The sequence below is a fragment of the Mesorhizobium sp. LNHC229A00 genome (genome assembly GCF_000502415.1).
GTDB lineage: Bacteria > Pseudomonadota > Alphaproteobacteria > Rhizobiales > Rhizobiaceae > Mesorhizobium.
The window spans coordinates 113,192-168,759 of the sequence record NZ_AYWQ01000012.1 but is presented as its reverse complement, the minus strand read 5'-3'; the positions used below and the strand labels follow the sequence as shown (position 1 = coordinate 168,759).

The following is a 55,568-nucleotide window of genomic DNA, read 5'->3' as shown; positions in this document are numbered from 1 at the left end:
CCATTGGCATGACAGCCCGAACAGTTGAACCAGCTGAACAGGCGCTTGCCCTCGCTGAGGTGGAAGGCATTGGCCTCGAAGCTGGCTGCCTTGTTGTCGCTGGCGGAGGGCCGCTGTCCACCGGGTTCCAATGTCGTCACGGGCGTCGGCTGCTCGCCCGATCCGAGCGAGGATTGCGGGCGCGTGTCCCGCTCCTCGCGCTGGCATGCCGTAAGCGCTAGAACCGTAAACAAGAGCATGGCGGCACCATGCTTCATCGCACTGGGCCCCCCGGGCCATCGAGGCGCGGCACGCCGTATTCCGACAGCAATGCGTCGATCTCGGCCTTGTGCCTGGCCAGCGCGCTGTTCACATCGCCACGCAGCGCATCGTCCTCGCGCCGAACGCCCATCGAGATGTCGTAGATCATTGGCAATTGCGGTCCGTCGATGCGAGGCGTGACGGGCGTGACGCGGAGGGGCACTTTCTGCTTGGCCGCGAAGTAGCCGGCGAGCGGGCCCCAGACGACGGCAAGATCGATGTCGCCGGTCGCCACCGCTTCGACGATGCGCGCCGGAGGGTTGGGTGCGGAGTAGTCGCCATAGACGGGATAGCCGACGAGATGCCCGACGATGCCGCGGCGGCCGAGCGCCTGGACAGGAGGCGAATTGACACCGTCGTCGCCGATTAGTTGCACGCCGATCCGCATGCCGCGTAGCCGCGGATCGTTGAAGGACGCCACATCCGGACTGTCCTGGCGGGTGACAAAAACATAGGACGACCGATAGTAGGGTGTGGTGGTACGCAGCATTTCGAGATTGGCCGGCGTGCCGGGCACGAGATCGCAAAGGCCGGCCTTCAACGTGTTGCGCACGAAGCCCCGGCGCTGTGCCCACCACGTATAGGTCAGCTTGGCGCCGAGATCGGCTGCCACGATCTCAGCGATCCTGTTCTCGAAGCCCTGACCGGCGGCGTTGGAGAAGGGCATGTTGTTCGGGTCGGCGCAGACCCTCAATTCCCGGGCATTGGCTGCCGCCGGCAAGAGCAGCAAGGCAAGGGCGGCCATGGCGGTTGCCATTCGCTGGAGCGCCTTTCGCGCCTGGCGCGAGGCCCGCTTGAGTGGCTCAGGGCAGCCGGAACACATAGAGCGTGCCTCCCGCCGTTGTCGCGTCCTTGAGATCCTTCATCGCGTTGACGAAACCGAGGGCGGCGGTGGCGTCGCGCGGATCGAGATCGCCGGACACGATGGCGCCGGCCCAGCCGCCTACACCCGACAGGATCGCCACATATTGGTGTCCGTCGGGACCGCGATATGTGATGGGCTGGCCGATGATGCCGGACGACGTCTTGAACTGCCAAAGCAGCTCGCCGGTCTTGGCGCTGACCGCCTTGAACCAACCCTCCATGGTTCCGTAGAAGACGACATCGCCGGCGGTCACGACCGCGCCGCTCCACACCGGGAAGTTCTCCTTGAGGGTCCAGGCGGGCTTCTCCGCGGCGATGTCCCAGGCGGTGAAGGCGCCCCGGTTCCCACCAGGCCCGGGGATCATGCGCACGTTCATGCCGACATAGGGCGTGCCGGCGATGTAGTTCACCTCGACGCCTTCTTCGTCCATGCACAGATTGTTATGCGGTATGTAGAGCAGCCCTGTCTTCGGCGAGAAGGCGGAAGGCTGCCAGTCCTTGAGCCCCGACGCGGTCGGGCAGATGTCGCGGACGACCTTGCCGGTACCGGTCTTCTTGTCCGGGTTTTCGATCAGACGGCCGCTGTTGAGGTCGACACCCTTGCTGGAATTGACGGGACCGTAGGGCTTCGCGGACAGCACTTCGCCGGTGGTCCGGTCGAGAATGTAGAGATAGCCGTTGCGCTCGGGCCGGATCAGCACCTTGCGCGGCTTGCCCTGCCAGTTCATGTCGAGCAGGACCTGCTCGTTGATCCCGTCATAGTCATGAAGGTCATGCGGGCTCCACTGGTAGAACCATTTCGCCGCTCCGGAATCGGGGTCGCGGGCGAAAATCCCTGACGTCCATTTGTTGTCGCCGGGCCGCAGATCCGGGTTCCACGGTCCAGGGTTGCCGGTGCCGTGGAAGATCAGGTTGAGATCCGGGTCGTAGGAAATCCAGCCCCACATGTTGCCGCCGCCGATTTTCCAGGCTTCCGGCGGCCATGTCGTGACGCCAAGGTCCTTGCCCTTGTCCATGTCGTAATGCGGCTTGAAATCCGGGCCGATCAGCACGTCCTTGTCCGGTCCGGTGCCGTAGGCCGTCCAGACGACATGACCGTCGCCGGCGTCGAGCGCCTTGACCCAGCCGCGGACGCCCATCTCGCCGCCTGAATTGCCGACCAGCACTTTGCCTTTCACCACCAACGGCGCCATGGTGATGGTCTCGCCGATGTTGATGTTGCCTATATGGGAGTTCCAGATCGGCTGACCGGTGTTCGCATCGAGCGCGATGGTGTGACCGTCCAGTGTGTTGAAGAAGATGCGCCCGTCCGCGAAAGTCGCGCCGCGATTCACGACGTCGCAACAGGCAACCCCTTGCGCCGCGGGTTCGGGATTGGGTTCGAACTTCCATTTCATCGGCGCGCCCGGCTTGGTGAGGTCGAGCGCGTAGACGACGTTGGGGAAGGGGGCCACGATGTACATTGTGCCGCCGACGACCAGCGGCGCCGCTTCCTGGCCTTTGTTGACGCCGGTGGAGAAGGTGAAGGCCACCTGCAGGTTCTTGACGTTGCCTTCGTTGATTTCGGTGAGCTCGCTGTAGCGGGTCGACGCGTAGTTCTTGGCCGGCATCGTCCATTGCCCATCGTCGCGCGGCGCGGCGGAAGCAGGCGGCGAGATCGCCGACAGTGGCGGAGCTTCGGAAGCGCCCGTCAGCAGGGGAGTGCAAGCCAGCAGCAGCACCGCAAGGAAGCTCTGGAGACGTTTTCCCGCTGCCGCCGGGCGGTTCGTGCGTACCGCGTCAACGCAGGGTGTTGCACGCCGCGCTGCTTGCTTCATTTCGGTGTCGCGCCTCCGACGCCTGAACCGAGTTCCGCCGCGATGTCGGCCTCGGTGCCCGAGCACAGCGGGTGACCCCAGCCGGAGGCGCTTTTTCCGCCGGGATCGAGATCATAGATGATGGCATCCTTACGGTTGGGATTGACGCCTGCCGGGACCTTGTCGAGGTCGAGAGCCGCGCGAACGCGCCAGGCGACATTGTGGTCGGCGCAAGAGGAATCGCCACTGACGCCAAGCGCGCCGACGATCGTTTTGCCGTCGTAAAGGGCCAGGCCCCCGCCAAACACGACGACGCCGCCGATAGGCTTGCCGACCAACGGATCGTTGGCGCTGCCGAAGGTTTTGGGATCGCCCGCATATGCCGCGGCTTGGTTGACGGGGTTGGTCGCCTGTAGTCCGAACAGCGGCCCACCCGGTTGCACGCCGGCGTAGAGATTGGCCGTCGACAGGGCCATTTGAGCCAGGCTGAGACCGTTGGCGGTGTTGGCTTTCTCCGCTGCGATGAGCCGACTCCCCGGCCATTGCGAATCGACCGCGGGGCCGCTGAACGCAATCGCGCAGACAGTGCCGTCGCGGGCAACGATCGCGCCCCATTCGTTGGTTTCAAAGCCGCCATTGGCTGGTCCGCCGCTTGCCTTCACGTTGGCTTTGAGGACTGTAAGCAGCCTATCGTGATCGGCTGGACAAGGCTGCTGAGCCATGGCCTTGTCATCGTGGAGCAGGTCACCCATCAGCAGCAGCAGACCAAAGACAGATAAGAAAAGCTGACAGCGATACATTGTCTTGGGCATTCGGTCGAACATCAAGNACTGTAAGCAGCCTATCGTGATCGGCTGGACAAGGCTGCTGAGCCATGGCCTTGTCATCGTGGAGCAGGTCGCCCATCAGCAACAGCAGACCAAAGACAGATAAGAAAAGCTGACAGCGATACATTGTCTTGGGCATTCGGTCGAACATCAAGAGAACCCTGGCAGATCGTGGAACGCGAGCAGGCGTCCGCGCCTAACTCGCATAATGCTTCTATGTTCCTGCTTCGGAAAAATTCGTGCCGTTGGATTTGAAGGCTGGTGCCCAGCCCAGACTGTCCGTGTCGTCCCCAGCCCCCTTTGGCTGGCGATAAAACCGGACAACTCATGTGCTTACGTCGGTGCCTGGACCGAGCCCACGACGATTTAGGGGGTCGGCCTTTGGGATGCCAGAACCATCTGAGGTGGCTGAACCGACTGAGACAGACATGGACGACGGGTGGGTGCAGGGCGTCAGCAGTTAGGCCAGCAGCAAGCCGCCGACGATGGCGATACCGAGTGGCCGGCGAAGCCCGGAACCCGCGCCGCTGCCGAGCGCCAGCGGCAAGGCGCCGAGCAGGGCCGCCATCGTAGTCATCATGATCCCCTGAACCGCAGGATGCAGGCGGTAGGTGGCATCTTCCGCTTACGGATTGCGCGTTCGCGGCCATCGAGCGCGAAGTCGATCATCAATCGCGTTCTTCCTGACGATGCCGACGAGCAGGATCACGCCGATGAGCGCGATCACTTAAAACAGCTTCACTAAGGCCAAGAAGGCGGCGACGCCTGCCGATGGCAGCGTCGACAGGATCCTGACGCTGATCGCAAACCGTGGTCCATCGAGAACAATGTCTTGCCCGTAACGTAAATTGAAAGCGGGCCGGTGGCCTATGGCCCTGCGTCAGGTTATTTATTAGTCCTGTCTAAGATTAAGCCGGAGGCCCTGAAAATGCAGCAGGCAAAGCAAATCTTGGTGACCGGCGGCGCAGGTTTCCTGGGATCATTTTTATGCGAGCGGCTCCTTGCTGAGGGCCATCAGGTAATTTGTGCAGACAACTTCTTCACAGGAAGCCGCAGAAACGTCTCTCATCTCCTCGATGACCGATCGTTCGAGATTATTCGTCATGACGTGACATTTCCACTCTACGTAGAGGTGGACGAAATATACAATCTCGCCTGTCCGGCGAGCCCCGTCCACTATCAGTCCGACCCCGTCCAGACGACCAAGACCAGCGTCCATGGCGCGATCAATATGCTCGGACTGGCCAAGCGGGTTCGCGCACAGATTCTGCAGGCGTCCACCTCCGAAGTCTATGGCGACCCCGAAGTTCATCCGCAGTTGGAAGACTATTGGGGCAGAGTGAACCCGATTGGCCCTCGTTCCTGCTATGACGAAGGCAAGCGATGTGCCGAGACCCTGTTTTTCGACTATTGGCGACAGCACAAGCTGAGGATCAAGGTAGCCCGTATTTTCAATACCTACGGTCCTAGGATGCGTCCCGACGACGGTCGTGTCGTTTCCAATTTCATCGTGCAGGCGCTGCAAAACAAACCGATAACGGTCTACGGCACTGGCCAGCAGACGCGTTCATTCTGCTACGTCGAGGACCTCATCGACGGTCTGGTACGTCTTATGCAGACGTCCGACGATATCACCGGTCCTGTCAATCTCGGCAACCCGGCGGAATTCACGATGCTCGAGCTCGCGAATCTGGTGATCGAACTTACCGGAAGCGGATCGAAGATCAGGTTCTCGCCTCTACCCGTGGACGACCCAAAGCAGCGGCAGCCCGATATCCGATATGCTTCCCGCGAACTCAAATGGAAGCCAAAAATTGCATTGCGTGCTGGCCTTGCCAAGACCATTTCGTATTTCGAGGACGTGCTTTCATCTGGGCACATTCGGCCCGCCGCAGCCGAATGAAGACGGTCCTGGTAACTGGCGGGGCCGGCTATATCGGGTCGCACTGCTGCAAAGCATTCGCCGAATCCGGATGGTCGGTTGTTGCCTTTGACAACCTTTCGCGCGGCTGGCGCGACGCGGTGAAATGGGGACCGTTGATCGAAGCCGATATTTCCGACGCCGCCGCTGTGGCGGCCGCCCTGGACCAGTATCGGCCGGACGCCGTGGCGCATTTCGCTGCCTACGCTTACGTTGGCGAGTCAGTCGAGCGGCCGGAACTTTACTACCGAAACAATAGTTTCGGCACCCTGGTCCTGCTCGAGGAAATGCTGAAGGCCGGCCTGGACAAGCTGATTTTTTCGAGCACCTGCGCAACTTACGGGATTCCGACGCGGTCTCCGATAGACGAAACGCATCGACAGTCGCCCATCAATCCCTATGGCTGGTCCAAATTCATCATAGAAAGGATGGTCGAGGATATCTCGCTTGCTCGCGGCCTCAACGCGGTCGTACTTCGGTATTTCAATGCGGCCGGATGTGACCCCGACGGCGAAATCGGCGAAAGGCATGAACCGGAAACACATGTCATCCCGCTTGCCATAGCGGCGGCAGTGAAGCCAGGCCGCACCTTCGTCATCAACGGGGCCGATTTCGATACCCGCGACGGAACCGCCATGCGGGACTACGTCCACGTTGTCGATCTCGCGCGCGCCCACGTCCTGGCAGGGGAGAAGCTTCTCCGGGACAAGGGCGTCCACGTCTACAACCTCGGAACCGGAGCCGGCACAACGGTGGCAGAACTGGTCGACGCCGTCAGCCGGACTTCGGGAATACGGCTTCCGGTGGCTTACGGGCCGCGCAGGCCAGGCGACCCGCCAGCGCTTGTTGCCGAGGCCGGCAAGGCCGAGCGGGAACTCGGTTGGGTGCCCGAACAATCGGGCATCGACAGGATCGTCGAGACAGCACTGGCTTGGCATCGCAGCCGATTGGAAGAAATATAGCGCAGGTGGGCTACCGCGCGGTCAGCAAGCGATCAAGAGCGCCAGCAACCGCGCCGAGCGAAAAATTTTCCTCTATCCGCTTTCGCGCCGCCTGTCCGAGGCGCTCTCGCATGACCGGATCGTCCTTAAGTTTCTTCAGCGCCCGTGCAATGGCCGCCGGCTCGTCCCTTGGAACAATGAGGCCGCCGGATGCCTCGCCATTCGCCAAGATGTCGGGTAGGCCCTGTGCGTCGGTGGCAACGATCGGAAGGCCGCAGGCCATCGCCTCCAACGGTGCGACGGGCATACCTTCGGTGCGGGACGCTGTGACATAGGCATCCGCCGCCGAAAGCCAACGCCGTATCAAAGCCCGGTCCGTGGTATAGTCGCAAAGCCATCTCGCATTCGGTAGAGCGGCCTCGCTCAACAGCCTGGCAAAAATGTCTCGGTCCTGCCCCGAGCCGATGATAACCAGTTCGGACGAAGCATCGCGCGAAAAAAGGGACCATGCGTTCAGGAGCACATCCAGCCCCTTCCGGCGAACGTCGATGCGTCCGTGGTTGACGACGACGAAGTTCCCGCTCGCTAAACCGAGATCTTGCCGCGCCTGCCGACGCTCGATCGCTATCCACTCTCCGCAATCGATGGGGTTGGGGATATTGGCGATGTTGAGCGCCATGTGCGGGTAAGCTTTGGCGAGGCGTTCACGCTCCGCTGCCGATGCGACGATCAGGCCGCTGCAGGCACGGAGAGAAGCCTGCCTGGCGATCGCCTCTATCCAGGAGAGCGTCCGGTCGCCGCCCTGGAACGTTGCATAGAGCGGAATCCGCATACGGACTGCCAGCCAGGCAAGCGCATCAAACCGCGTGTATTCGTATTCCTGAACGAGAATTGCATCACATTGGGATCGGGCGAGCACCTTCCGGAATGCCGGGAGCGGCGTCGCGGACCAGCGCCGCAGACTGTGAGCCGCTGCGGAGTGACCTTGACGCGCGCGCGCGCCGGGAACAATCCAGATCGGCGCGCCCGTGCCGGCATGGTAGTGGCATTCTATCCGCGAAGCATTTTCGGAAGCGCACACGATGACCGGCCTATGCCCGGCCAGTTGCAGAGCGGAGGCGTAACCGAACAGCCAGCCGCCGGTCATCTGTTCGACGAAATCCTTAAGCCGCAATCCTATCGGATCGAGGAATTCCTCCACGACGTCGCCCCATGGAAAGAGGGCGATGACGAGGGAAGAGCGGCGGCCCATCAAGTGCCTCAAAAATTCATTTGCGCCAGGAAAAAGCCGTCTCCGTGCCGCGTGTCGAGCGTTGGTGCAGCACGTATCCGACAGCCGTTATCGGCGCCGCTAGAGCGTAAAGTATCTTGCGGCGACGACGTCCGAAACGAGAAAATGCGATGTCGTGAAACAGTGCCGTCACCGGGTTGATAAATGTGGCGCGGCGTTCCGGAACACGGTCGAAGAGCGCTGCGAGTTCGGGATCCCAGTAGCCGCGACGAACGTGACCCCATTCCTGCATCAGTTCGCTTTCATGCGGGCAATAGGGCTTCATGATGCGGAAATACGGGTAATGCCACTCCGCATGTGGCGTCGAGACAAGAACATACCCGCCTGGGCGCACGACCCTCAAGGCCTCTTGTGCGGCACTACGGTCATCCTCGATGTGTTCAAGCACGTCGAAGAGCGTCGCCACGTCGAAACTGTCATTCGCGAAGGGGAGGTCACAGGCATCGCCGCAGACGAAGGTCGACCTCGCCCAATCTGGCTGGTGGTTGCCCAACTCGGGATCGAGATCGAGGTTAACGACTTCAGCGTTCGGATAGAGGATACTTGCCATCCCGCTGCGCCCGCCTCCAATTTCGAGTATCCGGCCGGGCCCGTCGATCGCCGCGGGCGCGACGCGATGAATTGCGCGCATCTTCTCACGGTAGAAAAGGCCGTCGGTCAGAGCGTTTGGAAAGGGATTTCGAGACAGGAATTGTCCGAGCGGCGCCTTGCGGATCATCGATTTTCTTCCTCAACCAATTTGATGTTCGCCGTTTTCGCCAGCCGAAACGGACGAGGAATTGAAGACCAGCCAGCCAGCCTTCGACCTCTGCCGCGAGGATCCTGGTCCTGCCGGGGGGGCCTTCGAAAAGCGCCTTGACGAATGTTCTCAAAAAATATGCGGGCAGTTGCTTCCAGATGCGATCGATGTTTCCGCGATCGCCAAAATTGTCATATTGCGTGACAAGAGCTGCGACGTGGCCCTTCATGTAGGCTCTTATTTGCTGTCTGAAGCCCGGCCAGTCGCGGCGATGATGATGGAAGACAACGGCGCGAGGTTCATACAGGCAAGTCCCTCCTGTGGCTAGCAGCCGGTACCATAGCTCCGAATCTTCGGAACATCCGGCAGCACCGGCGCCGAGGCGCTCGTCGAACGAGCCTACCCGATCGAAGGCTGATCGCCGGAAGGCCATGTTGGCTCCGGCTCCGATTTTCCAGACATGCGCTCCGCTTGGCCGAGTCTCGTCGAAAAAGCGGCGGTCGAAGAGAAGCGGCACGAAGGTGGTCCCAAAACCGCCCATGTCGAACTGGAAGCGGCGTTGGGCGATCGTATCGAGCCGGGCTGGCAGCACCAGGCCGGTCAGGGCCTCGACGTCCCTTTCTTCAAAGGCGCGTGCGATTTCGGCAGTCCAGCCAGGATGAACCTCGACGTCGTCATCCGTGAACGCGATGATGTCTTGATGGCTTTCCCGAATGCCGGCGGATCGGGCAACACTCAATCCAGGCCGCGGCTCATGAACGTAACGGACCTCAGGAAAGCCGATACATACCGGCCGAGCGCTGCCGTCGCGGGAGTTATCAACGACGATGACTTCGCCCGGGGCGCTGCGTTGCCTTGCAACGCTTTGAAGGCACTCCGCCAGGGCGGGGCCGCGGTCACGCGTGCAAATTACGACTGAGATGTGCTGGGCCGACGCTGACGACGCAGTTGCAAGTTCATCAAGGCGGCCGACAAGGTCCTCGGCCGCGAGCGCCCCCGTCAAACAGAGCGCGGACTTTGGCGATCCTTCATAGGTCGCCCGCAAGGGGGCGCCCAGCGGGGTGCTGCGGGCGGCCAATTGTGCTGCCGAAAATTCCGCCGCGAACTGCCGCAGACGTGCCTCGCTGTAGGGCAATTCGTCAGGCAAGGACGCTCGCATTCCCAGCGGCAAGTCCTTCCACCAGAAGATCGATAGGGAAGGGGTATCTCCCGCATCGGCGTCCGCACAGACGGAGCCGAGATCGATTTGCCTGACACGGAAGGCGTCGCCATTCACCGGTTCTGCTCCCGGATTCTCTGGACGCGGATACGTGAGCGATCATATTCGCCTGCCAGGCCGTAGATTCCACCCCACAACTCTGCAATGCCGAAACGCAAATCACGACCTTGAAGCTTGCGCGCGGCCCGTGCCAGCGCTTTCAGCCGATCGAAAAACCACCAGCAAACCATGCCACGGTGCCGTGCCTTGAGCTCTCCGTCGGTCCGACGGCTTTTGACAAGAAAGGCCATCATACCAAGTCCCCATGTCCAATATTGCCGTCTCAATTGCTCGATAGTCTCGCGATGCTCGTGGTAAACGGCATACTCCGGTTCATAGATCATGGGCCGGCCTGATCGCAGGACACGATAGAAAATGTCGAGATCGCCACCGCCAGGCAGCGGTGCTCCGGTATCGAGCGCTTCGTCGAAACCGCCCAGCGATACGAGTAGCGTGCGGTCGAAAGCCATGTTGCAGCCGGCGCCGAGAATACCAGACCCTACCGGGTGCAGCGCATTGTCGAATCGGGTGTTGTGGAATTCATTACGCCTGAAGCCGCGGCCAAATCCGCCCCTTCGTTCGAAAAAGATCTGCGCCTCGGTGTCCAGGCGAAGCGGCAGCACCAAACCCGTAAAGCCGCCGGCACCGGGATTGTCCCGGCAGGCTTTGGCAAGCCCGTCAAGCCAGTTGCGGTCGACGACCACGTCATCGTCAAGATAGGCAATCAGGCCACCGCTGGCCGAATGAAGAGCGGCGTTTCGTGCAAAATCTAGCCCGGGCCTCGGTTCGAATACATAGAGAACGTCCTTGAAGCGCCCGACTGCTTCGCGCGTGGACGAATCCACAGACGCATTGTCCACCACGACGACTTCGACGCTCGGAAAAGCGGTTCCAAGTCGGATGCTGTCGAGCGAACCCAGCAACCTCGAAAGACGTTCGGCGCGGTCTTTCGTACAAATCGCGATGGAGAGGCTCGGCAGGGGCAATTGCCCAACCGGTCTTCGCCGCAGCAATTCCTTATCCATCTTCGCAACCAAGATCCGATCGGCGAAACGTTCATCGGCAATGGATTTCAGTTGCTCCGCCGACAGGATCGCGGCGGAGGCGAGCGCGATCATCTCAAAGCCGACAAGCCGGCCCTGCCAGCGGGCAATGAGACCAACGCCGTCGTGCTCTGGCGCAAGCTCAACCGGGGCCAGCGGAATTGACAGTTCGATGTCGACAATCTTGTAGCCCATCGCCTTAATTCGCACCCATGGCAACACGACCGTTTTGAAACTCGTGAAGTTTTGAAAAATGGCCCGCTCGCTTCAGGAGTTGATCCGGCGGACCAATCTCGATCACGCGTCCTTTCGACATCACGATGATCTGGTCAGCGGCCTGGACGGTGGACAGGCGATGCGCAATGACAACCACGGTGCGATTGTGCGAATATTGCTCGAGGGCGATCTGGAACGCCTGTTCCGTCCCGCCGTCGAGCGCATTCGTGGCTTCGTCCAAAAGGAGAATGTCAGGATTGCGAAGTATGGTCCGGGCCAGGGCGATCCGCTGCCTCTGGCCCCCCGACACGCGCATTCCCTGGTCGCCGATCTGCGTCTCGTAGCCCTCCGGAAGCGAGCGGATGAAATCGTCCGCCTTCGCAATGCGGGCCGCTTGGCTCAGTTCATTCTGACCAGCATCGAAATCGCCGTAAGCGATGTTGGCAGCGATGGTATCGTTGAAGAGGTACACCTCCTGGGACATCAGCGACAGCCGCTTGCGCCAACTGCGCAACTCGAAACATGGAAGCGGCATACCGTCGGCAAGGACTTCCCCCGACGTCGGATCCATGAAGCGAAAGAGCAGGGCCATGACGGTTGACTTGCCGGCACCCGACTCGCCAACGATTGCCGTAGTCTTGCCGGCGGGGATACTGAAAGAGACATCCTGTAGCGCCAAAGGCTGATCGGGCGCATACCGAAAGCAGACATCGCGAAATTCGACGGCGGTCTTGAGCGCGGGCGCCGGCAGATAGCCTTGGCTGAGAAACGGCGTTTGCGTTGTGCGCAGGTACTCGTCCACATCGTCAATCGCGCCCGCAAGCCCGTCCAGCGCAATCTTCGACTGCAGCAATTCCCGTGTGGGACCTTGGAGACGATAAAGCAGCGACAGGAAAGCGGCGAGAGCCGCGATTCCTATGCTTGCGGATTCGGCAATGAGAACCAGTGCACCGATCAGGATCGTGATCGAGATCTCCGAGACAGGCCCGGGGGTCGCCCAAAGCATGTCGAGCCTCAACAGACGACGCCTTACCCTGTCCGATGTCTGAACGAACCGGTCATGCTCGTAGGATTCCTGTGCGAAGGCACGNAACAGACGACGCCTTACCCTGTCCGATGTCTGAACGAACCGGTCATGCTCGTAGGATTCCTGTGCGAAGGCACGCATCAATTGCAATGAATTGATACTTTCCCACATCCTGAGGCCGAACTGCTTGTTTTCCTCGACGACGGCCTTGCCGGTCTCGTCAGCGCGTCGCGTGGCCAGACGAATGGCCATTGCTGCGAAAAGCAGGAAAATCATCGAAAAAAAGGTCAATCGGACCGAGATCAATAGCATCAAGAGAACGAAGACGCCGAAGGTACAAAGGCAGACCATCAATCGGTAGGCCAGGCTCAGGCCTTGGCTGACCTTCCAGGTATTGTTGGCAATCGTCGTGATGATGTCCGTTCGTCTGTTCTCGACACGGTAGTCGATGCACGAACTTATCGTCTGATCGAAAACCCTGGATCGCAACCGGTGCGCGACGAGGCCGTCGATGTATCTGGTTACCCAGGTGTTGGCGAGATGGACTGCATTCTTGAGGACGATGCTGACGCAAAGCGCTCCGACCAGGAAGGCGGTTAGGTAATGATGCGGAATGGGCGACAGGATTCTATCAAACATCGGTTGCCATCTACCGGGCTGAGGCGGCGAGGCTCCGAGGCTCTGCAGCAGGGGAATGAACAGAACGAGACCCGTACCTTCCAGAACCGCTGCGAGCAGTCCAAGCCCCACCACGGTCGGCCCAGCCCAGGCTGGCGCCGCCGCCAGGCGAAAGAGCCGCCGCAATCGCACGACCAGTCTCACCAGATGCTCTCTGCGTAGTGGGGTTGGAACTCGGCGTTCTTGTTTCGCATCCTTTTCATCCGGATTTTGACCCACCGAGGGACCAGCCGGGCTCGGCAATAAATGTCCATCATTCTTGGCAGGCGAGAAATCGCCGTCCCTGGCTCCATAAGGAAGAGTTTCTTCATCAGGCCATACGCTGCCGAAAGCCGCCCACAGATCAAGGCTCTTACGGCGAGCCAATGCAGCATGTCGATCAGATGATCGTCGAGATCGTCCCCGAACTGCGGGTACTTCTGGCGAAACTCGGCAAGGACAATTTCACAAGAACGAAGCATCTGCATGACATCGCTCGACATGTTGGCGTTCGTCATCCGGTAACCCACGAGGTACTGAGGAACGACGCGAAACTCGTAACTTTCGGCTATTCTGAGGCACATCAGCAGGTCCTCGCAGCCTTGTGCGTTCCTAGCTCTCAAGGAAGGGTCGAAGCCTCCCGCTCGCTCGAACGCGGCGCGACGGACCAGCATTGAACTTCCGTTGCCAACAAAATTCGTCCTGCACATGCGTTGGAGCACGCGACCCTCGGCATCGGGCCGGTTATGCAATGAGAATACCCGGCCGTCGCCGTCTATATCGGCGAACCAGCAATATGCCAGGCCTGCCGAAGAGCCGCCTTGCTGTAAGGTGCACATCTGAAGCGCGATTTTGGAGGGGGCCCAAAGATCGTCGGCGTCGACAAAAGCCAGGAACTCCGCATCGGTAGAAGCAACTCCACGATTGCGCGCTTTCGCAACGCCGCCGTTCGACTGCCTTATCAAGCGGATACGGCGATCCTGTTCAGTGTAGGAGGCCACAATCGAAGCAGAAAGGTCTGTCGAGCCGTCGTCGACGACGACAATGTCCAGCGCCTGGTGGTGTTGCCCGCAGATGCTGTTCAGGGTCGCGCGAATCGTTCAGCATTGAACATCGGCACCACGACGCCCACCGTGGTATTGTCTTGGATCATGGGCCTCTGTTGTCTCCGCGAACAGTTGGCTATGCAGGCACTGTAACCGGGCGCCCGGCGAGCTTCTCAGCGACGCGCACCCCTGACTTCGATGGCTCTGCCGACTGCGCGTGGTGCAGGAACCTGGACGGTGTGAGTTATGGCGACATGCTGCACTGCAACACAAAATTACACCGCAATGCGCAATATTGCTAATTTAATTATCTCTGATTGCGCTTTGCACGATCAGTTTTTCTTACGGCTCGAAACAGCGCTTGAACCGCAAGACAGCGTCTTGGCGCGCTGATCACCCCGGCCCAAGCCAGACAGCACGGCGACCAAACCCGCCAGCTACGCCACGCGGGATACGATCCCGCGGCCTTGGAGCAGGGGACTTGCCTACATCGCACATGTCGTCGATATGAAGGTCGATGAGTTCGCCGAAGGTTTTCAGGCGCGCTATTCGGGACTTTGTCGGCGTCTCACCGCGATCCGCTTGGCGTCGGTTGCCCAACGCCGTGCGTCGTCTCGGCGCAGGAAGGTCTCGCTGACGTAGCCACCTTTGCGACGGACTTGGACACGCCAGGAACCGGACGAGAGTTTTGTGTAGGTGGCCATATTTTCGTGCGCTCCGTGTGCACTGAGAGACGAAACGTGGCGAAAAGGGTCGTATTCTGGCGTAAATTCGTGTGCACTCGGCAGGTCTAACGATTTGATGTTAAAGAAAAAATGCTGAAAAATCAAGGTCATAGACTGGCTATTGCACCCATGATGGACTGGACGGACCGGCATTGCCGGTTCTTTCATCGCCAGCTGACGACACATGCACTGCTTTGTACCGAAATGGTTGTGGCCGACGCGGTCATCCACGGCGCGCGAGAGCGGCTGCTTGGCTTCGATGAGGTGGAACATCCCGTCGCCCTGCAACTTGGCGGCTCCGATGCGGCAAAACTTGCCGAAGCGGCGCGCGTTGGCGAAGCCTTCGGTTATGACGAAATCAATCTCAATGTCGGCTGCCCGTCCGACCGCGTCCAGTCGGGCACGTTCGGCGCCTGCTTGATGAAAGTACCCGACCTCGTCGCAACCTGCGTCGCGGCGATGAAGGCGGCGGTGACGGTGCCAGTCACGGTCAAGTGCCGCATCGGCGTAGACGAACAGGATCCGGAGCCGGCGCTCGATGCACTGGCGAATGGGGTTTTCGATGCCGGCGCCGATGCTTTGTGGGTGCACGCACGCAAGGCGTGGCTGGAAGGGCTGAGCCCCAAGGAAAATCGCGACATCCCGCCGCTCGACTATAACAGGGTCTACCGGCTGAAGGCTGGTAAACAAAACAAATTCATTGGCATCAATGGCGGTATTCAATCTCTTGACGAGGCGCGGCTGCATCTCGACCATGCCGACGGAGCCATGCTCGGCCGCGCCGCGTACCACACACCAGGCATTCTGGCCGGCGTTGACGCCGCCTTCTACGGTGCGCGGTCGGAAGCGTTCGATTTCGCGGCACTGATCGATGCGATGGCGGATTATGCGGCGCGCCATATCGAACGGGGCGGCCGGCTCGGCCATGTTACCCGCCATATGGTCGGCCTGTTTCACGGGCTGCCCGGCGCGCGCCGCTACCGTCAGATCCTGTCCACCGACGCAACTCGACCCGGGGCCGGGGCGGATATGCTGAAGATGGCTTTCGCCGCTGTCGAACTCGGTGGAGCGGCCGCCGAAGCGGCCTGAGCTCAGTCCCTGAGAATCATTCGGTCGCCGCGCACGTCGAAACCCGACAGCGAACCGATGAAATTCATGCCGAGCAGGCTTTGGCTCAGCATGCCGGGGGCGGCGATCATCACCGGCATATGCTTGCGCACGATGCCGCCGATCGCCAGTTCGTCGGTTTTGACCGCCGCGGCGCGCGCCATGCCATTGGCGGTCGAAACCGGTATCGTGTAGTTGAGCGCCGCGGGATTGAAGCCTGAGGCCTGGGCGTCCTCCGAACTCAGCACCGTGCTGGTGGCGCCGGTGTCTACAACGGCGCGAACCGGGTTGCCGTTGACCAGGATGCGCGCTTCGAAATGACCATTGTCGGCCTTGTCCAAGGTCACGGTGGCGTGGCCGTCTTCGACACCGAGCGCCAGCGGGCTGCCGGGAACGAGACCGGCGGTCACCCGGCTGGCGACGTCCTGCAACTCGTAGCGATATTGATAGCCGGCGATCAGCGCGAGCACGATAGCCGCCCAGGCGCCGAGGTTGCGGGCCATTGCTCCCAGCGGAGCCGACCGCAGCAAGCCGGCGCCGATAAGGGCGCCGAAAGCCCCAAGCCAGATCAGCCGGCCAAAATCGTGGTTCTCGACGCCGAACGTGCTGCCGGCGGAATCGTTGAGCATGAGCAGGGCTGCCCCGACACCGATCACCGCCATCACAATCCAGAACAGCCGGCTGCTCACTCGTCCCTCGCTAGAGTGCGTCGCGTTCGCGTGCCATGCGGGTGCGGCGCGTTTCCCGGCGCGGCCGGCGCTCGACGGTTTCAAGCCGGGCCGGCAGTTCGGCCATCACGCTCCGGCGCGTCTCGGGCGTCATCCCTATCCAGGCGCCGATCTCCTCGCGCGTGCGGCCGCAACCGAAGCAGAAGCCGGTTTGCATATCGATCGAACAGACCAGGATGCAGGGAGATTCGATGGCCGTCATGACTTTCTCTCGAGAGACCCGGTCCGGAATCCGCTCTTCCATCTCCACATGGTGCAACGGCGCAGCCAATGCAAGCCCTCCCGATTGCGCCTTCCGTGGCCGCCTTTGCGGCAAACCAGGAAGGACGATCGAGGAGGTTGTGCCGAGCACGCAAGGCAGCTATTCCGCTCCTCTGCTCCAGGAACCATTGTTCGCGACATGACCAGTGCACTGCCTTTCGACGATTTCCGCGACCTGCTCGGCAATCTGCCATTAGCCGACCTCAAAGCTGAAGCGCGCGTGCGCGCACTGTTTGCCAAGGCCGGCAAGCCTGAAAATTCGCTTGGCCGCGTCGAGGACATCGCCGCATGGCTCGCGGCCTGGAGCGGTCGCGCTCCGCCTGCCGCGACTAGGCCCCTGATGGCTGTCTTTGCCGGCAACCATGGCGTTGCCAGGCATGGCATTTCGCCGAGGCCCGTGGCGGCGACCGCCAACGCGGTCGAGCTTTGCGCGGCCGGCGGTGCGGCGATCAACCAGATCTGCATTGCCAACGACCTCGGTCTGAAGGTGTTCGATCTTGCCCTGCACATCCCGACCGGCGACATCACCGAGGACGCAGCGCTCGATGAGCGCGGTTGCGCCGCCACCATGGCCTTCGGCATGGAGGCGATTGCCGGCGGCACCGATCTGCTTTGTCTCGGCGATCTCGGCGTCGGCAACTCCACCGTCGCCGCCGCCCTGCTCGCCGCGGTTTTTGGGGGCAGGGGTGTCGACTGGGTTGGCCCGGGATCCGGCGCCGATGCGGCGATGCGGGCTCGCAAGGCAGAGGTGGTCGATGCGGCGCTGGCCTTTCACGGCCGCGATCTCGAAGACCCGCTTGAAGCGCTGCGCCGGGTCGGCGGCCGCGAGTTCGCCGCGATAGCCGGCGCAATCCTTGCCGCGCGAATGCAGCGGATACCGGTACTGCTCGATGGCTTCGCGGCAACGGCAGCCGCGGCGGTGCTGCATGCAGCGAACCCCGCAGCGCTTGATCACTGTCTTCTCGCCAGCCTGTCGCCGGAGCCCGCGCATGCAAGGGCCGCCGAGCGCCTTGGGCTGCGTCCGCTGCTCGATCTGGGGATCGGCCACGGCGAAGGGGCAGGAGCCGCTCTGGCGGCTGGGCTGGTCAAGGCGGCGGCACTGACCAGTTCGGGCATGGCGGCGGCTGTGCGGGGCTAGAATGTTGCAGCCGTTGGCCTGTTAACGCCTGGGATTCGGGATACGATAAACGACCGAGGTATATTTCGAATGGGAGCGAGTCCCGACTATCGAGCCGCCAAGGCCTTCGGCAATCCTTTTGCTCGCCACGTTCCCTTCCGCGACAGGATACTCGAAGCAATCGGGATTGAGCTCGTCGGATGCCCATGCCGCCAGAGCGGAAACGGCCTCCCGGCCGATGCCGTTTCCGTGTACGTCCTCCCTGATCCAAATTCCGATCTCGGGACAGGCAGTGGTGGCCGCATGAAGGCCGACAAGCCCCAGACAGCGACCGTCCGCCAACGACCGCACGACGAAATGCAGATCCGATCCGTCAAGCATCGGCGCCAACCAGGGTCGCCATACCTCGGCAAAAGCCGTTGGCGATCGAGGTGGTTCCCACTGCATGAAACGGGTGATCGCAGGGGTGATCGCGGCAAAGATCTCTTCAGCATCGTCGGCGGTAAACAGCCTCAGCCAAAGCCGTTCCGATTTGATTTCGACGCCGCTGGCATCCCAATCTGCCGTCATCGTGCTCTGCGTACCTTCTTCCAGTCGTCGACGCGGATCCGCAGCGTGCTACCGCCGTCGCGCGGCCACCGCCGCGGTCGGCAGCGCCGGCAGTTCTTCCATCACCCGGCTCAGCGGGAAGATGGCGATCGCCTCGGTGCCTTCGCGCAGCTTGGAATGAAGCTCGAACTCGCCGCCATGCATGGCGAGCAGCCCTTGCACGATCGGCAGGCCAAGCCCGGTGCCTTGCTCGGCGCTCTTGATGGCGATCGAACCCTGGCCGAAGGCTGAAAGCACGACCGGGATCTCGTCCTCGGGAATGCCCGGACCGTTGTCCTTGATCGAAATGTATTGTCCGCCGCCCGCCGTCCAGCCGACCCGGACGCGGATTTCGCCGCCGGTGGCGGTGAACTTGATGGCATTGGACAGAAGGTTGAGCGTGATCTGGCGCACGGCGCGCTCGTCGGCGAACAGGCGCGGCAATGTCTGTTCGAAATCCTGGAGGACGCGGATGTCCTTGTTGCGCGCCTTCAACTCCATCATGTGGCAGCAATCCTCGACAATGTTGAGCAACATGACAGGCTCCTCGTTGAGCTGATATCGGCCGGCCTCGATGCGCGATAGGTCGAGGATCTCGTTGATAAGATCGAGCAGATGCTGGCCTGAGTCATGCACGTCGTGGGCGTAGTCACGATAGGTGGGATTGCTCATCGGCCCGAGGACCTCGTTCGCCATCACCTCGGAAAAGCCGAGAATGGCGTTGAGCGGCGTGCGCAATTCATGGCTCATCGAAGCGAGGAAACGCGATTTTGCCAGGTTGGCGTCCTCGGCCCGCCGCCGCGCCTCGTCCGACATCGACTTCGCCGTCTCCACTTCGGCGATCAGCGCGTCCTTTTCGGAGCGGAACGACAACAGCAGCAGAGAGAAGCGATTGAGGTGACTGGCAATATAGGCGAAGAAAGGCAGCGACAGGACAAGCAACGCGGCCATGATGGTCCCGACCGGCATCCACGACTTGGTCGCGGCATAGGCGTAGAGCGCCACGGGAACCGCGAAGGTCGCCAGCAGTGCTCCGCTCAGGGAGGAGGCCATGAGGGCGGTCCCTGCCATGGCAAACAGCAGCACCACCGCCTGGACCGCCTGGAACTGGTCGACCTCGCAGGCCCCGCAGCCCAGCCAGACGAACCAGGCCCAGCCCAGACCACAAAGGAAGTGGCCGACCAGGAATTCCCTTCGCGTTTGCAAGGCGTTAAGTTCGGAAGCTTCCGTGCGCTCGATGCGCCGCGCCATGAAAACGACGATCGTATAAGAGATCAGTGTAAACAACGCCCAGAGCCCGATCTCATTGCCCACACCGGCCAGACGGCCGGCCGCGGCGATCGCCAGGACGAGCATCGGGATGACGACGGCACCGCTGGTCATCGCCTGGGCATGGAGCTTCAGCAGCTCGCGGTCGAAATCGAGATTGCCGGCCTGCTGCGAAAGACGGTCGCGCGTCTTGCGAACCGCGCGCGCGACATCGCTGTTGCGATGCCGTTTCCTGCGGTCCACAATGAACTTGTCCGCTGTGTTCGAGCGTTGCAAGGGCATCAAAAGCTTCAATTTATGCGCGCAGCGATTTCAAGGTGTTAAGCTACGTTCGAATGATTAACCAACCGTTTGCCATATGAGCCGTTCCTGGTCGCCAAGGTCGCGCCCGAGGTACGCGGCAGCGCACCCGAGAAGCCCGTGGCGCAAGCTGCTGGACTACGGGCTGACCGTCATCATTCTGGGGCTGCTGATCCTGCTTGCGGCGCGTCTCGATCGAGTGGAGACACGCAAGACTCAAGGTATAGCCATCATCAATGACGGCGATTCGATCATGCTTGGCGCCGAGCGCATCCGCATGCGTGGCATCGATGCCCCGGAATACACCCAGACTTGTCGCAATAACGGGGCCGATTATGCCTGTGGCACGCTGGCGCGCCAGTCACTGGTGCGGTTGATTGCCGGCAGGCCGGTCACCTGCAGCGGCTGGCAGCGCGACCGCTATGGCCGGTTGCTCGGCGACTGCAAGGCCGGCGGCACCGACCTAAACCGGGCCCAGGTCGAGGCCGGCTGGGCCGTTGCATATGGCGCTTTCGAAGGCGAGGAAGCGACGGCCCGCGCGGCCAGGGTTGGCATCTGGGCGGGCACGTTCGACCAGCCGCAGGACTGGCGCGACAGTCACCACGGCGGGGCCGTCGAGCGAAAACATGGCACACTGGCGTCCATGGGCGACGCGGCGCGCGAGATTTTTCGCTTCTGGTGAAGCGTGTCTGGCAGAAGGAAAAGGAGGATCGAAATGAAGCTGTTCGACGGCGGCCGGGCACCCAACCCTCGGCGGGTTCGGGTTTTTCTCGCCGAGAAGGGGATCGCGGTTCCGTTGGTGCCCGTCGACATGGGCGCGCTGGAGCACAAGCAGCCGCCGGTAAGCTCGCGCAACCCGCTGCGGCGCCTGCCGGTGCTGGAACTCGATGACGGCACCATCCTCACCGAATCCGTCGCGATCTGCCGCTATTTCGAGGAACTCCATCCCAAGCCGGCATTGTTCGGGAACGGCGCGCTTGGCAAGGCGCAGGTCGAGATGTGGCAGAGGCGGATGGAGTTCAACCTGCTCGCCAGCGTCACGCAGTCTTTCCGCCATATCCATCCCGCCATGAAGGAATGGGAAATCCCGCAGATCCCCGAATGGGGCGAGGCCAACAAGCCGAAAGCCGTGGAGTTTCTCACGTTGCTGGATGCTGAACTCGGTAGCCGTGAATTCGTCGCCGGCGACAGCTATTCCATTGCCGACATCACAGGTTTGATCGCGATNGACTTCATGAAGCCGGCACGCATCAAGGTGCCGGAGGAATGCACCAATGTGTCGCGGTGGCATCAGGCGATCTCCAGCCGGCCGAGTGCCGCCGCTTGAGCGTGGAACTGGACAGCTTCGCCACGACGGTCCGCGCTTGCCGCATCTGCGCGGACAACCCCATCGGCAAGCCGCTGCCGCATGAGCCGCGTCCGGTGCTGCGACCCTCTTCCAGCGCCCGCATCCTGATCGCCAGCCAAGCACCGGGAACCAAGGTGCATCTGTCGGGCATGCCCTTCACCGATGCTTCGGGCGACCGTTTGCGGACTTGGCTTGATGTGACCAGCGACGAATTCTACGACATCGAGAAATTCGCCATCGTGCCGATGGGCTTCTGCTTTCCCGGACAGGACGCCAAGGGCGGCGACCTGCCGCCGAGGCGCGAATGCGCCCCGGCCTGGCGCGCGCCCTTGATGGCGCTGATGCCGAGGATCGACCTGGTGCTGACGATCGGGATCTACGCGCAGTCCTGGCATATGGGCGCGGCGCGGCGCGCCTCGCTGACGGAAACGGTGATGGACTGGCGCGCCATCTGGGAGAATTCCGTCGGCCCCAAAGTGCTGCCGCTGCCACATCCATCCTGGCGCAACACGGGCTGGTTGAAACAGAATCCGTGGTTTGAAATGGAATTGCTGCCTTTCCTGCGCCCGGAAATTCGCTATCGCCTGGGTTAGGCATTGAGCAAGAAATCACTCGCTTTCAACGCCGAGGACAGAATTTCTTTCTTGTGAACGGCCCAAATAAAAGGGAATATAGCGAAATTGTTCCACCAGGAGCCTCCGATGGATCGCCTCGACCGAAAAATTCTCCGCCTGCTGCAGGAGGACGCGACGCTCGCGGTCGCCGACGTCGCCAAGAAAGTTGGCCTGTCGACCACGCCGTGCTGGCGGCGCATCCAGAAGCTGGAGGAGGAGGGCGTCATCAAGCGGCGCGTCGCCATTCTCGACCACGAGAAGGTCAATGTGCGGGTCACCGTCTTCGTGTCGATCCGCACCAATTCGCACAGCCATGAATGGCTGCGCCGGTTTTCCGAGGTCATCCAGGAATTTCCCGAGGTGGTCGAATTTTACCGCATGAGTGGCGACGTCGATTACCTCTTGCGCGTCGTGGTGCCCGACATCGCCGCCTATGACGCCTTTTACAAACGGCTGATCGCGAAGATCGAGATCCGGGACGTGTCGTCGTCCTTCGCCATGGAGCAGATCAAGTACACGACCGAAATCCCGCTCGACTATATGGTGCTGGACAAGGAGTCGGGCGCGAACGCGGCCTGAGCCCGCCGTTCAATTCTTCTTCTTGTTGAGGAAGCGCCAGGGCGAGTTCACCGGCAACACAACGGAGTCCGGAACCGTGTCGACGCCCACGATATCTGCCTTGCGCACGGTGTAGCCGGACTGGATGAGGCTGACGCCGTCGAGAATGAACAGTTGGCTCTTCTCCATGTCCGGCTTCAGGGCGCCGGTGACGGCAACCGACTGGTAGGCCCCGGACATCTTGTAGGGATGGGCTGGTGTGACCAGCACGATCTGGTTGGGCGGAGGCGTCGGCATGTGGCTGCACGCACCCGTCCATGGCACCAGCAGGAACTGATAGACGAGATCTCCGTCGCGATCGACCGGCAATGCATAGCCGGCCAACTGTATGATCTTGTCGTACAGGGCGACTGAGAGTGTCTCGCCATGATCCGGCAGTTTCGCCGCGATCATCGGCAAGCCGGCGTCTTCGGCGATGGCCTGCGTCGCCGGGCGCAGATCCTTCCAGAAGATGTGCGTGGTCTCGGCCGAAGCGCCCGCGGTGGAGAGCGCGAGCGCGGCCGCAAGCGCCAGGATCGCTTTAAAATGGTTCATGGTCGCATCCTTTGCGGGCGAGTAAAGACGCCGCTGTCGGTGGCGTCAATGCTCGAGCCGCATCACCTGTCAGCGAGAACCGGCCGCGGCAATCCTCGCCCTGTCAGGTCTTTCTGGCGGCGAGGCGTTCGTGGGTTTTGGCATGCGAAAGTTCTTTTACCGCATCCTTGCCGATCCAGCGCGCCGTCCTGTTCGCGGAGTTGGCAAGTTCCTGCGCCAGGGCAAGGGCAGGGCCATGCAAACCCACCGACCGTTTGCCGATTTGCCGCAACGCCCAGTTGACCGCTTTCCTGACGAAATTGCGCTCGTCGCGGGAATGAGCCTCGACTAGCGGCAGGTAGGACAGAAACGTCGCGTCCGGTTCCTTTTTCAAATGCACTGACGCCCATGCCAGCATGGCGAAGGCCGTGCGGCGAACGAATTCGCGCTCCTCGGCGGCAAACTCCTCGACCAGCTGGCGCCAGAACAGCGTATCCACGAACAGATCCGAGACGGTGTCGACGATCTCCCAGGAATCGAAATCGCCGGCCCAGCGGCGGCACTCTTCAATGGTGATCTTTTTCGGCTCGCCGGTGAAGGCCGCCATCAGCCGTGCTTCGCGAACGCCGCTGTCCCACAGCGCCAGGGATCGCTCGTGGTTGCGTTTCAGCTTGCGCGCCAAAGGCCGCAAATCCGCATTGGCGACACCGAGCGCGGTCGCGGTGTTGATACCGAACCGCCCCATGCCGGCGCGGATTTCCTCGGTTCCGATCGAGTGCAGATGGGCGACGATGTCCTGCGCGGTCCAGCCTGGAACGGGCGCGGACACTGCGCCTACCTCTCCAGCCGCGCCAGCAGCGAAGACGTGTCCCAGCGCTTGCCGCCCATCGCCTGTACGTCCTTGTAGAACTGGTCGACCAGCGCGGTCACCGGCAGCCTGGCCCCGTTGCGATCGGCCTCTTCAAGGCAGATGCCGAGATCCTTGCGCATCCAGTCGACGGCGAAACCGAAGTCATATTTGCCGGCGTTCATGGTCTTGTGCCGGTTTTCCATCTGCCAGGAACCGGCCGCGCCCTTGGAAATCACCTCGATGACCTTCTCAATGTCGAGACCTGCCTTCTTGCCGAAATGGATGCCTTCCGAAAGCCCCTGCACCAGCCCGGCGATACAGATCTGGTTGATCATCTTGGTGAGCTGCCCGGCGCCCGCCGATCCCATCAGTCCAACCATGCGAGCAAAAGCGTCGATAACTGGCCTGGCCCTGTCGAAGGCGGCCTCATCGCCGCCGACCATGACGGTCAGCACACCGTTCTCGGCGCCGGCCTGGCCACCGGAGACGGGCGCGTCGAGAAATGAGAAGCCGCCCGATTGCGCGGCTTCGGCCAGTTCGCGCGCGACTTCAGCCGAAGCCGTGGTGTTATCGATGAAGACCGAACCTTTCTTCATCGACTTGAAGGCTCCCGCGGGGCCTGTGGTCACGGAACGCAGGTCGTCATCGTTGCCGACACAGGAAAAAACGAAATCCTTGCCCTCGGCGACCTGGGCCGGCGTCGCGGCAAAGCCGCCGCCATGTTGGGCGACCCACTGCTCAGCTTTGGCCTGGGTGCGGTTGTAGACGGTCACTTCGTGGCCACCCTTGTTCTTCAGGTGTCCGGCCATGGGATAGCCCATGACGCCAAGACCGAGAAATGCCACCGATGCCATGCCTTGTCCTTCCGACGGAAAAGAGATTTCAGCTGCGGAAGCTCTAGGCCATGCGACGAATTCGTCAAGGCGCGCGCTGCGGCATCGACTGGCACAGGCCGATCGGGAACGGCTCAGCGATTGAGGTGGATCGTAATCCTGCGCTCGATCCATTCGACGCCATGGCGCAGGATTTCGACCATCACCAGATAGACGATGGCGACCCAGACATAGGCCTGGAAATCGAAGGATTTGGCGTAGGCAAGCTTCGCATTGCCCATCAGGTCATAGACCGTGATGATGGCGACGATGGCCGAGGCCTTGATCATCAGAACCAGTTCATTGCCGTAGGGCCGCAAGCCCACGATGAACGCCTGCGGCAGGATGACCTTGCGCAGCGTCTGCAGCTTGTGCAGACCGAGCGAGGCAGCACCTTCCCATTGGCCCCTGGGAACACTCTCGATGGCGCCGCGGAGGATTTCGGCCTGGTAGGCCGCGGTGTTGAGCGCAAAGGCAAACACGCCGCAGTTAAAGGCCTCGCGGAAGAACCACCACAGCCCGATGGACTCGAGTTGCAGCCGGAAAGAGCCCAAGCCATAGTAAACGAGGTAGACTTGGACGAGCAGCGGTGTGCCGCGGAAGAAATAGACATAGCAATAGGCAAGGCCGGACAAGAACCGGTTCTTCGACATGCGGCCATAGGTGACGGGCAGCGAAAAGATCGCGCCGGCCACCATCGAGATCGCGACGAGCGACAGCGTGGTCCACAGTCCCTGCAGATAGGCGGGTGCATATCTGGCAAAGAACTCGCCATTCCAGGCGTAGACGAGATAGGCGAGGATACCGAGGCCGAAGAGGATCCAGAGGCCGACGAGTGCGTAACCGACGATGCGGGTGCGCGGCCAGCCGCGTGCCCGCGGCGGCGGGCGGTCGACCGAGATCGCTTCCGTGACGCTCATCGTGCCTCCCTCCGCCCTAGCGAGCGCAAGATGAACCCGGTCGCGATGGAGGACAGGATCGCCAGGACGAGGAAAACCAGTGCGGCGACGCTGTAAAACAGGAAGGAATGCTTGGTGACACGTGCCGCCACGCCGGCATTGCGCAGGAGATCGGAAGAGCGTCGNGAGGACAGGATCGCCAGGACGAGGAAAACCAGTGCGGCGACGCTGTAAAACAGGAAGGAATGCTTGGTGACACGTGCCGCCACGCCGGCATTGCGCAGGGTTTCAGCGAGGTTGACGACCGAGACGAGGGCGGTGTCCTTGAGCAGGCTCAGCCAGCAATTCTCAAGGCCGGGAAAGGCGATGCGCAGCAGCTGCGGCAGGATCACCTTGCGCATGGTAAGCCATTTCGACAGGCCGATTGCGTAGCCGCCTTCATACTGGCCCTTCGGAATGGCGCGAAAGGCGGAGAGGAATACCTCGCTGGCGTAGGAAGAAAAGATCAGCGACAGCACGATCATGCCTGCGATGAAGCTGTCGACATCGATCGTTGCCTCCGGTTTGAAGAGGCGGATGACGTATTGCAGCAGGATGGGCATGCCGAAGAAAAACAGGAACAGCGTCACCAATTCCGGCAGGCCGCGAAACATGGTGGTGTAGATGTTGGCGGCCAGCCGCAGCGACGGTTCTTCGGACTGCTTGGCCCAGGCCACGAAAAAGCCGATCGTCAGGCCGATCGGCAGCGTTGCAAGCGCGAGCGCGATGGTGACCAACGCACCATAGGCAATATCGTCACTCCAGCCCTCCGGTCCCCAACTGAGCAGCGTCCATATGCTTTGGACTGGCATTGACTGGCCTTACCCCACGGCGCTCCCGAGATGAACAAGGCGGCAGGGAAACCCCGCCGCCTTGGCAATGATGATCAGGACTCGGCGCCGTAGACGTCGAACTTAAAGTACTTGTCGTTGATTTCCTTATATTTTCCGTTTGCGCGGATGGCGTCGATGGCGGAATTCAACTTGTTGACCAGGTCGGTATCGCCCTTTCGAACGGCGATGCCGGCGCCAGGTCCGAAAATTTCGACAGGTTGCGGCGAGGGCTGGCCGAGAATCTTGCAGCAGGCGCCTTCAGGCGAATCCAGAAACTGCTGCAGCACTACGATATCGTCCTCGATGGCGTCGAGACGGCCATTGGCGAGGTCAGCCTGTTCCTCGGGGCTGCTCGGATAGCCCTTGATGGTGCTGTCCGTGTAGGTCTTCGAGGCATAGTTGAAATGGGTTGTCGTGGTGGCGACGCCGATATTCTTTCCGGCGAGGTCTTCCTTGGTCACGCCCTTGAGCGGCGAATCCTTCGGCACGGCGATTGCCGACGGGGTGTTGTAGTATTTGTGCGAGAAGTCGACCTTCTCCTGCCTCTCCGGCGTGATCGACATCGAGGCGACGATGGCGTCGAACTTGCCGGCCTGAAGTGCGGGAATGATGCCGTCCCAATCCTGGGCGACGAAGGTGCACTTGACCTTCATCTCATCGCAAAGCGCCTTGGCGATGTCGATGTCGAAGCCGACAAGCTGGCCGTCCGCGGTGAGGTTGTTGAAGGGGGGGTAGGCGCCTTCGGTGCCAATCCGCAGGGTCTTCTCCTGGGCCTGGGCTACGCCGAGCGTCAGCAGCGCAGCCGATGCGGCGAGCGCGATACGCAGTGCAATACGCATGATAGTCCTCTCTTTATGGTCCCGGCCGTCGTTCCGAAACGGCTCTGTGGGGCTGTGCTTTTTGACCGCCCGCTGAGCCGATACTCCCACTCTTTCCAAGAAAAAAGCAACCGCAAAACCGCCGAAACCGGTAATGGGCTTCTACCGTTACGTTACTTCTCAAGCAACGAGGCCGGTCGTGCGCTCGATGAAGTCGGCTATGGATTTTGCGTCGTCGAGGTCGAACACCGGCAGGCTCTGGTCGGTGATAGCGAAATCCGCGGCGACGGCGACAATATTGGGATCACCCACCGCAAGCGGCGTACGGTCCTTCGCTTCCAGCCGCCTCGTTTCGATCTTGCGGTGGGATTCGCGCTTGTAGCCTTCGACCAGCACGATGTCGCAGGGGGCGAGCCGCGACAGGATGGCGTCCAGCGGCGGCTCTCGCTCGCCACGCAATTCGTGCATCAGCGCCCAGCGATTGCCCGATACTATCGCAACCTCGGTAGCACCCGCCTGCCGGTGGCGGAAGCTGTCCGCGCCGGGCTTGTCGATGTCGAAATGATGATGAGCATGTTTGACCGTCGAGACCTTCCAGCCGCGCCGCACAAGCTCCGCGACCAGCCTTTCCGTCAGTGTGGTCTTGCCGGAGTTTTTCCAGCCGGTGATGCCGAAGATGCGTCTGTTCATGGCGACATGCTCTGCAACAGCTGTTCGGCCTGGGCAAGATCGTCCGGGACATTGATGTTGAAGAAAGGATCGATTCCGACGGATTGCCGGACAGGGAATTCCACGTCGACATGGCCGTGTTGTTCGATAAAGGCCGACACGCGCCTGTTGTCCTGATCGACCAGGAAATGCCGCAAGGCATCGCGGCATCCGGTTGGCCACAGCGCGAAGGTCGGATGCCGCCGGCCCGCCGAAGAGGCGACGGCGATAGAACCGGGATGTTCATCCGCTGCCGCCGCCAGACGGTCGACGAGATCCAGCGGCAGGAAAGGCGTGTCGCCGGCCGCGGTGACGATCGGCTTGCAAGGCAGTGCGGCGGCGGCCCATTCCAGGCCGGTCAGGATTCCGGCAAGCGGCCCGGCAAAGCCTTCGATGGCATCGGCAAGCACCGGCAGCCCGAACCGGGCGAACCGCGCCGGATCGCCATTGGCGCTGAGCGCCAGGATCTCGAGCTGCGGGCCAAATCGCGACAGCACCTTGTCGAGCACGCAGCCGCCGCCCAGCGGCAACAACGCCTTGTCGCCACCGCCCATCCGCCTCGACTGGCCACCTGCCAGGATGATCCCAGCGATATCCCGCTTCATGCCATCCAGCCTGTACGCCAGCCGGGGGAAATCGCAAGCGGCTTCAAGGGGTGCTAGAGTCCTTCCGGCGCCATGGCCGGGCCGGTGCTTTCGGCGACGATCTTCCGCCGGCCGACCATCCGCTCGCGATAAAGCGTATAGAGCCCCGAGCCAACAACTATTGCCGCGCCGGCAATCATCGGCACGTCCGGTATGTCACCGAAAATAGTCAAGCCAAGCAGTATCGACCAGAGGAGCGCCGTGTAGCGGAACGGAGCGATGAAGGAGATCTCACCCGATCGCATCGCCATGATGATGAATTGGTAGCCGATGAGCACCAGCACCGCGGCCAGCGCCAGCAGCACCGTGCTTTTGCCGGTCATCGGTGTCCAGCCACCCATCGGCGTCAACAGAAACGCACCGACGACGGTCATGGCCAGCGCGGTGGCGGTCGAGACCAGCATCGTCGGGATGGCCTGGGGGATGCGCTTGGTGGCAAGGTCCCGCACCGTGCAGCAGGCGACGGATGCCAGCGCCACCAGCGAGTAAATGCTGAAGCCCTCGAAACCCGGCCGCACGATGATGATGACCCCGGCAAACCCGATAGCGATCGCCAGCCAGCGCCGCCAGCCGACCGCTTCACCGAAAAACAGCGCCGCGCCCATCGTCACCGCCAGCGGCAGCGCTTGGAGAACGGCTGAAACGCTGCCGATCGGCAAATGGGCGAGCGCGACCAGGAAGGACACGGTAGCGCCCGCTTCGCCCAGGACACGGACCGCCACCAGCGGCTGCAGCATCAGGCGCGGCTGAAAAAGTGCGCCACGTTGTCAAGCCAGCAGTCCGACGAACAGCGAGGCGAACGCCCCTCTGATCAACATGACCTGCGCCATGGTCATCGACTCCGAAGAGTATTTGGTGATGGCGTCGTTGAGCGTGAAGCCAACCATCGCCACCACCATGAACAACGCGCCGCGAAGATTTGGGGAAAGGGGCAAGACATCTACCGTTGCTTTGGCAAGCAAGCCTGTAACAGCCCACCACGAAACAGCAACGGCAAAGGGCTGGGCCAGGACCGGATATCTATCTTCGCCGGCGTGAATCTTCTGGGCGAGATACGAATTCTGTCGGAAGGCGGCATCGCCTCCCGACATGGTGCAGATGAGGGATTGTCTACTTCTTGGGTGTCAGCACCTCGGTGCCGTTCCCCTCCTTGCCGGCGATGGTCCACAAACCATGCAGCGACCCGTCATCCTCGACCTTGTAGACGACGAGGCCGATATCCTTGCCCATTGCGTAGCCAGCTGAGAACGCGTTGTCGTTGCGCATGCAGATGCCATCGGAAGAAGAACCGCCCGTCTCCCAATGGATCGTGCAGGTGGTGCCGCTGGTCAGCGCGATGGTGGCTTCGCCGCCATAGGACGAACCATCGAAATTGGTGCCGGCGACGGTGTAAGTGCCGCCGATCGACTGGGCAGCCGCCGGCAGGGTAGCCAAGCCGAGCAAGGCAAAAGCGAGAAGGAGTTTGCGCATGATGTAATCCCCCGAGAACGCGATGAATCGCTACGGGGCGGAGGGTAGGCGGGAAACCATGACCAGTAAATCAGACCGACATTTGCCGACAGATATTTGTTTGCGGTGTGGCTAAAATACTCTTGGCCCGAACGGTTCATGGTCCCTTAAGGCTGCCAGCGATGGCGCCGACCAGCGGGTCATATTTCGATTTCAGCGCCGGCGGATAGTCGATCCAGACCGTGCGGATGACGCCATCCCCGCCAAACAGCCGCCGCTCGTAAAAAATCTTTCCGTTCTTCACGCCCGACAGCACGGCCCAATCCTTGCCGGCCTTGCCGTAGGTGACCTTGTAGCCAGGCTCATTGCTCGTCTTTTCGCCGACGACAAAGTCTTTCGGCGTCTCATGGTCGATGTCTGGGATGCCGGAGCATGTCAGGCTGGCCCCGTCCGCGCTCAGCCATACCTGGCCGTCGCCGTTCTCAGGCTCGGGCNCTTGTAGCCAGGCTCATTGCTCGTCTTTTCGCCGACGACAAAGTCTTTCGGCGTCTCATGGTCGATGTCTGGGATACCGGAGCATGTCAGGCTGGCCCCGTCCGCGCTCAGCCATACCTGGCCGTCGCCGTTCTCAGGCTCGGGCTGGCGATCGGTGAAGATATCGTCGCGGAAGGTGCAAACGGTGCCGAAGCGCTCGTTCACGTAGGTGAATTGCGCGGCAAACGCGGTATTCGCCGAGACCGCGGCAAGAGATATGACGATTGAGTAGAGCCGTCGCATGCCTTACCCCGGAGCCGATCATTGCAAGGCGTTCTCGCACGGACAGGCGACAAGGTCAGCCGCCCGTGACACTCATGTGCCGAGACACCGACGGACGGCTGGTGCGGCGGTCGATGATGAAGTCATGGCCCTTTGGCTTGCGGCCGATGGCTTCGTCTATAGCGTCGGCAACCAGTTCATTGCCTTCGGACGCGCGCAACGGGGTGCGCAGGTCGGCTGCGTCTTCCTGGCCAAGGCACATATAGAGCGTGCCCGTGCAAGTCAGCCTGACCCGGTTGCAGCTTTCGCAGAAATTATGCGTCATCGGCGTGATGAAGCCGAGTTTTCCACCGGTCTCGGCGACTTGGACATAGCGGGCCGGGCCACCGGTCTTGAAGGGGATGTCGGTCAGCGTGAACTGGCGCTCGAGCGATGCACGCAGCAGCGACAGCGGCAAGTACTGGTCGGTGCGATCGGCGTCGATCTCGCCCATCGGCATGGTTTCGATGACGGTCAGGTCCATGCCGCGGCCATGCGCCCAGCGCATCATTTCGGGCAGTTCGGCGTCGTTGAAATCCTTCAGCGCCACCGCGTTGAGCTTGACTTTCAGTCCAGCCGCCTGGGCGGCATCAATGCCCGTCATGACCTTGCCAAGATGACCCCAGCGGGTGATGGCGTGGAACTTGTCGGCATCGAGCGTGTCGAGCGAAACATTGATGCGCTTGACGCCGCAATCGGCGAGCTCGGCGGCGAAGCGCGAAAGCTGCGAACCGTTGGTGGTCAGCGTCAGTTCTTCCAGTGCGCCGCTGTCGAGGTGCCGCGAAAGCTGGCGCACCAGATGCATGATGTTCTTGCGCACCAGCGGCTCACCGCCGGTGAGGCGCAACCGTTTGACACCCTTTTCGATGAACACGGTGCAGAGCCGGTCGAGTTCTTCTAGCGACAGCAGGTCCTTCTTGGGCAGGAAGGCCATATCCTCGGCCATGCAATAGGTGCAGCGGAAATCGCAGCGGTCGGTGACCGACACTCTGAGATAGCTGATCGTGCGACCGAAGGGGTCGATCATGTTCATGTTCGAGCGTTTCCGTGGCCGTTAACGGCGCCGTTATATACAGCTATGTGATACGATGCAGCCCGCCATTCAAGATAGCAGGCCTAGATCTTTGGTAACATTCCGCGACCGACATCGCGTGTCGGCACAATCCCATACCTTTTCGCACGGCGCGAAGCAGCGTAGGGAAGGGCAAATTCATGCAGGATCGACCATGACGGCGCCGAAAGAACTGAGGGTCTCCAAGGACCGCAAGCTGCTCACCGTGACCTTTCCCAGCCATCAGCCGTTCGAGCTGCCGGCGGAACTGCTGCGCGTGGCGTCCCCTTCCGCGGAGGTGCAGGGCCATTCGCCCGAACAGCGGGTGACGGTTCCCGGCAAACGCGATGTGGCCATCCTGAAGATCGAGCCGGTCGGCAATTACGCGGTGCGCATCACCTTTGACGACTTCCATGACACCGGCATCTTCACCTGGAATTACCTGCACACGCTCGGCCACGAGAAGCATGCGCGCTGGAATGGCTATCTCGCGGAACTCGCCGAGAAGGGCCTGAGCCGCGATCGTTAGCCGCCATTGCGTCGTCAAAACGTCACCGATCGGGAGTAGGGCGGCGGAACGGGAGACGAAAAATGTCGGTCATCACCACAGTCGAACAACTCGAAGCCAGTTACGGATTGCCGGGCGAGGCCTCGGTGGTCAAGGAACTCGACCATGTCATCCCAGAATACGCCGCCTTTATCGAAGCCTCGCCCTTTGTCGCGCTAGCCACCAGCGGTCCGGAGGGGCTGGATTGTTCGCCGCGCGGCGATCTCGCGGGCTTCGTGCGCATCGTCGATGCGAAAACGCTGATGATGCCGGACCGGCGCGGCAACAACCGTGCCGATTCGCTGAAGAACATCATCAGGGATCCGCGCGTCGCCCTGCTGTTCCTGGTGCCGGGCTCCGGCACGACGCTGCGCATCAACGGACGAGCCCATATCACCACGGACCCAGCGCTGTGCGCGTCGTTCATGGTCGACGGCAAGCCGGCGCGTTCGGTCACCGTGATCGATGTCGATTCGGTCTATTTCCAGTGCGCTCGCGCCATCGTGCGGTCGGAACTGTGGAACCCCGCCAAGCATGTCGACCCGAAGTCGCTGCCGACACCCGGAAGGATTTTGGAAATCACCAGCCTCAAGAATATCGACGGCGAAACCTACGACAGGGAGTGGCCGGAGCGGGCGAAGAAGTCGATGTGGTGATCGCCTGAAAGGGCGATCACGCCTCGTTCAGCACGTCATAGATCTTGCGCATCTGCTCGCCGATCATGTCGCATTGTTCCGGCGTCGACTGGCTCATCGCCTTCTCGATCAGCGCCATATGCACTTTCAGCGCCCGCATCAGCAGCGCCTCGCCGGTTTCGGTCAGCGTAAGCCGCAAGATGCGCTTGTCCTTCTCATCGCCTTCGCGCCGCAGCAGGCCACGCGTCTCCAACTGCGGCAACAGCATGGTGATGTTGGAGCGGCCCACGAGCAGCTTGCGGGCGAGGTCGTGCTGCGACATGCCTGGGTGACGGTAGAGGTTCATCAGCACGTCGAGCTGCGCCGGCTTCAGGTCGAGCGGCGCAAGTTTCACCGCGAGCGTGCGCTCCAGCACATGGCAGGCGCGCGCCACCGCGACCCAGTTGCGAAAACGCGGGTTGTCCCAGGGTAGCTCTTGTTTATTGTTCATCTTTGAACTATTATGTTCATGCTTGAACGTATGGATGGATTCTGACTATGGCATCATTCGGGCTGAAGGTCATCCGAGGTGTGTTTGGTGCGGCCGAACATGTCGCGCCGCGCATCACCGGGCGCGCGGCTTTCGAATTGTTCTGCCGTACGCCAAGCACCAGGACACTGACCGAGGGCGAGCGCCGCGCCATCGACCGCGCCGCGGAGTTCATGGCCGAGGCGCGCCATCACCGGCTGAAGACCGCGACCGGCTGCGTCATGGTTCATGAATTCCGCCCCGAGCCGGGCCGCGAGTCCGCCGGCACCGTCCTCGTCATCCATGGCTGGCGCTCGCGTACCGAATATATGCGCGTGCTGATCGAAGGTTTTCGCGCTGCCGGCTACAAGGTCGTCTCGCTCGATCTTCCCGGTCATGGCCATTCGCAGGGCAGGCACCTGAACATGGTCAATGCCGTCGAGGCCGCAAGAATGGCCGGCGAATGGTTTGGGCCGTTCGTGGCTGCCGTCGGCCATTCCTTCGGAGGCGCCGTTGCAGCCAATGCGATCGCCGGCTCCGTCAAGGACATCCCACCGCTGTCGGCCGCACGTCTTGTGCTAATCGCGGCACCAAGCTCGCTGCCGGCAATCTTCGCCGACTTCAGCCGGATGCTCAATGTCGGTCCCCGCTCGCAGGTCGCCATGGCTGACCGCGTCGAATATCTCTCCGGCCGGCCGCTGCACGAGTTCACCGGTGACCGGCAGCTCGCCCAGGCGCCCGTGCCGACGTTGGTCATCCACGCGCCCGACGACCGGGAGGTGCCGGCTGAACATGCACGACGCTATGCCGGCGCCGGCGACCATGTGCGGCTGCACTGGGCCGAGGGGCTCGGCCACCGCCGCATTCTGACCGACAAGGGCGTGGTTGAACGCGCCGTCGGCTTCATGACCACGCAGCAGAACCCGTCGCTGCTCAACTGAGCGGTCATCAGGCTATTTCTTCTTGTCTCCGGGTGCTACAGGCAGTCCAGCTGCCTTCCAGGCCGTGTAGCCGCCGAGGATGTGCTTGACCGGGGAAAGACCCATGTCCTGCGCCGTCTTGGTGGCCAGCGCTGAACGCCAGCCGCCGGCGCAGAAGAAGACGAAGCTTTTTCCGGAAGCGAAGAAGGGCTTGTGGTAGGGGCTTTCGGGATCGATCCAGAACTCCAGCATGCCACGCGTGACGTGCTTGGCGCCGGGAATTCCGCCGTCGCGTTCGATTTCACGAGGATCGCGCAGATCGACGAAAATGGTGTCTTCGTCCTCAAGCAGCCCTGCCGCTTCCTCGGGCGAAACCACTTCGATCTCGGCGTTGGCCTCATCCAGCAGTTCGCGATATCCTTTTTTCACGTGGTCCCCTCCGGCCGCGGGTTTGCTGGCAAGTCGGATTTCGAGCACAACGGATGGTGTTTGTCACGCTCCGACGATGCCGGCCATGGTCTTCCAAGCGGCCATTGCCCGGCTACCGTCGCCATCAGGGCGGCGCGGGAAGTGCCGTCACGCGCCTGAATCGACATGCCATGCTGGACCGTTGCGAAAAAGATCGCGGCTGCACGGCAATCGAAGTCGGCAGGCAATTCACCCTCGGCCACTGCGCGCTCCAGACGCTTCTTCAGCGCGGTAAGATTCTCGGCGCGCGGGCGCCGCAAATCCGCGCAGATCGCGCCCCGGCTCGAATCTTCGTGCAGCGCACCCCAGCGTAATCAGGCAGCCCTGCGGACGATCACTTTGCGAATAGGCCTTCGCGGTCCGGCGCAACACCGCTCGATCGCAAGCCGCGCCGTTGGCGCCTTTTCCAGCGCGAGCCAGATGTCGGCGCCCTCCACGCGGGAATAGAGGGCGGTCGCCTCGAGGAACAGGGCCTCCTTGCCGCCATAGGCGGCATAGAGGCTCCAGCCTGGGAGCCTACTCGGCCAGCAAGGCGGCGCCGGTCGGCCTGACCAAGGCATTGGCCCGCGACCTCGGGTCACGCGGCATCACCGCCAATGTCGTCCATCCCGGTTCGACCGACACCGACATGAACCCGGCCGACGGCCCGCATGCCAAGCATTAGCGCCAGAAGATGGCCACCCCGCGATTCGGCGAGGCGGACGATATCGCCGGCATGGTTGCCTGGCTCGCCGGGCCGGAGGGCCCGGTTCGTCACCGGAGCCGCGCTGACCATCGACGGAAGGCGCAAACGCGTGAGGCGCCGGGATTCCCGCGGCCGGAGCGCCAGTTCGGTCGCGCCGGCCGTCACGATGTTGTGAAACCGTTCGGCAACAGCCCTGCCGAAATTTATGAAAGCTTAACGAAATCGGTATGAATCGGTATAGTCGCGCCTTACATCCGCCATGCGGTGAGCGGGACGGTCTAGCGTGCGGAACGGGAACCGGTTACGACCGGAGCGGGTGATCGATGAAATTCCTCGGTAACAAAGCAACCGTGATGCCGCTGGTGGCGATTACGGCGACGCTGGCTTTCGGCATGCCTCAGGCAGGGGCCCAGGGATTTTTCGACATGCTATTCGGCGGTGGCATCAGGCATGAGCCGAAAGGCGAGTTTCCGCCTCCTCCGCCAAAGCACAAACCCCAGCCGAACGCTCCGGCCGGCGGCGGCGTGAGGATCAGCAGTCCGTCCTACTATACTTACAAAGCCGACAAGCTGGTGCGTGTCGACTTCTCGACGCTGGCGACGGCGCCGCAGCCGGCTACGCCGCAAGACGCCGCTTTCGTGCCTTCGGCCACGGGTGCTGCCTTCCATGAAGCCATTGCCGGGCTCGCCGACTATGAACTCTATGCCGAGCCCGACATCGCCAAGGCGCTGATCGCGTATTACTCGGCCAACCCGGATTTCATCTGGGTGACCGGGACCACCCCGAACAACCGCGCGCAGGATGCGGTGCGGGTGCTTGGCGAGGCTGCAAGCTACGGCCTCACGCCTGCCGACTACACGGTCGATGTGCCAGCCGCCAGTTCGTCCTCGGCGGATGACGCAGCCAAGCTGAAGGAGCTCGTGCGTTTCGAGATGGCGCTGTCGGCACGTGCCCTGCGCTATGCGCATGACGCCCAGAATGGCCGTGTCGAGCCGAACCGCATGACCGGCTACTACGATTTCCCGGCCAAGCCGCTCGACATGATCGGCGCGCTGAAGACTCTGGCGCATACCCAGGAGGTTCGCACCTATCTGGAATCGCGCCATCCGCAGAATGCGGAATATCAGGCGCTGCGCGTCGAACTGGAAGCGCTGCAGGCGAGCGCCGAGAACGAAATCGTCGTCGATCCCAAGCTGCTGTTGAAGCCAGGCGAAACCAGCCCCGAATTGCCGAAGCTGCTGTCGCTGATCGCGCGTAATCTCGATGACGAAATGGGCGGCACCTATGGCGAGGTCCTGTCGCGGCTGGCAACCAGCGAAGTCTACGTTCCCGAGCTGGTGCCGCTGATCAAGGCGGTGCAGCAGAAGGAAGGCATGAAGGGCGACGGCGTCATCGGTCCACGCACGGTCGCCACACTAGCCGGGACGTCGAAGGCCGACAGGCTGCTGAAGGTGGAGGTGGCGCTGGAAGAATTGCGCTGGCTGCCTTCCGATCTCGGCAGCCCGCGTGTTTTCATCAACCAGCCTGCTTTCACCGCGAGCTATATCGACGACGGCCAGGAAAAATTGAAGACGCGCGCGGTCGTCGGCCGCGTCACCAACCAGACCGCCTTCTTCTACGACCAGATCAAGCAGGTCGATTTCCACCCCTACTGGGGCGTGCCGCAGTCGATCATCGTAAACGAAATGCTGCCGAGGTTGCGCGGCGATCCCGGCTATCTTGACCGGGCCGGCTACGAGGTGACGGATTCACGCGGCAAGCGCATCCCTTCGTCGGCGGTGAACTGGGGCGCTTATGGCGCCAACATTCCCTATAATGTGCGCCAGCAGCCGAGCGAGGCCAATGCGCTGGGCGAACTGAAGATCCTGTTCCCCAACAAGCATGCGATCTATATGCACGACACGCCCCAGAAATCGTTCTTCAAGCAGGATATGCGCGCGCTCAGCCATGGCTGCGTGCGCCTGCAGGATCCGCGCGGCATGGCGGCTGCAGTGCTCGGCACCTCGGTCGATTATATCGCGGAGAAGCTGAAGCACGGACACTCGACCGAGGATGTGACACGCGATATCCCAGTCTATGTCGCTTATTTCACCGCCTGGCCCGACATGTCCGGCAAGGTAGAGTATTTCAGCGACGTCTACGATCGCGATTCCCGGCTGAAGCAGGCCCTGGACGCAACCGAGGCGGTGCGCTCACCCTCGAGCTAGTCGTTATCGCTCCGACAGCGAGCGCCTGAAACCGGCGTCGCGCCCGGCGATCAGCCAATAGATCAGCCCGGCAACCAGACCGGCGGCGGCTATGATGCCGATGTCGGCCCAGCGCTCCAGATCCACTTCCTCCGCCGCGCTCGGCCAGATCAGGAAGAAACCTCCGGCCGCAGCCGCGGCGCCGAAGACCATGTGCAGCATAGCGCTGCGAAGAGAGAAGAATTCAGCGATCAGCGCAAAAATCAGCGTCTGAGGCGCGGTTACCACGATGGTCAGGAAATAGATGAACATGCCGAGCGGCGGTACCACAAAGGCGGCGATCGGCGAGACCCCCAAGAGGTCGAAATAGGCTGGCGCGTTGGGCAGGGAACTCAACGCGGCATAGATCGCCACGACGGCGATCAGACCAACCAGTATGGCGACGAGATAGCCGGCCAGCATCATGAGGACGCGCTTCATCAAGTGCTTCGCAGTCGACATGCCCACCCCACCCTGAAGCCCGGTCCTTCCACAATCAGCCATCAATGGCGAATTGACGCAAGGGGAGACGGAACACGCCTGGGCCCGCTGGTGAAATCCCGCAGCTCAGGCGCCGCCGCACATATGCTGCGAATCCGGGAGAGCCCAGGAGCCTTTCGCGACGAGGTCGACGGAATAATAAACCCGGCCACGGTCGTCGTCCTTGGGACAGTCCCTGGGAATGGAGATCAAGCACATGACGACGGGTTCACCCACCTTCGAGGCGGCAAGGCCAGCCTCGCGATCATAGGACACGGCCCCGCCGCCATTGGTGAATGTGGCCGCGCTGCCCGCTTCGGGAGTAGCCGTTTCCAGCGGATCGTCGCCAAGCCGCGTGGTCAGCGTCTCGATATGCGTCGACGCGCATTGGCCGATCACCGAGGGCAGGGGCTGGTCCTTATTGCCGGGGTTCCGCGCGGCGGCGTCCAGCGCCTTCTTGCCGATCAGCGCGATGGTGTAGTCCTGCATCCAAGACGGCACATTTCCATAGGTCTGCAAGGCGTTGTTGAGCGCGCTGGCGATACAGGCGGTATCGCTCTTGCAAGCATTGCGATCAGCGATCAGCCCGCGGGCAATCTTGCGCTTGTCGCCGCCGAACGCCGGCTCGAATTCCTTGTAGGCCTTCGAAACCAGCAGATCGATCGCCGACAATTGCGTGTCGGCGCAGATCGCCTTTTCCGCCGGCAGGTTTGCCTTGCCGCAGTCGAAGGACGGCCCGTCCGCCGATGCCGGAGAAACGGCAAGGAAGCCGCCGGCTGGGACGATGGCCAATACAGACAGAAGATAGGGTCTAACGAAACATCGCATCATGGCCCCCAAGCCAGCAGGATTGCCCAAGGCGCGACCCGGCGCCGGAGCCTAACATACTCCAGGGATGGACAATTTTGACGCTGGTTTCGTCTTTGAGAATACGCGGACGCAGCGCATTCGCGACGGGGATGTCATACGAACCTTATTTTGGTTCGGCCGTCACAGGATCGAAGACGATTTCGACCTTCGCCTTGTCCGAGGTATAGTAGGTGACGGTGTAGCCGTCCTTGTCCCAGTCGACCTCTTTCACGTAGCGAAACCCGTCACGCTGCTCGACCTTGGCGATGATCTCCGACAGCTTCTTGGCATTGGGTGGCGGCAGTGCAGTTTCGTCCGCGGCAAAGGCGGGTCCGGCGGCGAAAAGAACGGCGACGGAGGCCGCAAGCAGAAATCTGGACATGGTTTTCCCTCAAGTTTCGACGCAAGGAAACTCGCTGTCATGCAGGTTTGTTCCGCACGTGGGTGTCCCGGCGTTGAGCGCCTGTGCAGAAAGGCCCCGCGCCAAAGGGAAAAGACGGGCTGTAGCTGCCGATGTGATGTTCAGCAAAGATGGTGGGCGATGCAGGGATTGAACCTGCGACCCCACCCGTGTGAAGGGTGTGCTCTCCCGCTGAGCTAATCGCCCGCTCGTTGCCCGAAGGCCAAGCGAGCCGCGATATAAGGGAGGCCGACCCATTAAGTCAAGGCAGCGTCTGGTGTTGTCACACAGATCGGATTTGCGGTCTCGCCAAGGCCCGTTCCGTAGAGTTTTCATCGTCGGCGCTCAGTGTGCGGCGGCGCCGATCAACCTTTGCGCCAGATCGAGTGTCAACGCATCGAAATGCGATATCACCGCCGAGGGCTCGAACTCGCGCACATGACGGTCGGTGTAGCCGAAATCGACGGCGACGACAGGAATGCCGGCGGCCTTGGCGGTGTCGATATCGGTTTGCGAATCGCCGACCATCAGGGCGCGGTGCGGATCTCCGCCGGCGAGTTTGATGGTCTCGATCAGGTGGCGCGGATCGGGCTTGCGGAACGCGAACGTGTCCTGCCCGGCAATTGCCGCGAAATGCCTGGTCAAGCCGAGTGCTTCGATCAGCGCCAGCGAATTGGCCTGGTATTTGTTCGTGCAGATGGCCAGCAGATAGCCGGCCTTCTCAAAACGGGCAATCGCCTCGATCACGCCGGGGTAGGGGCGGGATTTGCCCGGAATGTTGTCGGTGTAGTGATCGAGGAACAGTTTCAGCAGCCGGTCGTGCTCCTCGACCTTGAGGGATCGTTGCTGCGCGGCATGCGCCCGTTCGATCATCACCCGACCGCCATGGCCGACGAAGCGTTTAAAGCCGGCTTCGTCGACCGCCGACAGTTCGCTGGCCGCCAGGCTGTGGTTGAGGCTGTCGAGCAGGTCCGGCGCCGTGTCAATCAGCGTTCCATCGAGGTCGAACACGATGATCGGGCGAGTCATGATCCATCCTGCGCAGGTTTGTGCATGGGCAGGCGATAGCGGCTGCGACGCGTTAAGGCAAGCAGACCGGCGAGACGGCCCCAAGGGCTTTGACCCGGCTTGCAAAAATGCTAGGAGCCGAAAACGCTGAAGCGCGTCGCGTCGAACGGACTCATGCGGCGCGCTTCTGGTCTTTATCTTTCATGCATGTCGTTTTCCCAAAGCCGAGGTCATTTTGGGCGACATGCATTCGGTTTCGGGGCAGCAAAGCAGCATGGATGCGAGGCTATTGAAGGTCGAGGCCGCGCGGGCGGCCCTTGCCCATGTCAGCGACGGCATGCGGCTCGGCATCGGCACCGGCACCACTGCCGAGGAGTTCGTGCGGCTGCTTGCCGACAAGGTCGCCACCGGCATGACCATAACAGGCGTGCCGACCTCTGAACGCACTGCCGCGCTGTGCCGCGAACTCGGCGTGCCGCTGTCGACGCTGGGGGAAACGCCCGAGCTCGATCTCACCGTCGACGGTGCCGACGAGGTCGACCCGGAACTGACATTGATCAAGGGCGGCGGCGGCGCGCTGCTGCGCGAGAAGATCGTGGCCGCGGCCTCGCAGCGCATGATCGTCATCGCCGACCGTTCGAAGATGGTCGAGACACTCGGCCGGTTTCCGCTTCCGATCGAAGTCAACCGGTTCGGCCTGCGCGCGACCGAGATCGCCGTGACCATGGCGGCTGGAAATCTCGGCCTTTCCGGTGCGGTGACATTGAGGATGACGGGGAGCCAGCCTTTTGTTACAGACGGCGGCCATTTTATCCTGGATGCATCTTTTGGCCGCATTCCGGATACAAGAGCGCTTTCGAATGCTCTCCACGCCATTCCTGGCGTGGTTGAGCATGGTCTTTTCATCGGGCTGGCGTCAGCGGCCATCATCGCCGGCGGCGACGGTATCCAAACTGTCCATGCCGCCCGAAAACCAGGGAGTTCTACCGATCATGATGTTGCATAACCGGGTTCGCCGTCTTTCCGTCCTTGTGGCGGCTTCGGCCGTCTTCGCGTTCTCCTCGCCTGTCTTCGCGCAGGACGTCACGGAATCGCATCTGAAGGCCGCACGCGCCGCGGTCGCCGCGATCCATGCGACCGACCCGTTCGACAACATCCTGCCGCAGGCCGCCGCGGCGCTCGAATCGCAGCTTATCCAGAAGAACCCTGACATGCAGGAACTGATCGGCAAGACGATCAACGAGAAGGCACTGGCGATGGCCTCGCGCCGTGCGGATCTCGAGAAGGAAGCGGCTCTTGCCTATGCGAAGGTGTTTTCCGAAAAGGAGCTCTCCGACATCGCGGCGTTCTACAGCTCCGAGTCCGGCAAGAAGCTGCTCGACAGCGGCCCGACCGTGACGCGTGACCTCGTCAAGGCCGCCGACATCTGGCAGAACGGCGTAGCGCGCGATCTCGCCCAGCAAGTCGGCGAGACTCTGGCTGCGGCGGCAAAAGCCAAGGCGCCGGCCGCACCCGCCGATGCGACCGCTCCCGCGGACGGTGCTGCTCCGGCGGATAGCGCAGCCCCCGCCGACGGTTCTGCGCCCGCGGACGGCACGCAGAACTGATCGAGATCTTTTCGACGGCCTTGCGGCCATCTGTGAAGCCCGGCTTGTCCGGGCTTTTCTTTTGACGGTTTGCGGCCTACCTGTCAGTCGCATTTTGGCGTTCAAGGAGCCGCTTCATGGCCGGTTATGACTACGACCTCTTCGTCATCGGCGGCGGCTCTGGAGGGGTGAGGGCAGCGCGGGTCGCCGCAGCGCTCGGCAAACGCGTCGGCATTGCCGAAGAATCCCGTTTCGGTGGGACCTGCGTCATCAGGGGCTGCGTGCCGAAGAAGCTCTATGTCTATGCCTCGCAATTTCCCGAGCATTTCGCCGATGCCGTCGGCTATGGCTGGACAGTGCCGAAAGCCAGTTTCGACTGGCAGACGCTGGTAGCCAACAAGGACCGCGAGATCAGCCGCCTGGAAGCGATCTACAAGAAGAATGTCGAGGGTTCGGGTGGCGAGACGTTTCACACGCGGGCGATGATCGTCGACCCGCACGTGATCCACCTCCTGCGTGAGGATCGCACCGTCACCGCCGATCAGATCCTGATCGCCACCGGCGGCCGTCCGGCGGCGCATCCGGCGCTGCCCGGCCACGAACACTGCATCTTTTCCAATGAGGCTTTCGACCTCAAGGAACTGCCAAAGGCGATCATGATCGAGGGCGGCGGCTATATCGCGGTCGAGTTCGCCAACATCTTCCATGGCCTCGGCGTAGACACCACGCTGGTCTATCGCGGCAAGGAAATCCTCGGCCGCTTCGACATGGACCTGCGGCGCACGCTGCATGAGACGATGGAGAAGAAGGGGATAAAGATCCTTTGCCATTCCGTCTCCGAATCGGTCAGCAAGCGGCCGGACGGGCGGCTCGACGCGCAGCTCATCGGGGGGCAGGTACTGACGGTAGATCAGGTGATGCTGGCCATCGGCCGCATCCCCAACACCGAGAATATGGGCCTCGAAGGCATAGGCATCGAGATGACCGCCGCGACCGGTGCGATCAAGGTCGACCCGTATTCCCGCACCAACATCGACAATATCTGGGCGATCGGCGATGTCACCAACCGCGTGCAGCTGACCCCGGTGGCGATTCACGAAGCCATGTGCTTCGTCGAGACGGCCTTCAAGGACAATCCGACGGCGCCCGACCACGACACGATCGCAACGGCTGTCTTCTCGCAACCGGAAATCGGCACGGTCGGCCTGTCGGAAGACGAAGCCGTCAAGCGCTTCGCCGATATCGAAATCTACCGCGCCAGCTTCCGGCCGATGCGGCACACGTTGTCGGGCCGTGACGAAAAGATGCTGATAAAGCTGGTCGTCGATGGCGCTTCGCGCAGGGTTCTCGGCGCCCACATATTGGGGCCGGATGCCGGCGAAATGGCACAGCTGCTCGGCATCCCTCTGAAGGCCGGACTGACCAAGGACGACTTCGACCGCACGATGGCCGTGCACCCGACCGCCTCCGAAGAGCTCGTCACCATGTACAAGCCGACCTATCGGGTGAAGGACGGCGAGCGCGTCTGACGTGCCTGACGCGGCTCTGCCGCCGCCAGCCATGGCCGGCGGCGGCGGTCGAACCGCTACAGCAAGGTGCCGCGCAGGATGACGAGCGCCACCGAGAAATAGATCACCAGTCCGGTGACATCGACCAGCGTGGCGACGAACGGCGCGGATGCACTGGCTGGGTCGAAACCGATCCGTTTCAGGGCGAAAGGCAGCATCGATCCCGACAGCGAACCGAAGGTGACGATGCCGATCAGTGCGGCACCAACCGTTGCGGCAATCAGCAGCCAGTGCGGGCCATAGTCATAGAAGCCCACATACTGCCAGAGCGCGATGCGGCAGACGCCCACCACGCCCAGCATGGCGCCGAGCACGAGACCGGTAGGCAGTTCGCGCAACGCCACCCGCCACCAATCACGAAGGCCGATTTCGCGCAGCGCCAACGCGCGGATGACCAGCGAGGTCGCCTGCGAGCCGGAATTGCCGCCGGAGCTCATGATCAGCGGGATGAACAGCGTCAGCACGATCGCTTTCTCCAACTCGCCCTCATAGCTTTGCATGGCATTGGCCGTCAGCATCTCGCTGATGAACAGCGCACAGAGCCAACCACCGCGCTTCTTGATCATGGCGAGAAAGCTCATCTTCATATACGGCTCGTCCAAAGCCTCCATGCCGCCAAAGCGATGCACGTCTTCGGTCGTCTCCTCGATCATCGCGTCGATGATGTCGTCGATGGTGACGATGCCGAGGATCTTGCCGTTGTCGACGACCGGGACGGCGAGCAGATCGTATTTGGAGATCGTCTGCGCCAGGTGTTCACGATCCGTCAGCGGAGTGACCGTCACCGGCACGCGATCCGGCGCTACCGACAGGATCGGGTCGTCCGGTTCACCGGTGATGAGCCGACGCAAGCCCGTCGACCGCACCAGGAGATTTGTCCGCGGATCGACGATGTAGATTGCATAGACGGTCTCGCGCGTCCGTTCGACCTTGCGGATGTAGTCGAGCGTGCGTCCGACGGTCCAGTCGGAGGGCACGCTGACGAACTCCGTCGTCATGATCGAGGCGGCGCTGCCTTCGGGATAGCCCAGAATGGAAAGCAGGGTGGCGCGCAGCGGCGGCGCCAGCGCACCGAGCAGCTCGGAGCGTGCCGGCTCGTCGAGCTCGCGCAGGATGTCGGCCGCGCGGTCGACGGACATGGCTGTGAGCAGCTTGCTCGCCTTGGGACGGGGCAGGGCCCCCGCCAGTTCGGCCGCGCCTTCGAGCTCAGGCTGGTCGAAAATCTCGACCAGCCGTTCGAAGGGTACGGCGCAAAGCAGCTCCGTCGCGGTTTCGCGCGATTCATGGTTGAGCACGTCGACAAGGTCGGCGACGTGATCGTTGGCAAGGATGCGGGCGATGGCGACGGCCTCGTCGTCCGCTACGGGGAAAAAATCGTTCATGGCTCACTCCTTGCCGTCCGGCAGGACATGAACCATTCAGGTCACGTCTAGGCGGACGGCGGTTGCGTTCGACTGTGACTGTCGCCAGGCATGGCGCGGTGACCTTTCTGCTTGCGGGTTCGCTTTTGACTGCTGCAAGCCGGCGCAACATAAGAGCGCGCCTTGCCGAGTCAATCGCCGTGAGGAAGGAAACAGTGCCGAACGGCTCTATTCGCGAGACTGTGATCACCGTGGATCGGTCACCGTGGCAAGCCACGGTGACATCGCCGTTATTTCTGCTTCAGCCGGCGCGAGAAACGCGTCCATTTGTCCTCGACCGGCCTTGGCTGGGCCAGGATCGTGGTGAGTTCCAGCGGCAGGCTCGGGGCAAGCGGCCTCTTGGTTGCGACGCCGTCGGCGATCAGGACCATCGAGTGGTAGAACTCGGTCCCGGCCGCAGATCTCGGTGCCACGGCTTCGTGCATGACACTGATCACCGTCACATCGGGGCAGTTGTCCTTGATGGCCTGGTGGAAGGCAATCTTGCCGTCAGGGTCGAGAGCCCCGGTGGCCTCGTCAAGGAACAGCAGGCCCGGTTGCTGCAGGATGATACGAGCCACCACCAGCTTCTGCTTCTGGCCGCCCGAGAGGACTTGATCCCAGCTCTTGCCCTCGCGGCTTTCATTGGCCATGTGTTCGATGAAATCGCCAAGGCCAGCCTTGTGCAGTGCCGACGCGACCTGGGTATCGCCATGGTCACCTTCGGAGCCTGGCAGGCAGACCAGCTGTTTCAGCGACACCTGCGGCAGCTTGACCTCCTGGGCGGCATAGAAGCTCTTGACTCCCTCCGGGAAGACGATGGTGCCGCGGCCATAGGGCCAGAGGCCGTTGATCGCCTTGATCAGCGAGGTCTTGCCGCACCCGGATTCGCCTTTCAGGAAGGTCCATTCGCCGCGCCGGAAGCGCAGGTTGGCGGAACTTAGGAACGGTGTCGCATCCTCACCCTGATGCGCCAGCTCCAGCTTCTGGATGGTCAGGCCGAAGACCGGATTCTGGCTGGCGTAGTGGAAGTCGGAACGGCCGCTCTGGCTGTAGAATTCCTGCGGGTACTGGACTTTCTCGATCGCGTTGGCGAGCTCCGTCACGCGCTCGCTGTTGGCGCGCAGCGTGGCGATGGCGGGCATGACATGGATGAACCAGGAACACTGGCTGATGAGTTGGGCGACCATTTCAGAGCCGGTGATGTAGCCTTTATAGTCCAAGCGGCTGTGGATGAACGGCACAAGGCCTGGAGCATAGGCGACGATACGGGCGCCGACGAAGTTGTAGATCAGCTCGAACGACATATAGCTGGTGTTGACGACATTCAGCCGCCCCCAGGTGCGATCGATGTCGACATAGAGCCGGTCGTGCATCCTCTTCTGCACGCCCTCGCCATGCGAGGCGGCGACATGGAAGCTGCGGCGCAGGAACGTCGTCAGTTCGCTACGATAACTTCCCTCGGCCTTCTGCATGCGAATATTGAGCCGTTCCAGCAGGCTGCCGAGCTTGACGGCGATCCAGGTGTTGAGGGGGACGTATGTGGCAACCGCGAGAAGGGCGAGAACAGCGCTCCCATAGCTCCCAAGGAACTCCAGGCCTTTGACCTCCACTGACGACTGCAACAGGTTCTGGCCTATAAAGTAGAGCGAAGTCGCCAACCCCAGCACGCCCATGGCGAGGCCGATCGCACCGCCGGTCATGTCCTTGATCGATTCCTGGATGCGCTGGTCGACATTGTCGGGCGCAACGATGCCGCCGTCCGCGGAACCATGTTGAGCGTGAAAATGGGTATGGTTGCCGTCGAGCAAGGCCTGGTTGAATTGGTCGTTCAGCCAGCCACGCCATTTGCGATGCAAAGTTGCCGAGACGAGATTGCGCACACCGGTGAAGCCGACATCCTTGAGCATGACCAGCAGCACCAGTATGCCGGCGTTGGTCAGGATTGTCTCCAAGGGGCTGGTGTTGGCCGCATCGTGCAGGAAGGCGATCGAATTGACCAATTCGCCCGACGCCATGGCGAACCACACGCTAGCCTTGCTGGACAGCGCTGTGAGCAAGGCTATCACCAGCGTCAGCGCCCAGGCTTCCTTCCAGCGGTCCGAGATCCAGTAGGCTCGCACGAGCCCCCAGAAATTGCGCATCGAGGATACCGGCGTCAAATGCGACCGCCCTGCGGCGTCGCTGCGTAGTCCATCCGGTACTGACTCTTGCGATCGCCTGCCGATCCGAATCACGATCCCGCCCAAACCTTTTTTGTTTTGTTACGGATGGTAACACCAATTGATCATTTTCCATTAATTTTTAAACCAGGCCTATGGGATTGCTCTCGCGGCCGTTGCACTGAGGCAACAGATTGAAGATCAATCGCCAGCAAAACGGAGGGCCGACGATCAGAAAATCTTGAAAGGTTTCAGCAGCTTGGACGCGGCGAACGGGGCTGCTGTCGATCTTCCCCTGGGGAAACCTGGCACACGGTTTCGTGATTCAAAAAATCATGAGGGCCGGGGATCAACGCCGATTCCGTGCTGCGGCGAAGTCGCCAGTATCGCATTGGAACAGCGGGAGTGCAGGATCGTTCTCTTGCCCATTTGTCGATCAAATGGGTGATCCGCACCGGCCCAATGGCAAGCGGCTCTTTCATCAGCTACGCCAAAATGGAGGAGAAGTGGCGTCCGCGGGCCCTCAGACAACCTTCTCCAACTCGCCACGCGCCTTGGCCGCCCCGACCTGACGGATCGCATCGGCCAACGTGTCGGCATCCTGCGCGCCCATCACGGCATATTTGTCCTCGAGCAGGAAGCACGGCACGCCTGTGATGCCCATGCGCGACGCGGTGGCGATTTCCGTGCGAACCGCCTCGACATCAGCGTCACTCGGCAAGAGCGTTTCAACAACAGCGGCGTCCATTCCGGCCTCGCGGGCAGCTTCGACCAAGACGGTGTGATCGCCGATATTGACGCCCTCCTCGAAATTCAGCTGGAACAGGCGGCGCACCAGTCGGTTCTGAACGTCCTCGCCGGCGGCACCGGCCCAGCGGATCAGCCGATGCGCGTCGAGCGTGTTCGGCGCCACCTTAATGGCGTCGAAAGCAAAGGAAATACCTTCAGAGTCGCCAAGCGGTTCGATGCGGGCGTGAATTTCGCGAATGCGCTCGTCGCTGCCGAACTTGGCTAGCATATAGTCGTGGCGGTCCTTGCCTTGCGGCGGAATGGTTGGATCGAGCTGGAACGGCCGCCAGCGTACATGCACTTCGACATCGCCGGCCGCGGCGATCGCCTTGTCCAGCCGCTTCTGACCGATGAAGCACCACGGGCAGACGACATCCGACACCACATCGACGGTTATGGCGTTCGCTTCGCTCATCTCGATCTCCGGGTTTCAGTTCGGTTTGCGCCACCATGTTGGCAGCTGATAACCGAATATGGGCGTCTTGCGCGGATGTTCCAGATAATTCCAGTAAGCAAGCCACTGCTGCGTATTGTACTGCATCGGCACCATGTAATTGCCGGAGATCAGCAGCCGGTCGAGAACGCGAACCGCGGCGACGTAATCTTCTTTCGAACGGGCTCGCAGCATTGCGTCGATGGCCGCATCGATCGCCGGATCGGCGACACCGGCGAGGTTGAACGATCCCTCGGTCCTGGCCGCGGCGGACGACCAGCGCCCGATCTGCTCGATCCCAGGAGACAGCGAATTGTTGAAGCCGCTGGAGCCGATCAGGACCTCGAAATCGAAACGCTGCTTGCGCGACTGGATCTGGTCGCCGTCCAGGCCGCGGATGCTGACATTGATGCCGATCTTCTCAAGCGTGCGCTGATAGATGCCGGCCAGACGTTCTTCATCCTGCGAGGCGGTCAGAATCTCGAAGCCGAAAGGTTTGCCGTCGGAATCGATCATCGTGCCGTCCTGCACATGGTAGCCGATGCTTTTCAGAAGATCGAAAGCGGTCTTCAGCACCTTGCGGTCCTGCCCCGAACCGTCCGTCACCGGCGGTTTCCAGGTGCCATCCATGACGTCGGCCGGCACGCGGCCGGGATAGGGTGCCAGCAGTGCCTTTTCCCTGTCATCAGCCGGATGGCCGAGCGCGGAGAGCTCCGAGTTCTGCCAGTAGCTCATCGTGCGGGTGTACTTGCCGCCGAACAGGTTCTTGTTGGCCCATTCGAAATCATAAAGCATGCCGAGCGCGCGCCGAACCACGGGGTTGGAAAACTTCGGCAGCCTCGTGTTGAACAGAAAACCTGTCACGACGGGTGGAATGCCTGTATCGAAGGTTTCAGCGACAACATCTCCCCTATGAAACGCCGGAAAGTCGAGATCGCGCTCGCGTTTCACCGGATCGCTGTCGTCGTCGATGGCGCAAAGACCCTTCTTGAAGGCTTCGAGCTTGGCGTTGGCGTTGAGAAAATACTCGATGGTGATCTGGTCGTAATTGTCGAAACCGCGCTTGGCGGGAATGTCCTTGCCCCAATAGTCGGGGTTGCGCTTGAAGACGATGCGCTGGCCGGGCGTCACCTGTGCGATCCCGTAGGGACCGCTGCCGATTAGAGGCTTCAGCGTCGTCCTGTCGAAAGTGTCGATGTCGAAAGCGTGCTTGGGGATGATCGGCGTCAGCGCGATGATCAGGGGAAACTCACGATCAGATCGGAAGAGCACACGTCTGAACTCCNTTGGCGGGAATGTCCTTGCCCCAATAGTCGGGGTTGCGCTTGAAGACGATGCGCTGGCCGGGCGTCACCTGCGCGATCCCGTAGGGACCGCTGCCGATTAGCGGCTTCAGCGTCGTCCTGTCGAAAGTGTCGATGTCGAAAGCGTGCTTGGGGATGATCGGCGTCAGCGCGATGATCAGGGGAAACTCACGATCGGCCTTGTCATTGAAGGTGAAGCGCACGCTATGGTCGCCCGTCTTTTCGAGCTTGGCGATCCTGGCCATGCGGTCGCTGTAGGGCGGACGGCCTTTCTGCGTATAGGCATCGTAGGTGAACAGCACGTCTTCCGGCGTCACTGGCTGACCATCCGACCATTTGGCATTCGGGTTGAGATGGAATTCGACGCTCTTGCGCTCGGGATCCAGGTCGGCGGTGTCGGCCAGAAGCCCATAGAGGGTAAAGGCCTCGTCGGCACTGCGCTGCATCAGCGGTTCGAAGACCAGATTGCCGTAAATTGTGTCCATCATGCCGCGCGCGGTCGTGCGCAGGCTTTTCAGGATGAAAGGGTTGAGATTGTCGAAGCTGCCGACGACGCAATAGGTAATGCTGCCACCCTTCGGCGCGTCGGGATTGACGTAGCTGAAATGGGCGTAGTTCGGCGGCAGGGCCGGTTCGCCCTGCATCGCAATCGCGTGTTGCGGCTCCGACAGCGCCGGTGGCGACGACAGGCTGAGAAACGATAATGCGGTGACCAGCCAAACAAGAACGCGGCCCATGACCGTCTCCCTAACAAGTCGGCTTGATGATTCGGTGCGCACCCTAGCATGGGGCACCTGCGTGGCGGCCAATGGCGTCGTCAAGAATTACCGGTGCGCGGGCTGGATTCGACGCCGCTTGCAGTGTAACACGCCGTCCGAAGTCATTCTGTTGCCTCATTTCGGCAACAGGTAGCTGGACCACACGGCACGAAGAAGCCGGTCCCCGGGATCATTGAGAGGAAGTGCACGACATGACGAGCCTGAACAGCAACGCGTACCGCCTGTCGGTCATGGCCGCAGGCGTGGTTGGCTTTCTCGGCGCAGGACTTCCCTCTGCTTCCGCGCAGCAGCAGCCGCAGATTCCGCAGGGCTGGTTCAAGGCCTGCACCAAGCAGGAAGACGTCGACATCTGCAATGTCCAGAACATCGTCACCGCTGGCAATGGCCAACTCGTCACCGGCGTCAGCCTGATCGAGCTCAAGGGCAAGGTGAACCGCAAAGTGTTCCAGGTGACGGTCCCGACCGGCCGCCTCGTGCCTCCCGGCATTGGCCTGCAAATCGACACCGGCAAGGCGCAGAAGCTCGACTATGTCATCTGCTTCCCGGATCGCTGCGTGGCGGAAGTGCCGCTGACCGATCAGCTCGTCGCTTCGTTCAAGAAGGGTCAGGGGATCACGCTGACCTCGATCAATTTCCAGAACCAGGCCAACCCGATCAAGATCGCGCTGCAGGGCTTCAGCGGCGCCTATGACGGACCGCCGCTGCAGCAGTCCGACATCGAGGACCGGCAGAAAAAGCTTCAGGACTTCGTCGCCAAGAACAACCAGGATTTCGCCAAGAAGCTCAAGGACGAGCAGGAGAAGGCGAAGACCGCCAACTGATCCGGCGTCGGCAACATATCGAGTCAAAAAAGCGGGGTCATGCCCCGCTTTTTTCATTTCTGGCCATACTCAGCATGCCGGAAGTCAGTGCCTGGACTGCCGTTTCGGCGCGTAGCACCCATCCGGCTTCTTGTCGAACATTTCGTTGATTTGCGGATGGCGGACGGGTTCTCCCGACTGATCCTCGAGCAAATTCTGCTCGGACACATAGGCGATGTATTCGGTTTCAGAATTCTCGGCGAGCAGGTGGTAGAACGGCTGGTCCTTGCGCGGCCGTACGTCGGCGGGGATGGCCTCGTACCATTCGTCGGTGTTGGCGAATTGCGGATCGACGTCGAAAATAACGCCTCGGAACGGGAACAGCCGGTGGCGAACCACCTGTCCGATCGCGAATTTGGCCGTTTTCATCGTACTCACCACTGAATTCCTTGGCTTTATTTGGCGCAGACTCCGCATCAATTCAATCCCGAGCGTCTGAGCGCCTTCAAGATACGCGGTACGCGCAACAAAGGTTCTGGTGAACGTCGCGATACCGCTGCAAAGTCCCCAAAATCGCTAGCGCTGCCGAGCCGGCTTCCGAAGGCCACCCGCAAGTGCCGCAAAGCCGCTGCCCGGGCGAAGCCCTTCACGCATGAAGAAGGCACGCAGCGGTGTAAAGCCGCCAAGCACACCCAGGCCAACGCCACGCGCCATCTGCGCCGGCAACATGTCCGAAAGCAGCGACATGTTGAGGAGATTGACAGCGCTGCTGCGCGCCAGAACATCGGGCCGGCGCTTGAAATCGTATGCAGCAAGGGCCGCAACAGCCCCCGGATCCTCACGTTTTTCGCGCGCGATTCCAACCAGATCGTCAATATCCCTGATCCCTAGGTTGAGGCCTTGCGCGCCAATCGGCGGGAACACGTGCGCCGCCTCGCCGACAAGCGCCACCCGTCGTGCCGCGAAACGCAGGGGGGTAACCGTCGACAATGGATAGATCTGGCTGCCCGGCTCCACGGTTACCCGGCCCAGCATCGACTGCATCTGTCGCTCGACCCGGAGCGAGAGCGTTGCATCGTCCAAAGCGGCAAGCTCCTTGGCGGTCTCGGGCTTGACCACCCAGACAAGGCTGGAGCGATTGCCCGGCAGTGGAACCTGCGTGAACGGGCCGGTCTCTGTATGGAATTCCGTCGAGGTGAAGCCATGTTCGCGGTTGTGGCCGAAATTGAGGACGAGCGCCGCCTGGGGGTAGGCGCGCGCCGCCGTCGAGATGCCCGCGGCCTCGCGGGCGGGCGACAGGCGGCCGTCGGCGGCGACCGCAAGGGACGCATCGATCTCGCTGCCATCAGCCAGCGCGGCATGCGCTTTGACGGCGCCGAGGTGCCATGCCTTCACCATGGATCTGCGCCATTCGATCCCGGAATGCGCGGTCACCTTGCCGGCAAGCGCCGGGCCAAGGACGCCGTTTGGGAGGTTCAGGCCGAACTGTTCCTCGTCGATCTCGCTGGCGCGGAAGGTGACGACGGGGCTGCGGATCAGCCGGCTGGTCGCATCGACAATGCGCATCACCTTCAAGGGCGCGCCCTTGGGCCTGATGCCCTCGAGCACGCCCAGCCGTTCGAGCATCTTCAGGGCAGGCGCCATGAGCGCCGTCGTGCGACCGTCGGGAGCCGAGATGTCCGGCCCGACAATCGTCACGCGAAAGCCGGCATCGGCGAAGGCAAGCGCGGCGATCAACCCGGCCGGCCCCGTGCCCGCAATCAGTATCCGCGCTGTTTCCTGATGCTCCAAGATCGGCTTCCGGTCTGCAGTTGAGAGGCGGCCACCAGACCCGCCAGTCGAAAGAGGCATATAGGGCAGATGATGCGGCTTGATCAACGCGGCGATTCGGCCCATTCGGGTGTCATGACCGGCCAACAGGACGATTTCAGCCATCTCGACCGCGCCGGCCGCGCCACGGCAAATGTCGCGCGCAACCCGCGTTTGACGGTCAATGTCGTCGTCTGTGCAAGCATCGGGGTGGCCTGGCTGCTGCTTGCCGCGATGGCGATACGCGGCGCCGAGGCGCGGATCAGCGCGCCGGGCGACGGTCTCCTGCGCAACCTGCCACAGCTGCCGCTGCCCGATTTCCTGGAACGTTTTTTCGTTCTATGCCTTTCGCCAGCACCGCTGGACGCGAGCATCGGCCCGCGCGCTTTGGCACTCATCCTCATGTGGTTCTTGATGGCGATCGCCGCGATGCTGCCGTCGGCGGCGCCGATGATCCGCACCTATTGCGAGATCGCCGATACGGCGCGGATCAAGCGGGCGCCGGTCGTCCATCCGCTGGTGCTGGTTGCCGGCTACCTCTGCGCCTGGCTCGCCGCCTCGCTGCTGTTTGCGGCACTGACACTTGCCGTCCACGCCGGCGCCGCGTCCGGAGGGGTATTCGATCCGGTGCTTGGCGTTGCGGGTGGACTGGCCTTGCTGGTTGCCGGCCTCTACCAGTTCAGCGGCCTCAAGGAGGCCTGCCTGACGAAATGCCGGAACCCGTTCTCGACCTTGTTTTCAAACTGGAGTGCCGAGATCTTCCGCATCTTTCGGCTGGGCTTCGTGCAAGGCATCTGGTGCCTGGGATGCTGCTGGGCACTGATGCTGGTGATGTTCGCAGTCGGCGTCATGAACGTCTTCTGGATGGCGCTGATCGGCGTGTTCACCCTGATTGAAAAACAAGCGACGGGCAGTCTTCCAACCCGGCTGGCCGGTGCGATACTGCTTGTCTGGGCAGCCGTGCTGCTAGTAGTCTCACTGTGATTGGGGGGGAATTCGATGACTGACCCGGGCTGGGCAATGAAAGGAGAGCTCGTACTCTCCTGCAATTGCACGGTTTTTTGCCCTTGCGTCTTGTCGCTCGGCAGTCACCCGCCAACAGAAGGCTATTGCCAGACATGGGCGGGTTTCCGTATCGATGCGGGTCACTTCGGCGAAGTCGACCTCTCCGGCCTCAACCTTGGGCTGATCATGGAAATCCCCGGTTACATGAGCCGCGGCAATTGGACCGCGGGCCTGTTCATCGACATCAGAGCCTCGGTTTACGCGGTCAAGGCATTGACCAGGATCTTCACCGGCAAGGCCGGCGGGACCCCGTCGCTGCTCTCGATCCTCGTCGGCAAATTCCTGGGCGTCGAACAGGTGCCGATCACCTACGAGACACGGGACAAGACCCGCATCTTCCAGATTCCGAAGATCATCGACGGAGCGGTCACGCCAATCGCGGGCAAGGACCGCGACAAGGATACGGTGATCACGAATTCGGAATACTGGATCGCACCGGAGATCATCGTGGCGAGGTCCGACAAGAGCAAGATGCGCGCCTTTGGCCGCAACTGGAACTTCGCCGGCCGCTCGGCCGAGATATGCAAGCTTGATTGGCGGGGCCCGTGAGCAAGAACACAAAAGCCCGCAAGATCGCCGGGAAGATCACCGACCGGATTCCGCGGCCGAAGAAGAAGGTCACCTGGCCGCAAGCGCGTGCGTTTTCGGTGCATCTGCTGACCGCCTCGGGTTCGTTCCTGGCTTTCCTGTCGCTGGTGGCGGCGAGCGAGGAGCGCTGGACGGCTATGTTCTGGTGGCTAGGCCTGGCGCTGTTCGTCGATGGCATCGACGGGCCGATCGCCCGAAAGCTGGAGGTCAAGGAAATCCTGCCGACCTGGTCCGGCGAACTCCTCGACAACATCATCGACTACGTGACCTACGTGCTGATCCCGGCCTTCGCGCTCTACCAACGGGGCTTCATGGGCGAAGGCCTGTCGTTCCTTTCGGCGGCGATCATCGTCGTCTCCAGCGCGATCTACTATGCCGACACCGGCATGAAGACGAAGGAGAATTTCTTCAAGGGCTTCCCGGTGGTCTGGAACATGGTGGTGTTCACGCTGTTTGTCATCGAACCGGGACAATGGGTCTCGTTCGCG

At 61.8% G+C, this 55,568-nt stretch carries 56 protein-coding genes, 1 tRNA gene and 4 pseudogenes (2 of these 61 running past the window's edge); 21 read left to right on the top strand and 40 right to left on the bottom strand.

Translation table 11 applies throughout. The features are described 5' to 3' along the window. The 5 genes from X742_RS147885 to X742_RS1000000176585 all read right to left on the bottom strand — a co-directional run. On the bottom strand, positions 1 to 257 hold the start of the coding sequence (locus tag X742_RS147885) for a c-type cytochrome (protein WP_023773772.1). The gene continues 277 nt to the left of window position 1, outside the view; the window shows 257 of its 534 coding nt (coding positions 1-257); the start codon lies at positions 255 to 257; the stop codon falls past the left edge of the window. After that, positions 254 to 1,123 carry a substrate-binding domain-containing protein gene (locus X742_RS147890; protein WP_023773771.1) on the bottom strand — a complete coding sequence of 290 codons (870 nt, stop codon included), beginning with the start codon at positions 1,121 to 1,123 and terminating at the stop codon, positions 254 to 256. The genes X742_RS147885 and X742_RS147890 overlap by 4 nt, the downstream gene beginning before the upstream one ends. Continuing rightward, positions 1,104 to 2,981: a methanol/ethanol family PQQ-dependent dehydrogenase gene (locus X742_RS147895; RefSeq protein WP_023773770.1), complete on the bottom strand. Its 1,878-nt coding sequence runs from the start codon at positions 2,979 to 2,981 to the stop codon at positions 1,104 to 1,106. Before X742_RS147895 ends, X742_RS147890 begins: the two co-directional genes overlap by 20 nt. After that, on the bottom strand, positions 2,978 to 3,712 hold the full coding sequence (locus tag X742_RS147900; RefSeq protein WP_245275591.1) for a heme-binding protein: 735 nt from the start codon (positions 3,710 to 3,712) through the stop codon (positions 2,978 to 2,980). The genes X742_RS147895 and X742_RS147900 overlap by 4 nt, the downstream gene beginning before the upstream one ends. Positions 3,713 to 4,247: 535 nt before the next feature. Beyond that, positions 4,248 to 4,364, bottom strand: coding sequence for an efflux RND transporter permease subunit (locus tag X742_RS1000000176585; RefSeq protein ID WP_023784064.1), 117 nt, complete (start codon positions 4,362 to 4,364; stop codon positions 4,248 to 4,250). Positions 4,365 to 4,715: 351 nt separating this feature from the next. Between X742_RS1000000176585 and X742_RS147905 the strand changes: the two genes are divergently transcribed. Together X742_RS147905 and galE are read left to right on the top strand one after the other, a co-directional pair. Beyond that, a complete protein-coding gene (locus X742_RS147905; RefSeq protein ID WP_023773766.1) occupies positions 4,716 to 5,690 on the top strand; it encodes a UDP-glucuronic acid decarboxylase family protein in 975 nt (324 codons plus the stop codon). Further along, positions 5,687 to 6,670 carry a UDP-glucose 4-epimerase GalE gene (galE, locus tag X742_RS147910; protein WP_023773765.1) on the top strand — a complete coding sequence of 328 codons (984 nt, stop codon included), beginning with the start codon at positions 5,687 to 5,689 and terminating at the stop codon, positions 6,668 to 6,670. Before X742_RS147905 ends, galE begins: the two co-directional genes overlap by 4 nt. A 10-nt stretch (positions 6,671 to 6,680) precedes the next feature. Here galE and X742_RS147915 read toward each other — a convergent pair whose 3' ends face one another. The 6 genes from X742_RS147915 to X742_RS01000000170400 all read right to left on the bottom strand — a co-directional run bounded on the left by X742_RS147915 (position 6,681) and on the right by X742_RS01000000170400 (position 13,926). Continuing rightward, positions 6,681 to 7,796: a glycosyltransferase family 4 protein gene (locus X742_RS147915; RefSeq protein WP_245275590.1), complete on the bottom strand. Its 1,116-nt coding sequence runs from the start codon at positions 7,794 to 7,796 to the stop codon at positions 6,681 to 6,683. 121 nt (positions 7,797 to 7,917) lie between these two features. Continuing rightward, positions 7,918 to 8,658: a class I SAM-dependent methyltransferase gene (locus tag X742_RS147920; RefSeq protein ID WP_031248193.1), complete on the bottom strand. Its 741-nt coding sequence runs from the start codon at positions 8,656 to 8,658 to the stop codon at positions 7,918 to 7,920. Continuing rightward, on the bottom strand, positions 8,576 to 9,955 hold the full coding sequence (locus tag X742_RS1000000172835; protein ID WP_084569589.1) for a glycosyltransferase: 1,380 nt from the start codon (positions 9,953 to 9,955) through the stop codon (positions 8,576 to 8,578). Before X742_RS1000000172835 ends, X742_RS147920 begins: the two co-directional genes overlap by 83 nt. Then, positions 9,952 to 11,175: a glycosyltransferase gene (locus X742_RS147935; RefSeq protein ID WP_023773760.1), complete on the bottom strand. Its 1,224-nt coding sequence runs from the start codon at positions 11,173 to 11,175 to the stop codon at positions 9,952 to 9,954. Before X742_RS147935 ends, X742_RS1000000172835 begins: the two co-directional genes overlap by 4 nt. Before the next feature lie 4 nt (positions 11,176 to 11,179). Then, positions 11,180 to 13,120: an ABC transporter ATP-binding protein gene (locus X742_RS147940; protein WP_245275589.1), complete on the bottom strand. Its 1,941-nt coding sequence runs from the start codon at positions 13,118 to 13,120 to the stop codon at positions 11,180 to 11,182. Next, positions 13,042 to 13,926: a glycosyltransferase family A protein gene (locus X742_RS01000000170400; RefSeq protein WP_245275594.1), complete on the bottom strand. Its 885-nt coding sequence runs from the start codon at positions 13,924 to 13,926 to the stop codon at positions 13,042 to 13,044. The genes X742_RS147940 and X742_RS01000000170400 overlap by 79 nt, the downstream gene beginning before the upstream one ends. Before the next feature lie 815 nt (positions 13,927 to 14,741). Between X742_RS01000000170400 and dusA the strand changes: the two genes are divergently transcribed. Beyond that, complete coding sequence (gene dusA / locus X742_RS147945; protein ID WP_023773758.1) at positions 14,742 to 15,740, top strand: tRNA dihydrouridine(20/20a) synthase DusA; 999 nt, start codon at positions 14,742 to 14,744, stop codon at positions 15,738 to 15,740. Between the two features lie 2 nt (positions 15,741 to 15,742). On the opposite strand, the gene X742_RS147950 is transcribed toward dusA, so the two are convergent. Beyond that, the gene (locus X742_RS147950; RefSeq protein WP_023773757.1) at positions 15,743 to 16,447 is read right to left on the bottom strand and encodes a TIGR02281 family clan AA aspartic protease; all 705 of its coding nucleotides are present in this window, start codon (positions 16,445 to 16,447) and stop codon (positions 15,743 to 15,745) included. Between the two features lie 10 nt (positions 16,448 to 16,457). After that, complete coding sequence (locus X742_RS147955; protein ID WP_031241281.1) at positions 16,458 to 16,688, bottom strand: DUF1289 domain-containing protein; 231 nt, start codon at positions 16,686 to 16,688, stop codon at positions 16,458 to 16,460. A gap of 198 nt (positions 16,689 to 16,886) precedes the next feature. Between X742_RS147955 and X742_RS147960 the strand changes: the two genes are divergently transcribed. Continuing rightward, positions 16,887 to 17,885 (top strand): nicotinate-nucleotide--dimethylbenzimidazole phosphoribosyltransferase, encoded by a 999-nt coding sequence (locus tag X742_RS147960; RefSeq protein WP_023773755.1) that lies wholly within the window; start codon positions 16,887 to 16,889, stop codon positions 17,883 to 17,885. A gap of 21 nt (positions 17,886 to 17,906) precedes the next feature. Here X742_RS147960 and X742_RS147965 read toward each other — a convergent pair whose 3' ends face one another. Beyond that, entirely contained in the window at positions 17,907 to 18,434 is a 528-nt protein-coding gene (locus X742_RS147965; protein ID WP_023773754.1) for a GNAT family N-acetyltransferase, read from the bottom strand. 48 nt (positions 18,435 to 18,482) lie between these two features. Continuing rightward, complete coding sequence (locus X742_RS147970; RefSeq protein ID WP_023773753.1) at positions 18,483 to 20,003, bottom strand: HAMP domain-containing sensor histidine kinase; 1,521 nt, start codon at positions 20,001 to 20,003, stop codon at positions 18,483 to 18,485. 76 nt (positions 20,004 to 20,079) lie between these two features. On the opposite strand from X742_RS147970, the gene X742_RS147975 reads away from it, so the two are divergent. The 4 genes from X742_RS147975 to X742_RS147990 all read left to right on the top strand — a co-directional run bounded on the left by X742_RS147975 (position 20,080) and on the right by X742_RS147990 (position 22,562). Next, a complete protein-coding gene (locus X742_RS147975) occupies positions 20,080 to 20,703 on the top strand; it encodes a thermonuclease family protein (RefSeq protein ID WP_023773752.1) in 624 nt (207 codons plus the stop codon). 33 nt (positions 20,704 to 20,736) lie between these two features. After that, on the top strand, positions 20,737 to 21,348 hold the full coding sequence (locus X742_RS147980; protein WP_023773751.1) for a glutathione S-transferase: 612 nt from the start codon (positions 20,737 to 20,739) through the stop codon (positions 21,346 to 21,348). Further along, on the top strand, positions 21,288 to 21,962 hold the full coding sequence (locus X742_RS147985) for a uracil-DNA glycosylase family protein (protein ID WP_032924315.1): 675 nt from the start codon (positions 21,288 to 21,290) through the stop codon (positions 21,960 to 21,962). Before X742_RS147980 ends, X742_RS147985 begins: the two co-directional genes overlap by 61 nt. 108 nt (positions 21,963 to 22,070) lie before the next feature. After that, positions 22,071 to 22,562, top strand: coding sequence for an Lrp/AsnC family transcriptional regulator (locus X742_RS147990; protein WP_006205209.1), 492 nt, complete (start codon positions 22,071 to 22,073; stop codon positions 22,560 to 22,562). A 9-nt stretch (positions 22,563 to 22,571) separates the two neighbouring features. Here the strand turns inward: X742_RS147990 and X742_RS147995 are convergent, their stop codons facing one another. The 12 genes and pseudogenes from X742_RS147995 to moaA all read right to left on the bottom strand — a co-directional run bounded on the left by X742_RS147995 (position 22,572) and on the right by moaA (position 32,054). After that, positions 22,572 to 23,135 carry a DUF3299 domain-containing protein gene (locus X742_RS147995; RefSeq protein ID WP_023773749.1) on the bottom strand — a complete coding sequence of 188 codons (564 nt, stop codon included), beginning with the start codon at positions 23,133 to 23,135 and terminating at the stop codon, positions 22,572 to 22,574. A gap of 103 nt (positions 23,136 to 23,238) precedes the next feature. Beyond that, complete coding sequence (locus X742_RS148000; RefSeq protein WP_023773748.1) at positions 23,239 to 23,943, bottom strand: DNA alkylation repair protein; 705 nt, start codon at positions 23,941 to 23,943, stop codon at positions 23,239 to 23,241. 5 nt (positions 23,944 to 23,948) lie between these two features. Further along, positions 23,949 to 24,818, bottom strand: coding sequence for an NAD(P)-dependent oxidoreductase (locus tag X742_RS148005; RefSeq protein ID WP_023773747.1), 870 nt, complete (start codon positions 24,816 to 24,818; stop codon positions 23,949 to 23,951). Between the two features lie 113 nt (positions 24,819 to 24,931). Next, positions 24,932 to 25,756, bottom strand: a complete 825-nt coding sequence (locus X742_RS148010) for an ABC transporter permease (RefSeq protein WP_023773746.1) — start codon at positions 25,754 to 25,756, stop codon at positions 24,932 to 24,934. Positions 25,757 to 25,893: 137 nt separating this feature from the next. Next, positions 25,894 to 26,586, bottom strand: a pseudogene (locus X742_RS148015) (ABC transporter permease); the annotation flags it as partial. 74 nt (positions 26,587 to 26,660) lie between these two features. Continuing rightward, the gene (locus X742_RS148020) at positions 26,661 to 27,446 is read right to left on the bottom strand and encodes an ABC transporter substrate-binding protein (RefSeq protein WP_023773744.1); all 786 of its coding nucleotides are present in this window, start codon (positions 27,444 to 27,446) and stop codon (positions 26,661 to 26,663) included. Positions 27,447 to 27,605: 159 nt separating this feature from the next. Then, positions 27,606 to 28,115 carry a molybdopterin-guanine dinucleotide biosynthesis protein B gene (gene mobB, locus X742_RS148025; RefSeq protein WP_023773743.1) on the bottom strand — a complete coding sequence of 170 codons (510 nt, stop codon included), beginning with the start codon at positions 28,113 to 28,115 and terminating at the stop codon, positions 27,606 to 27,608. Further along, the gene (mobA, locus tag X742_RS148030) at positions 28,112 to 28,738 is read right to left on the bottom strand and encodes a molybdenum cofactor guanylyltransferase MobA (RefSeq protein WP_023773742.1); all 627 of its coding nucleotides are present in this window, start codon (positions 28,736 to 28,738) and stop codon (positions 28,112 to 28,114) included. The genes mobB and mobA overlap by 4 nt, the downstream gene beginning before the upstream one ends. Before the next feature lie 53 nt (positions 28,739 to 28,791). Next, positions 28,792 to 29,712: pseudogene (locus X742_RS01000000170395) on the bottom strand (DMT family transporter). Between the two features lie 175 nt (positions 29,713 to 29,887). Continuing rightward, positions 29,888 to 30,247 carry a hypothetical protein gene (locus X742_RS148035; RefSeq protein WP_023773741.1) on the bottom strand — a complete coding sequence of 120 codons (360 nt, stop codon included), beginning with the start codon at positions 30,245 to 30,247 and terminating at the stop codon, positions 29,888 to 29,890. A gap of 136 nt (positions 30,248 to 30,383) precedes the next feature. After that, positions 30,384 to 30,542, bottom strand: a complete 159-nt coding sequence (locus tag X742_RS1000000175890) for a hypothetical protein (RefSeq protein WP_245275588.1) — start codon at positions 30,540 to 30,542, stop codon at positions 30,384 to 30,386. A gap of 516 nt (positions 30,543 to 31,058) precedes the next feature. Next, positions 31,059 to 32,054 carry a GTP 3',8-cyclase MoaA gene (moaA, locus tag X742_RS148040; protein WP_023773740.1) on the bottom strand — a complete coding sequence of 332 codons (996 nt, stop codon included), beginning with the start codon at positions 32,052 to 32,054 and terminating at the stop codon, positions 31,059 to 31,061. A gap of 193 nt (positions 32,055 to 32,247) precedes the next feature. Between moaA and X742_RS148045 the strand changes: the two genes are divergently transcribed. Continuing rightward, complete coding sequence (locus X742_RS148045) at positions 32,248 to 32,601, top strand: DUF971 domain-containing protein (RefSeq protein WP_023773739.1); 354 nt, start codon at positions 32,248 to 32,250, stop codon at positions 32,599 to 32,601. 62 nt (positions 32,602 to 32,663) lie between these two features. Next, positions 32,664 to 33,275 carry a pyridoxamine 5'-phosphate oxidase family protein gene (locus X742_RS148050; RefSeq protein ID WP_023773738.1) on the top strand — a complete coding sequence of 204 codons (612 nt, stop codon included), beginning with the start codon at positions 32,664 to 32,666 and terminating at the stop codon, positions 33,273 to 33,275. A gap of 16 nt (positions 33,276 to 33,291) precedes the next feature. Here the strand turns inward: X742_RS148050 and X742_RS148055 are convergent, their stop codons facing one another. After that, a complete protein-coding gene (locus X742_RS148055; RefSeq protein ID WP_023773737.1) occupies positions 33,292 to 33,744 on the bottom strand; it encodes a MarR family transcriptional regulator in 453 nt (150 codons plus the stop codon). Between the two features lie 47 nt (positions 33,745 to 33,791). On the opposite strand from X742_RS148055, the gene X742_RS148060 reads away from it, so the two are divergent. Continuing rightward, positions 33,792 to 34,703, top strand: a complete 912-nt coding sequence (locus X742_RS148060; protein ID WP_023773736.1) for an alpha/beta fold hydrolase — start codon at positions 33,792 to 33,794, stop codon at positions 34,701 to 34,703. A gap of 12 nt (positions 34,704 to 34,715) precedes the next feature. Here the strand turns inward: X742_RS148060 and X742_RS148065 are convergent, their stop codons facing one another. Next, on the bottom strand, positions 34,716 to 35,111 hold the full coding sequence (locus tag X742_RS148065) for a rhodanese-like domain-containing protein (RefSeq protein WP_023773735.1): 396 nt from the start codon (positions 35,109 to 35,111) through the stop codon (positions 34,716 to 34,718). Positions 35,112 to 35,164: 53 nt separating this feature from the next. On the opposite strand from X742_RS148065, the gene X742_RS1000000174885 reads away from it, so the two are divergent. The 3 genes and pseudogenes from X742_RS1000000174885 to X742_RS148075 all read left to right on the top strand — a co-directional run bounded on the left by X742_RS1000000174885 (position 35,165) and on the right by X742_RS148075 (position 38,042). Then, a complete protein-coding gene (locus X742_RS1000000174885; RefSeq protein WP_023773734.1) occupies positions 35,165 to 35,464 on the top strand; it encodes a hypothetical protein in 300 nt (99 codons plus the stop codon). 188 nt (positions 35,465 to 35,652) lie between these two features. Continuing rightward, positions 35,653 to 35,932 (top strand): annotated as a pseudogene (locus X742_RS1000000172825) (SDR family oxidoreductase); the annotation flags it as partial. A gap of 226 nt (positions 35,933 to 36,158) precedes the next feature. Continuing rightward, positions 36,159 to 38,042, top strand: a complete 1,884-nt coding sequence (locus X742_RS148075) for a murein L,D-transpeptidase (protein WP_023773731.1) — start codon at positions 36,159 to 36,161, stop codon at positions 38,040 to 38,042. A gap of 3 nt (positions 38,043 to 38,045) precedes the next feature. Here X742_RS148075 and X742_RS148080 read toward each other — a convergent pair whose 3' ends face one another. The 5 genes from X742_RS148080 to X742_RS148100 form a co-directional block, all read right to left on the bottom strand. Further along, on the bottom strand, positions 38,046 to 38,522 hold the full coding sequence (locus X742_RS148080) for a hypothetical protein (protein WP_023773730.1): 477 nt from the start codon (positions 38,520 to 38,522) through the stop codon (positions 38,046 to 38,048). A 105-nt stretch (positions 38,523 to 38,627) separates the two neighbouring features. Then, positions 38,628 to 39,368, bottom strand: a complete 741-nt coding sequence (locus tag X742_RS148085) for a lysozyme inhibitor LprI family protein (RefSeq protein WP_245275587.1) — start codon at positions 39,366 to 39,368, stop codon at positions 38,628 to 38,630. A 145-nt stretch (positions 39,369 to 39,513) separates the two neighbouring features. Beyond that, positions 39,514 to 39,771: a PepSY domain-containing protein gene (locus X742_RS148090; protein ID WP_023773728.1), complete on the bottom strand. Its 258-nt coding sequence runs from the start codon at positions 39,769 to 39,771 to the stop codon at positions 39,514 to 39,516. Positions 39,772 to 39,921: 150 nt separating this feature from the next. Next, positions 39,922 to 39,996: transfer RNA gene (locus X742_RS148095), tRNA-Val, on the bottom strand. A 138-nt stretch (positions 39,997 to 40,134) separates the two neighbouring features. Continuing rightward, positions 40,135 to 40,818 (bottom strand): phosphoglycolate phosphatase, encoded by a 684-nt coding sequence (locus X742_RS148100; protein WP_023773727.1) that lies wholly within the window; start codon positions 40,816 to 40,818, stop codon positions 40,135 to 40,137. Between the two features lie 253 nt (positions 40,819 to 41,071). On the opposite strand from X742_RS148100, the gene rpiA reads away from it, so the two are divergent. From rpiA to gor, 3 genes are all read left to right on the top strand, one after another. Beyond that, on the top strand, positions 41,072 to 41,803 hold the full coding sequence (gene rpiA / locus X742_RS148105; protein ID WP_023773726.1) for a ribose-5-phosphate isomerase RpiA: 732 nt from the start codon (positions 41,072 to 41,074) through the stop codon (positions 41,801 to 41,803). Continuing rightward, positions 41,790 to 42,404 (top strand): DUF2059 domain-containing protein, encoded by a 615-nt coding sequence (locus X742_RS148110; RefSeq protein WP_023773725.1) that lies wholly within the window; start codon positions 41,790 to 41,792, stop codon positions 42,402 to 42,404. Before rpiA ends, X742_RS148110 begins: the two co-directional genes overlap by 14 nt. A 116-nt stretch (positions 42,405 to 42,520) precedes the next feature. Continuing rightward, positions 42,521 to 43,912 (top strand): glutathione-disulfide reductase, encoded by a 1,392-nt coding sequence (gene gor, locus X742_RS148115; protein ID WP_023773724.1) that lies wholly within the window; start codon positions 42,521 to 42,523, stop codon positions 43,910 to 43,912. Positions 43,913 to 43,968: 56 nt separating this feature from the next. Here gor and mgtE read toward each other — a convergent pair whose 3' ends face one another. The 4 genes and pseudogenes from mgtE to X742_RS0137690 form a co-directional block, all read right to left on the bottom strand. Then, the gene (mgtE, locus tag X742_RS148120) at positions 43,969 to 45,333 is read right to left on the bottom strand and encodes a magnesium transporter (protein WP_023773723.1); all 1,365 of its coding nucleotides are present in this window, start codon (positions 45,331 to 45,333) and stop codon (positions 43,969 to 43,971) included. A 269-nt stretch (positions 45,334 to 45,602) separates the two neighbouring features. Continuing rightward, positions 45,603 to 47,495, bottom strand: coding sequence for an ABC transporter ATP-binding protein/permease (locus X742_RS148125; protein WP_023773722.1), 1,893 nt, complete (start codon positions 47,493 to 47,495; stop codon positions 45,603 to 45,605). A 541-nt stretch (positions 47,496 to 48,036) separates the two neighbouring features. Continuing rightward, positions 48,037 to 48,717 (bottom strand): DsbA family protein, encoded by a 681-nt coding sequence (locus tag X742_RS148130; RefSeq protein WP_023773721.1) that lies wholly within the window; start codon positions 48,715 to 48,717, stop codon positions 48,037 to 48,039. A 1,306-nt stretch (positions 48,718 to 50,023) separates the two neighbouring features. Next, positions 50,024 to 50,776 (bottom strand): annotated as a pseudogene (locus X742_RS0137690) (ABC transporter substrate-binding protein); the annotation flags it as partial. A gap of 233 nt (positions 50,777 to 51,009) precedes the next feature. Here X742_RS0137690 and X742_RS148135 point away from each other — a divergent pair. Beyond that, positions 51,010 to 51,639, top strand: coding sequence for an invasion associated locus B family protein (locus X742_RS148135; RefSeq protein WP_023773720.1), 630 nt, complete (start codon positions 51,010 to 51,012; stop codon positions 51,637 to 51,639). Positions 51,640 to 51,723: 84 nt separating this feature from the next. Here X742_RS148135 and hspQ read toward each other — a convergent pair whose 3' ends face one another. Together hspQ and X742_RS148145 are read right to left on the bottom strand one after the other, a co-directional pair. After that, a complete protein-coding gene (hspQ, locus tag X742_RS148140; protein ID WP_023773719.1) occupies positions 51,724 to 52,047 on the bottom strand; it encodes a heat shock protein HspQ in 324 nt (107 codons plus the stop codon). Positions 52,048 to 52,194: 147 nt separating this feature from the next. Beyond that, positions 52,195 to 53,409, bottom strand: a complete 1,215-nt coding sequence (locus tag X742_RS148145) for a UbiH/UbiF family hydroxylase (protein WP_023773718.1) — start codon at positions 53,407 to 53,409, stop codon at positions 52,195 to 52,197. Between the two features lie 72 nt (positions 53,410 to 53,481). On the opposite strand from X742_RS148145, the gene X742_RS148150 reads away from it, so the two are divergent. The 3 genes in view from X742_RS148150 to pcsA are tightly spaced (at most 15 nt apart) and all read left to right on the top strand, a layout consistent with a single transcriptional unit that may run on beyond the window. Then, complete coding sequence (locus tag X742_RS148150; protein ID WP_023773717.1) at positions 53,482 to 54,411, top strand: DUF2182 domain-containing protein; 930 nt, start codon at positions 53,482 to 53,484, stop codon at positions 54,409 to 54,411. A 15-nt stretch (positions 54,412 to 54,426) separates the two neighbouring features. Further along, complete coding sequence (locus X742_RS148155; protein WP_023773716.1) at positions 54,427 to 55,041, top strand: DUF1326 domain-containing protein; 615 nt, start codon at positions 54,427 to 54,429, stop codon at positions 55,039 to 55,041. Then, positions 55,038 to 55,568, top strand: the 5' portion of a protein-coding gene (gene pcsA, locus X742_RS148160) for a phosphatidylcholine synthase (RefSeq protein ID WP_015317886.1). The gene runs 288 nt beyond the window's last position; 531 of the gene's 819 nt are visible here — the first part of the coding sequence; the start codon lies at positions 55,038 to 55,040; its stop codon lies off the right edge, out of view. The genes X742_RS148155 and pcsA overlap by 4 nt, the downstream gene beginning before the upstream one ends.

Coding starts and splice junctions, on each gene's coding strand:
- X742_RS147890 (WP_023773771.1), bottom strand. CDS start 1,123: ATGTGTTCCGGCTGCCCTGAGCCACTCAAGCGGGCCTCGCGCCAGGCG.
- X742_RS147895 (WP_023773770.1), bottom strand. CDS start 2,981: ATGAAGCAAGCAGCGCGGCGTGCAACACCCTGCGTTGACGCGGTACGC.
- X742_RS147900 (WP_245275591.1), bottom strand. CDS start 3,712: ATGGGTGACCTGCTCCACGATGACAAGGCCATGGCTCAGCAGCCTTGT.
- X742_RS1000000176585 (WP_023784064.1), bottom strand. CDS start 4,364: ATGACTACGATGGCGGCCCTGCTCGGCGCCTTGCCGCTGGCGCTCGGC.
- X742_RS147905 (WP_023773766.1), top strand. CDS start 4,716: ATGCAGCAGGCAAAGCAAATCTTGGTGACCGGCGGCGCAGGTTTCCTG.
- galE (WP_023773765.1), top strand. CDS start 5,687: ATGAAGACGGTCCTGGTAACTGGCGGGGCCGGCTATATCGGGTCGCAC.
- X742_RS147915 (WP_245275590.1), bottom strand. CDS start 7,796: ATGACCGGCGGCTGGCTGTTCGGTTACGCCTCCGCTCTGCAACTGGCC.
- X742_RS147920 (WP_031248193.1), bottom strand. CDS start 8,658: ATGATCCGCAAGGCGCCGCTCGGACAATTCCTGTCTCGAAATCCCTTT.
- X742_RS147935 (WP_023773760.1), bottom strand. CDS start 11,175: ATGGGCTACAAGATTGTCGACATCGAACTGTCAATTCCGCTGGCCCCG.
- dusA (WP_023773758.1), top strand. CDS start 14,742: ATGCTGAAAAATCAAGGTCATAGACTGGCTATTGCACCCATGATGGAC.
- X742_RS147955 (WP_031241281.1), bottom strand. CDS start 16,688: ATGACGGCCATCGAATCTCCCTGCATCCTGGTCTGTTCGATCGATATG.
- X742_RS147960 (WP_023773755.1), top strand. CDS start 16,887: ATGACCAGTGCACTGCCTTTCGACGATTTCCGCGACCTGCTCGGCAAT.
- X742_RS147965 (WP_023773754.1), bottom strand. CDS start 18,434: ATGACGGCAGATTGGGATGCCAGCGGCGTCGAAATCAAATCGGAACGG.
- X742_RS147970 (WP_023773753.1), bottom strand. CDS start 20,003: ATGCCCTTGCAACGCTCGAACACAGCGGACAAGTTCATTGTGGACCGC.
- X742_RS147975 (WP_023773752.1), top strand. CDS start 20,080: ATGAGCCGTTCCTGGTCGCCAAGGTCGCGCCCGAGGTACGCGGCAGCG.
- X742_RS147985 (WP_032924315.1), top strand. CDS start 21,288: ATGCACCAATGTGTCGCGGTGGCATCAGGCGATCTCCAGCCGGCCGAG.
- X742_RS147990 (WP_006205209.1), top strand. CDS start 22,071: ATGGATCGCCTCGACCGAAAAATTCTCCGCCTGCTGCAGGAGGACGCG.
- X742_RS147995 (WP_023773749.1), bottom strand. CDS start 23,135: ATGAACCATTTTAAAGCGATCCTGGCGCTTGCGGCCGCGCTCGCGCTC.
- X742_RS148005 (WP_023773747.1), bottom strand. CDS start 24,818: ATGGCATCGGTGGCATTTCTCGGTCTTGGCGTCATGGGCTATCCCATG.
- X742_RS148010 (WP_023773746.1), bottom strand. CDS start 25,756: ATGAGCGTCACGGAAGCGATCTCGGTCGACCGCCCGCCGCCGCGGGCA.
- X742_RS148020 (WP_023773744.1), bottom strand. CDS start 27,446: ATGCGTATTGCACTGCGTATCGCGCTCGCCGCATCGGCTGCGCTGCTG.
- mobB (WP_023773743.1), bottom strand. CDS start 28,115: ATGAACAGACGCATCTTCGGCATCACCGGCTGGAAAAACTCCGGCAAG.
- mobA (WP_023773742.1), bottom strand. CDS start 28,738: ATGAAGCGGGATATCGCTGGGATCATCCTGGCAGGTGGCCAGTCGAGG.
- X742_RS148035 (WP_023773741.1), bottom strand. CDS start 30,247: ATGCGCAAACTCCTTCTCGCTTTTGCCTTGCTCGGCTTGGCTACCCTG.
- moaA (WP_023773740.1), bottom strand. CDS start 32,054: ATGAACATGATCGACCCCTTCGGTCGCACGATCAGCTATCTCAGAGTG.
- X742_RS148045 (WP_023773739.1), top strand. CDS start 32,248: ATGACGGCGCCGAAAGAACTGAGGGTCTCCAAGGACCGCAAGCTGCTC.
- X742_RS148050 (WP_023773738.1), top strand. CDS start 32,664: ATGTCGGTCATCACCACAGTCGAACAACTCGAAGCCAGTTACGGATTG.
- X742_RS148055 (WP_023773737.1), bottom strand. CDS start 33,744: ATGAACAATAAACAAGAGCTACCCTGGGACAACCCGCGTTTTCGCAAC.
- X742_RS148060 (WP_023773736.1), top strand. CDS start 33,792: ATGGCATCATTCGGGCTGAAGGTCATCCGAGGTGTGTTTGGTGCGGCC.
- X742_RS1000000174885 (WP_023773734.1), top strand. CDS start 35,165: ATGGTGTTTGTCACGCTCCGACGATGCCGGCCATGGTCTTCCAAGCGG.
- X742_RS148075 (WP_023773731.1), top strand. CDS start 36,159: ATGAAATTCCTCGGTAACAAAGCAACCGTGATGCCGCTGGTGGCGATT.
- X742_RS148080 (WP_023773730.1), bottom strand. CDS start 38,522: ATGTCGACTGCGAAGCACTTGATGAAGCGCGTCCTCATGATGCTGGCC.
- X742_RS148085 (WP_245275587.1), bottom strand. CDS start 39,368: ATGCGATGTTTCGTTAGACCCTATCTTCTGTCTGTATTGGCCATCGTC.
- X742_RS148090 (WP_023773728.1), bottom strand. CDS start 39,771: ATGTCCAGATTTCTGCTTGCGGCCTCCGTCGCCGTTCTTTTCGCCGCC.
- X742_RS148100 (WP_023773727.1), bottom strand. CDS start 40,818: ATGACTCGCCCGATCATCGTGTTCGACCTCGATGGAACGCTGATTGAC.
- rpiA (WP_023773726.1), top strand. CDS start 41,072: ATGGATGCGAGGCTATTGAAGGTCGAGGCCGCGCGGGCGGCCCTTGCC.
- X742_RS148110 (WP_023773725.1), top strand. CDS start 41,790: ATGATGTTGCATAACCGGGTTCGCCGTCTTTCCGTCCTTGTGGCGGCT.
- gor (WP_023773724.1), top strand. CDS start 42,521: ATGGCCGGTTATGACTACGACCTCTTCGTCATCGGCGGCGGCTCTGGA.
- mgtE (WP_023773723.1), bottom strand. CDS start 45,333: ATGAACGATTTTTTCCCCGTAGCGGACGACGAGGCCGTCGCCATCGCC.
- X742_RS148125 (WP_023773722.1), bottom strand. CDS start 47,495: ATGCGCAATTTCTGGGGGCTCGTGCGAGCCTACTGGATCTCGGACCGC.
- X742_RS148130 (WP_023773721.1), bottom strand. CDS start 48,717: ATGAGCGAAGCGAACGCCATAACCGTCGATGTGGTGTCGGATGTCGTC.
- X742_RS148135 (WP_023773720.1), top strand. CDS start 51,010: ATGACGAGCCTGAACAGCAACGCGTACCGCCTGTCGGTCATGGCCGCA.
- hspQ (WP_023773719.1), bottom strand. CDS start 52,047: ATGAAAACGGCCAAATTCGCGATCGGACAGGTGGTTCGCCACCGGCTG.
- X742_RS148150 (WP_023773717.1), top strand. CDS start 53,482: ATGCGGCTTGATCAACGCGGCGATTCGGCCCATTCGGGTGTCATGACC.
- X742_RS148155 (WP_023773716.1), top strand. CDS start 54,427: ATGACTGACCCGGGCTGGGCAATGAAAGGAGAGCTCGTACTCTCCTGC.